Origin of the sequence: Dactylosporangium sp. CS-047395 (genome assembly GCF_050942185.1) — a bacterium.
Classification (GTDB): domain Bacteria; phylum Actinomycetota; class Actinomycetes; order Mycobacteriales; family Micromonosporaceae; genus Dactylosporangium.
The window spans coordinates 7,170,820-7,225,373 of sequence record NZ_CP192015.1 but is presented as its reverse complement, the minus strand read 5'-3'; the positions used below and the strand labels follow the sequence as shown (position 1 = coordinate 7,225,373).

Annotated in this window: 56 protein-coding genes and 1 pseudogene (1 of these 57 running past the window's edge); 33 read left to right on the top strand and 24 right to left on the bottom strand. The window is 72.6% G+C overall.

Annotation, left to right across the window (positions count from 1 at the left end; genetic code table 11):
* Together ACQP00_RS34080 and ACQP00_RS34075 are read left to right on the top strand one after the other, a co-directional pair.
* Nucleotides 1-265: the final stretch of an EAL domain-containing protein gene (locus ACQP00_RS34080; RefSeq protein ID WP_433203412.1), read on the top strand. It extends 2,840 nt beyond the left edge of the window; 265 of the gene's 3,105 nt are visible here — the last part of the coding sequence; the start codon falls outside the window, past its left edge; the stop codon is at nt 263-265.
* Between the two features lie 20 nt (nt 266-285).
* Nucleotides 286-1,545: an aminotransferase class I/II-fold pyridoxal phosphate-dependent enzyme gene (locus ACQP00_RS34075; protein ID WP_433203409.1), complete on the top strand. Its 1,260-nt coding sequence runs from the start codon at nt 286-288 to the stop codon at nt 1,543-1,545.
* A gap of 6 nt (nt 1,546-1,551) precedes the next feature.
* Here the strand turns inward: ACQP00_RS34075 and ACQP00_RS34070 are convergent, their stop codons facing one another.
* A complete protein-coding gene (locus ACQP00_RS34070) occupies nt 1,552-2,334 on the bottom strand; it encodes a universal stress protein (protein WP_433203406.1) in 783 nt (260 codons plus the stop codon).
* Nucleotides 2,335-2,491: 157 nt separating this feature from the next.
* Between ACQP00_RS34070 and ACQP00_RS34065 the strand changes: the two genes are divergently transcribed.
* The gene (locus ACQP00_RS34065) at nt 2,492-2,851 is read left to right on the top strand and encodes a hypothetical protein (protein ID WP_433203403.1); all 360 of its coding nucleotides are present in this window, start codon (nt 2,492-2,494) and stop codon (nt 2,849-2,851) included.
* A gap of 105 nt (nt 2,852-2,956) precedes the next feature.
* Here the strand turns inward: ACQP00_RS34065 and ACQP00_RS34060 are convergent, their stop codons facing one another.
* Nucleotides 2,957-4,132 carry an ROK family protein gene (locus tag ACQP00_RS34060; protein WP_433203400.1) on the bottom strand — a complete coding sequence of 392 codons (1,176 nt, stop codon included), beginning with the start codon at nt 4,130-4,132 and terminating at the stop codon, nt 2,957-2,959.
* Nucleotides 4,133-4,262: 130 nt separating this feature from the next.
* Between ACQP00_RS34060 and ACQP00_RS34055 the strand changes: the two genes are divergently transcribed.
* From ACQP00_RS34055 to ACQP00_RS34045, 3 genes are all read left to right on the top strand, one after another.
* Nucleotides 4,263-5,072, top strand: coding sequence for a class I SAM-dependent methyltransferase (locus tag ACQP00_RS34055; RefSeq protein WP_433203397.1), 810 nt, complete (start codon nt 4,263-4,265; stop codon nt 5,070-5,072).
* A 15-nt stretch (nt 5,073-5,087) separates the two neighbouring features.
* Complete coding sequence (locus ACQP00_RS34050) at nt 5,088-7,736, top strand: AAA domain-containing protein (RefSeq protein ID WP_433203394.1); 2,649 nt, start codon at nt 5,088-5,090, stop codon at nt 7,734-7,736.
* A 131-nt stretch (nt 7,737-7,867) separates the two neighbouring features.
* Nucleotides 7,868-8,158: a peptidoglycan-binding protein gene (locus ACQP00_RS34045; protein ID WP_433203391.1), complete on the top strand. Its 291-nt coding sequence runs from the start codon at nt 7,868-7,870 to the stop codon at nt 8,156-8,158.
* A gap of 35 nt (nt 8,159-8,193) precedes the next feature.
* On the opposite strand, the gene ACQP00_RS34040 is transcribed toward ACQP00_RS34045, so the two are convergent.
* Nucleotides 8,194-8,937 (bottom strand): hypothetical protein, encoded by a 744-nt coding sequence (locus ACQP00_RS34040; protein ID WP_433203388.1) that lies wholly within the window; start codon nt 8,935-8,937, stop codon nt 8,194-8,196.
* A 115-nt stretch (nt 8,938-9,052) separates the two neighbouring features.
* A complete protein-coding gene (locus ACQP00_RS34035) occupies nt 9,053-9,559 on the bottom strand; it encodes a hypothetical protein (protein ID WP_433203385.1) in 507 nt (168 codons plus the stop codon).
* Between the two features lie 32 nt (nt 9,560-9,591).
* Here ACQP00_RS34035 and ACQP00_RS34030 point away from each other — a divergent pair, with 32 nt between their 5' ends.
* Nucleotides 9,592-10,146: a hypothetical protein gene (locus ACQP00_RS34030; RefSeq protein WP_433203382.1), complete on the top strand. Its 555-nt coding sequence runs from the start codon at nt 9,592-9,594 to the stop codon at nt 10,144-10,146.
* On the opposite strand, the gene ACQP00_RS34025 is transcribed toward ACQP00_RS34030, so the two are convergent.
* Nucleotides 10,143-11,075 carry a helix-turn-helix transcriptional regulator gene (locus tag ACQP00_RS34025; RefSeq protein WP_433203379.1) on the bottom strand — a complete coding sequence of 311 codons (933 nt, stop codon included), beginning with the start codon at nt 11,073-11,075 and terminating at the stop codon, nt 10,143-10,145. The genes ACQP00_RS34030 and ACQP00_RS34025 overlap by 4 nt on opposite strands.
* 53 nt (nt 11,076-11,128) lie before the next feature.
* Between ACQP00_RS34025 and ACQP00_RS34020 the strand changes: the two genes are divergently transcribed.
* From ACQP00_RS34020 to ACQP00_RS34010, 3 genes are all read left to right on the top strand, one after another.
* A complete protein-coding gene (locus ACQP00_RS34020) occupies nt 11,129-11,659 on the top strand; it encodes a DUF664 domain-containing protein (protein WP_433203376.1) in 531 nt (176 codons plus the stop codon).
* A gap of 125 nt (nt 11,660-11,784) precedes the next feature.
* The gene (locus ACQP00_RS34015; protein ID WP_433203373.1) at nt 11,785-12,441 is read left to right on the top strand and encodes a MerR family transcriptional regulator; all 657 of its coding nucleotides are present in this window, start codon (nt 11,785-11,787) and stop codon (nt 12,439-12,441) included.
* A gap of 10 nt (nt 12,442-12,451) precedes the next feature.
* Nucleotides 12,452-13,570, top strand: coding sequence for a hypothetical protein (locus tag ACQP00_RS34010; RefSeq protein WP_433203370.1), 1,119 nt, complete (start codon nt 12,452-12,454; stop codon nt 13,568-13,570).
* A gap of 8 nt (nt 13,571-13,578) precedes the next feature.
* On the opposite strand, the gene ACQP00_RS34005 is transcribed toward ACQP00_RS34010, so the two are convergent.
* Nucleotides 13,579-14,718: a trans-sulfuration enzyme family protein gene (locus ACQP00_RS34005; RefSeq protein WP_433203367.1), complete on the bottom strand. Its 1,140-nt coding sequence runs from the start codon at nt 14,716-14,718 to the stop codon at nt 13,579-13,581.
* 84 nt (nt 14,719-14,802) lie between these two features.
* On the opposite strand from ACQP00_RS34005, the gene ACQP00_RS34000 reads away from it, so the two are divergent.
* Entirely contained in the window at nt 14,803-15,414 is a 612-nt protein-coding gene (locus ACQP00_RS34000) for a C40 family peptidase (protein WP_433203364.1), read from the top strand.
* Between the two features lie 4 nt (nt 15,415-15,418).
* On the opposite strand, the gene ACQP00_RS33995 is transcribed toward ACQP00_RS34000, so the two are convergent.
* Nucleotides 15,419-16,510, bottom strand: a complete 1,092-nt coding sequence (locus ACQP00_RS33995) for an ROK family transcriptional regulator (RefSeq protein ID WP_433203361.1) — start codon at nt 16,508-16,510, stop codon at nt 15,419-15,421.
* Between the two features lie 46 nt (nt 16,511-16,556).
* On the opposite strand from ACQP00_RS33995, the gene ACQP00_RS33990 reads away from it, so the two are divergent.
* On the top strand, nt 16,557-17,171 hold the full coding sequence (locus ACQP00_RS33990; RefSeq protein WP_433203358.1) for an HAD family hydrolase: 615 nt from the start codon (nt 16,557-16,559) through the stop codon (nt 17,169-17,171).
* Between the two features lie 3 nt (nt 17,172-17,174).
* Here the strand turns inward: ACQP00_RS33990 and ACQP00_RS33985 are convergent, their stop codons facing one another.
* Nucleotides 17,175-17,504 carry a winged helix-turn-helix transcriptional regulator gene (locus ACQP00_RS33985; protein ID WP_433203355.1) on the bottom strand — a complete coding sequence of 110 codons (330 nt, stop codon included), beginning with the start codon at nt 17,502-17,504 and terminating at the stop codon, nt 17,175-17,177.
* 67 nt (nt 17,505-17,571) lie between these two features.
* On the opposite strand from ACQP00_RS33985, the gene ACQP00_RS33980 reads away from it, so the two are divergent.
* Entirely contained in the window at nt 17,572-18,051 is a 480-nt protein-coding gene (locus tag ACQP00_RS33980; protein ID WP_433203352.1) for a group II truncated hemoglobin, read from the top strand.
* Between the two features lie 40 nt (nt 18,052-18,091).
* Complete coding sequence (locus ACQP00_RS33975; RefSeq protein WP_433203349.1) at nt 18,092-18,289, top strand: hypothetical protein; 198 nt, start codon at nt 18,092-18,094, stop codon at nt 18,287-18,289.
* A 385-nt stretch (nt 18,290-18,674) separates the two neighbouring features.
* Here ACQP00_RS33975 and ACQP00_RS33970 read toward each other — a convergent pair.
* Nucleotides 18,675-19,853, bottom strand: a pseudogene (locus ACQP00_RS33970) (MFS transporter); the annotation flags it as partial.
* Nucleotides 19,854-19,883: 30 nt separating this feature from the next.
* Between ACQP00_RS33970 and ACQP00_RS33965 the strand changes: the two are divergent.
* Nucleotides 19,884-20,753, top strand: a complete 870-nt coding sequence (locus ACQP00_RS33965) for a winged helix-turn-helix transcriptional regulator (RefSeq protein WP_433203346.1) — start codon at nt 19,884-19,886, stop codon at nt 20,751-20,753.
* Here the strand turns inward: ACQP00_RS33965 and ACQP00_RS33960 are convergent.
* The gene (locus ACQP00_RS33960; protein WP_433203343.1) at nt 20,714-21,448 is read right to left on the bottom strand and encodes a phosphotransferase enzyme family protein; all 735 of its coding nucleotides are present in this window, start codon (nt 21,446-21,448) and stop codon (nt 20,714-20,716) included. The two genes, ACQP00_RS33965 and ACQP00_RS33960, sit on opposite strands and share 40 nt — an antisense overlap.
* A gap of 125 nt (nt 21,449-21,573) precedes the next feature.
* On the opposite strand from ACQP00_RS33960, the gene ACQP00_RS33955 reads away from it, so the two are divergent.
* Entirely contained in the window at nt 21,574-22,485 is a 912-nt protein-coding gene (locus ACQP00_RS33955) for a GNAT family N-acetyltransferase (protein WP_433203340.1), read from the top strand.
* 58 nt (nt 22,486-22,543) lie between these two features.
* Nucleotides 22,544-23,092 (top strand): hypothetical protein, encoded by a 549-nt coding sequence (locus ACQP00_RS33950; protein ID WP_433203337.1) that lies wholly within the window; start codon nt 22,544-22,546, stop codon nt 23,090-23,092.
* Here the strand turns inward: ACQP00_RS33950 and ACQP00_RS33945 are convergent.
* On the bottom strand, nt 23,079-23,978 hold the full coding sequence (locus ACQP00_RS33945; protein WP_433203334.1) for a UbiA prenyltransferase family protein: 900 nt from the start codon (nt 23,976-23,978) through the stop codon (nt 23,079-23,081). The two genes, ACQP00_RS33950 and ACQP00_RS33945, sit on opposite strands and share 14 nt — an antisense overlap.
* 37 nt (nt 23,979-24,015) lie before the next feature.
* Between ACQP00_RS33945 and ACQP00_RS33940 the strand changes: the two genes are divergently transcribed.
* The gene (locus ACQP00_RS33940; protein WP_433203331.1) at nt 24,016-24,684 is read left to right on the top strand and encodes a proline racemase family protein; all 669 of its coding nucleotides are present in this window, start codon (nt 24,016-24,018) and stop codon (nt 24,682-24,684) included.
* Entirely contained in the window at nt 24,681-25,523 is an 843-nt protein-coding gene (locus ACQP00_RS33935; protein WP_433203328.1) for an ornithine cyclodeaminase family protein, read from the top strand. The genes ACQP00_RS33940 and ACQP00_RS33935 overlap by 4 nt, the downstream gene beginning before the upstream one ends.
* Here ACQP00_RS33935 and lysS read toward each other — a convergent pair.
* Nucleotides 25,485-27,140: a lysine--tRNA ligase gene (lysS, locus tag ACQP00_RS33930; RefSeq protein WP_433203325.1), complete on the bottom strand. Its 1,656-nt coding sequence runs from the start codon at nt 27,138-27,140 to the stop codon at nt 25,485-25,487. The two genes, ACQP00_RS33935 and lysS, sit on opposite strands and share 39 nt — an antisense overlap.
* Nucleotides 27,141-27,373: 233 nt before the next feature.
* Between lysS and ACQP00_RS33925 the strand changes: the two genes are divergently transcribed.
* Nucleotides 27,374-28,723, top strand: a complete 1,350-nt coding sequence (locus tag ACQP00_RS33925) for a chitosanase (RefSeq protein ID WP_433203322.1) — start codon at nt 27,374-27,376, stop codon at nt 28,721-28,723.
* A gap of 1 nt (nt 28,724) precedes the next feature.
* On the opposite strand, the gene ACQP00_RS33920 is transcribed toward ACQP00_RS33925, so the two are convergent.
* Nucleotides 28,725-30,971, bottom strand: a complete 2,247-nt coding sequence (locus tag ACQP00_RS33920) for a putative bifunctional diguanylate cyclase/phosphodiesterase (RefSeq protein WP_433203319.1) — start codon at nt 30,969-30,971, stop codon at nt 28,725-28,727.
* Nucleotides 30,972-31,069: 98 nt separating this feature from the next.
* Between ACQP00_RS33920 and ACQP00_RS33915 the strand changes: the two genes are divergently transcribed.
* Nucleotides 31,070-32,293, top strand: a complete 1,224-nt coding sequence (locus tag ACQP00_RS33915; protein ID WP_433203316.1) for a D-alanyl-D-alanine carboxypeptidase family protein — start codon at nt 31,070-31,072, stop codon at nt 32,291-32,293.
* On the opposite strand, the gene ACQP00_RS33910 is transcribed toward ACQP00_RS33915, so the two are convergent.
* On the bottom strand, nt 32,277-32,936 hold the full coding sequence (locus ACQP00_RS33910) for a hypothetical protein (protein WP_433203313.1): 660 nt from the start codon (nt 32,934-32,936) through the stop codon (nt 32,277-32,279). The genes ACQP00_RS33915 and ACQP00_RS33910 overlap by 17 nt on opposite strands.
* A 60-nt stretch (nt 32,937-32,996) precedes the next feature.
* On the opposite strand from ACQP00_RS33910, the gene ACQP00_RS33905 reads away from it, so the two are divergent.
* Entirely contained in the window at nt 32,997-33,476 is a 480-nt protein-coding gene (locus tag ACQP00_RS33905; protein WP_433203310.1) for a hypothetical protein, read from the top strand.
* Here the strand turns inward: ACQP00_RS33905 and ACQP00_RS33900 are convergent.
* Entirely contained in the window at nt 33,369-34,382 is a 1,014-nt protein-coding gene (locus tag ACQP00_RS33900; RefSeq protein WP_433203307.1) for a helix-turn-helix transcriptional regulator, read from the bottom strand. The two genes, ACQP00_RS33905 and ACQP00_RS33900, sit on opposite strands and share 108 nt — an antisense overlap.
* A gap of 52 nt (nt 34,383-34,434) precedes the next feature.
* Here ACQP00_RS33900 and ACQP00_RS33895 point away from each other — a divergent pair, with 52 nt between their 5' ends.
* Together ACQP00_RS33895 and ACQP00_RS33890 are read left to right on the top strand one after the other, a co-directional pair.
* Nucleotides 34,435-34,839 carry a RidA family protein gene (locus tag ACQP00_RS33895; RefSeq protein WP_433203304.1) on the top strand — a complete coding sequence of 135 codons (405 nt, stop codon included), beginning with the start codon at nt 34,435-34,437 and terminating at the stop codon, nt 34,837-34,839.
* 19 nt (nt 34,840-34,858) lie between these two features.
* On the top strand, nt 34,859-35,461 hold the full coding sequence (locus tag ACQP00_RS33890) for an acetoacetate decarboxylase family protein (protein ID WP_433203301.1): 603 nt from the start codon (nt 34,859-34,861) through the stop codon (nt 35,459-35,461).
* Here the strand turns inward: ACQP00_RS33890 and ACQP00_RS33885 are convergent.
* The 3 genes from ACQP00_RS33885 to ACQP00_RS33875 are packed head-to-tail and all read right to left on the bottom strand — an operon-like array spanning nt 35,446 to nt 39,007.
* On the bottom strand, nt 35,446-36,858 hold the full coding sequence (locus ACQP00_RS33885; protein ID WP_433203298.1) for a flavin-containing monooxygenase: 1,413 nt from the start codon (nt 36,856-36,858) through the stop codon (nt 35,446-35,448). The two genes, ACQP00_RS33890 and ACQP00_RS33885, sit on opposite strands and share 16 nt — an antisense overlap.
* Nucleotides 36,855-37,418: a TetR/AcrR family transcriptional regulator gene (locus ACQP00_RS33880; protein WP_433203295.1), complete on the bottom strand. Its 564-nt coding sequence runs from the start codon at nt 37,416-37,418 to the stop codon at nt 36,855-36,857. The genes ACQP00_RS33885 and ACQP00_RS33880 overlap by 4 nt, the downstream gene beginning before the upstream one ends.
* The gene (locus ACQP00_RS33875; protein WP_433224089.1) at nt 37,415-39,007 is read right to left on the bottom strand and encodes an FAD-dependent oxidoreductase; all 1,593 of its coding nucleotides are present in this window, start codon (nt 39,005-39,007) and stop codon (nt 37,415-37,417) included. The genes ACQP00_RS33880 and ACQP00_RS33875 overlap by 4 nt, the downstream gene beginning before the upstream one ends.
* Nucleotides 39,008-39,061: 54 nt before the next feature.
* Here ACQP00_RS33875 and ACQP00_RS33870 point away from each other — a divergent pair, with 54 nt between their 5' ends.
* Genes ACQP00_RS33870 through ACQP00_RS33860 form a run of 3 tightly spaced genes read left to right on the top strand, consistent with a single transcriptional unit; the run spans nt 39,062 to nt 40,620 of the window.
* Nucleotides 39,062-39,766, top strand: coding sequence for an alpha/beta fold hydrolase (locus tag ACQP00_RS33870; protein WP_433203292.1), 705 nt, complete (start codon nt 39,062-39,064; stop codon nt 39,764-39,766).
* Between the two features lie 31 nt (nt 39,767-39,797).
* The gene (locus ACQP00_RS33865; RefSeq protein WP_433203289.1) at nt 39,798-40,148 is read left to right on the top strand and encodes an ArsR/SmtB family transcription factor; all 351 of its coding nucleotides are present in this window, start codon (nt 39,798-39,800) and stop codon (nt 40,146-40,148) included.
* Nucleotides 40,132-40,620, top strand: a complete 489-nt coding sequence (locus ACQP00_RS33860; protein WP_433203286.1) for an SRPBCC family protein — start codon at nt 40,132-40,134, stop codon at nt 40,618-40,620. Before ACQP00_RS33865 ends, ACQP00_RS33860 begins: the two co-directional genes overlap by 17 nt.
* Before the next feature lie 139 nt (nt 40,621-40,759).
* Here ACQP00_RS33860 and ACQP00_RS33855 read toward each other — a convergent pair whose 3' ends face one another.
* Nucleotides 40,760-41,458, bottom strand: coding sequence for a lysostaphin resistance A-like protein (locus ACQP00_RS33855; RefSeq protein ID WP_433203283.1), 699 nt, complete (start codon nt 41,456-41,458; stop codon nt 40,760-40,762).
* Nucleotides 41,455-42,483, bottom strand: coding sequence for an NAD(P)H-binding protein (locus ACQP00_RS33850; RefSeq protein ID WP_433203280.1), 1,029 nt, complete (start codon nt 42,481-42,483; stop codon nt 41,455-41,457). Before ACQP00_RS33850 ends, ACQP00_RS33855 begins: the two co-directional genes overlap by 4 nt.
* Before the next feature lie 100 nt (nt 42,484-42,583).
* Between ACQP00_RS33850 and ACQP00_RS33845 the strand changes: the two genes are divergently transcribed.
* Nucleotides 42,584-43,606, top strand: a complete 1,023-nt coding sequence (locus tag ACQP00_RS33845) for an oxidoreductase (protein WP_433203277.1) — start codon at nt 42,584-42,586, stop codon at nt 43,604-43,606.
* A gap of 15 nt (nt 43,607-43,621) precedes the next feature.
* Nucleotides 43,622-44,410, top strand: coding sequence for a methyltransferase domain-containing protein (locus ACQP00_RS33840; RefSeq protein ID WP_433203274.1), 789 nt, complete (start codon nt 43,622-43,624; stop codon nt 44,408-44,410).
* 58 nt (nt 44,411-44,468) lie between these two features.
* Here the strand turns inward: ACQP00_RS33840 and ACQP00_RS33835 are convergent, their stop codons facing one another.
* Nucleotides 44,469-44,660: a hypothetical protein gene (locus tag ACQP00_RS33835; RefSeq protein WP_433203271.1), complete on the bottom strand. Its 192-nt coding sequence runs from the start codon at nt 44,658-44,660 to the stop codon at nt 44,469-44,471.
* Nucleotides 44,661-44,796: 136 nt separating this feature from the next.
* Nucleotides 44,797-50,322, bottom strand: coding sequence for a DUF5663 domain-containing protein (locus tag ACQP00_RS33830; RefSeq protein WP_433203268.1), 5,526 nt, complete (start codon nt 50,320-50,322; stop codon nt 44,797-44,799).
* 134 nt (nt 50,323-50,456) lie between these two features.
* Here ACQP00_RS33830 and ACQP00_RS33825 point away from each other — a divergent pair, with 134 nt between their 5' ends.
* Both ACQP00_RS33825 and ACQP00_RS33820 read left to right on the top strand, forming a co-directional pair.
* Nucleotides 50,457-50,741 (top strand): nitronate monooxygenase, encoded by a 285-nt coding sequence (locus ACQP00_RS33825; RefSeq protein WP_433203265.1) that lies wholly within the window; start codon nt 50,457-50,459, stop codon nt 50,739-50,741.
* A complete protein-coding gene (locus tag ACQP00_RS33820) occupies nt 50,741-51,265 on the top strand; it encodes a nitronate monooxygenase (protein WP_433203262.1) in 525 nt (174 codons plus the stop codon). The genes ACQP00_RS33825 and ACQP00_RS33820 overlap by 1 nt, the downstream gene beginning before the upstream one ends.
* Here ACQP00_RS33820 and ACQP00_RS33815 read toward each other — a convergent pair.
* The gene (locus ACQP00_RS33815; RefSeq protein ID WP_433203258.1) at nt 51,216-52,142 is read right to left on the bottom strand and encodes a sporulation protein; all 927 of its coding nucleotides are present in this window, start codon (nt 52,140-52,142) and stop codon (nt 51,216-51,218) included. The two genes, ACQP00_RS33820 and ACQP00_RS33815, sit on opposite strands and share 50 nt — an antisense overlap.
* Before the next feature lie 14 nt (nt 52,143-52,156).
* Nucleotides 52,157-52,930, bottom strand: coding sequence for a hypothetical protein (locus tag ACQP00_RS33810; protein WP_433203255.1), 774 nt, complete (start codon nt 52,928-52,930; stop codon nt 52,157-52,159).
* Between the two features lie 51 nt (nt 52,931-52,981).
* Between ACQP00_RS33810 and ACQP00_RS33805 the strand changes: the two genes are divergently transcribed.
* The gene (locus ACQP00_RS33805; protein ID WP_433203252.1) at nt 52,982-53,698 is read left to right on the top strand and encodes a histidine phosphatase family protein; all 717 of its coding nucleotides are present in this window, start codon (nt 52,982-52,984) and stop codon (nt 53,696-53,698) included.
* Entirely contained in the window at nt 53,688-54,548 is an 861-nt protein-coding gene (locus tag ACQP00_RS33800; protein WP_433203249.1) for an NAD(P)H-hydrate dehydratase, read from the top strand. The genes ACQP00_RS33805 and ACQP00_RS33800 overlap by 11 nt, the downstream gene beginning before the upstream one ends.
* Nucleotides 54,549-54,554: the final 6 nt, after the last annotated feature.

The window sequence follows — 54,554 nt, the reverse complement described above, 5'->3', positions numbered from 1 at the left end:
GGACAAGAGCTTCATCGACACCGTGGTCTCCTCGACCGAGCAGCACGCGGTGGTCGACATGATCGTGCAACTGGCCCGGATTCTCAAGCTGCAGGTCGTCGCCGAGGGCATCGAGACGGCGGCGGAACGCGACCTGCTGGTGACCATGGGTTGCGACCACGGTCAGGGGTACTTGTTCAGCAAGCCGTTGAGCTACGGTGACGCTAGTCAATGGTTGTCGGACGATGCGTCGGGGCCTCAACGGGGAGGTCGCACCGCGGCCTGAAACACCCCGGAGGACCACCAGTGCACGCCTCGCAACTCGCCACGGATGTCGATCATGACCCGCGGTACAGCGGCATCGCCCGGCTCCGCTCCGAGACCCGCTTCTACGACGCCGTCATCGACGAGATCGACGGCCGCCGGATCCGCGTCGGCGACCACTGGCTGACCGACTGGGCATCCTGCAACTACCTCGGCTTCGACCTGGAGCCGCAGATCATCGGGGCGGTCGACGAGCAGCTGCGCCGCTGGGGCACGCACCCGTCGTGGTCGCGGATGCTGGGCAACCCGGCGCTGTACCCCCAGATCGAGGAACGGCTGGCCGCGCTGCTCGGCGCCGAGGACGCGCTCGTCCTGCCGACCATCACGCAGATCCACCTCTCGGTGATCCCGGTCCTCGCCGGGCAGGGCACGGTGCTCATCGACTCCCGCGCCCACAAGACCATCTGGGACGGCTGCGTCTTCGCCCGCGCCCAGGGCGCCACGCTGTCCCGGTTCCGCTCCCTCGACGAGCTGGCGTCGCTGCTGCCCGGCGCGGCCGCGGCCGGCGGGCCGGTGCTGGTCTGCATGGACGGCGTCAACAGCATGACCGGCAACATCCCCGACGTGCGGACCGTGCTGGACCTGTGCCGGGCGCACGGCGCCGTGCTCTACATCGACGACGCGCACGGCTTCGGCGTCATCGGCACCCGCGCCGAGGACGAGACCAGCCCCTACGGCACCACCGGGAACAGCATCATCCGGTACTTCGCTGAGGACTACGACAACGTCGTGCTCGTCGGCGGCTTCTCCAAGGCGTACTCGTCGCTGATGGCCTTCCTGGCCCTGCCCACCGTGCTGAAGAACCGCCTCAAGGCCTCCGCCGCCCCCTACCTCTACTCCGGCCCGTCGCCGACCGCCTCCCTGGCCACGGTGCTCGCCGGCTTCGACGTCAACGCCGAGCGCGGTGACAAGCTGCGGGCCGAGTTGTACCGCATGTCGATGCGCGTGCTGCACCATGTGCGCTCGCTCGGCGTCTTCACCCCGAACGTCGACGACACGCCCATCATCGAGCTGCCGATCGCGCTGGACCGCGACCTCGTCGAGGTGTCCGAGCTGCTGTGGCAGCGGGGCCTCTTCGTGACCCTCGCGCCCTATCCGGGCGTGCCGCGCGACCAGGTCGGCTTCCGGGTGCAGGTGACCGCGGCCAATACCGACGACGAGGTCGACGCGTTGAACGCCGTCATTTCCGAATTGGCCGCGGCCGATGTGTTCCAGGAGGCGCGGGAATCCAGCGCGAGCTGACTCCTTTCACACGCTTCTGGTGATGAGTACGGGCGACGCCGCGTGGTGCACCACCAGTTGCGTGACCGGATTCGGGCGGGGCTGCTCGTACCAGCCGACCCGGTGCGCCCCGACGACCAGCATGAGCGCGTTGCGGGCGGCGTCGGTCAGGGTCTCCAGCACCCCGCTGTCCCGGCTGTCGAAGCGCGTCTCGACCTCCGGGTGCCGGCGCAGCCACGGCTCCATCTCCGCCGCCACCGCGTCGTGCCGGCGGTCGCGGCCCGCGTGCACGGCGACGAGCGGCACCCGGCGGGAGGCGGCCTCGCCGTACCCGAAGGCCAGCGCCCGCTGACTCGACGGTGAGCCGTCCACCCCGACGACGACCGGGGCGTGGGCCGGCAGCGCGGCGAGCGGGTCGGCCCACCGCCAGCCGTTGTTGATGACCAGGACCGGGCAGTGGGCGAAGCCCGACAGATGCGCCCCGATGGACGCGTCGAGCACCCCGCCGTCGTGGACGCTGCCGCCGATGACCACGAGGTTGGCCGTGCGGGACTGCTCGCGCAGCACGTACGCCGGCGCACCGCCCCGGGTCATGGTCTCCACGGCGATGCCCGGCTGCCACGATTTCGCCTCGGCCGCGGCGTCCAGGACCAGCCCCTGCCCGTCGGCCGGGCCCTCCCACGACAGCGCGTGCACGATCCGCAGTGTCCGTTGCTGGCGGGCGGCCTCGTCGGCGGCCCAGCGCACGGCGCCCAGCGAGGCGGCCGAACCGTCCACGCCGACCACGATCGGACTGTGTTCCAGCAGCATGACGCACCCCCTTTTTGATTCCACCGTCCCTCGCGCTGCTTCCGGGGGCAAACCCGCGCCGCGGCCCGGTGCGGCGTTTGCGCCGACCGCAGTGAGGGGTATCGAAGCGATCGTGTACGGTCCCGTGTCGACGGACGCGAGGGGAGCTCGGAACCACATGCATATCAACGACTTCTGGGTGGCGATTCCGATCGGCCTGCTCATCGGGGTCCTCGGGCGGCTCGTGCTCCCCGGCCGCCAGTCGATCGGCGTGTTCATCACGTTCCTGATCGGCGTCGGCGCCGCGCTGCTGGGCACGCTCGTGGCCGAGCTGTTCAACCTGGACGACAAGGCCGTCGTCAAGGTCTGGAAGATCCAGTGGAGCTGGTGGGAGCTCGCGATCCAGGTGCTGTTCGCCGCGGTCGGCATCGGCCTGGCGAACATGCTGACCTACACCAAGCTGGCGTCCGGCGCCCCGAAGCCCCGCAAGCGCGCCACCCGCAAACGCAAGAGTACAAAAAAATCGGAAGACGACTAGGACCCGATGCGGTTTTGAGGGGGTGTGGGTGGAGCGAAGCTCCCCCACTGCTTTTCAGGACATAACGGTGTAGTCACCGGTGCCCGTCTGACCGTCCGGTGCTCGTCAAGGACGGCTGAGGTCGGCCAGGAGCGTCTCGCGTACCGACGCCCGGCCGGCCTCCTGCGCTCCCAGCAGGGCGGCGTCGTCCTGGACCTGCGTGGTGGCGATCGTGGTGTCCAGCGGTGCGGCCTCAGACAGGGCGGCGGCCACGGCGGTGCCCAGCAGTTCGCCGCCCGCCTGACCGACCTCGCCGCCAATCACGACCAGTGGCGGATCGAGCACCGCGACGACTGCCGACAGGCCGATCGCGATCCGGCCGGCGAGCGTGCTGACCACCTTCAGGGCGGCCGCGTCGTCCTCCGCCGCCCGGGCCATCACCGCGGCGATGCTCCCGGCCGCCGTCGGGGCGGCGAACCCGTGCTCCGCGGCCAGGTCCAGCACCGCGAGCCCGCCGACGAGCTTCTGGAAGTTGGTGCCGGAGCCGATCGGCATGTACCCGATCTCGCCCGCCCCGCCCCGCGCGCCTCGCAGCAGCGTCCCGCCCAGGTCGATCGCGAGCCCCAGCCCGGCCTCGCCCAGCCACAGCAGCGCGAAGCTCTCCGCGTCGCGGCCGGCGCCGTGCGCCCGCTCGGCCACCGCGGCCAGGTTCACGTCGTTGTCCACGCCCACCGGCACTCCGAGCCGCCGCCGCAGGTCCTCGACCAGCCCCGGCCGGCCCCACCCCGGCACCTCGACGTGGTGCAGGACGTCCCCGCGCTGGTCGTACGACCCGGCCACCGCGATCTGCACGTGCGCGACCGGATCGCGCGCGATCCCGGCCTCCTTGCACACCTCGTCCACGGTGTCGGCCACCGCGGCCACGGTGTCGGTGCTGGCGAAGTCGATGGTCGACTCCAGCCGCCCGCGGACCGTGCCGGCGAGGTCCGTCACCGCCGCCGTCACGGTCGGCGTGCCGCGGTCCTTCTGGTCGCGAACCGACAGCGCCACCGCGTAGGCGGCGTCCGGGTTCACGGCGTAGACCTCGGCGTTCGGCCCCGGCCCGGCGCTGACGTAGCCGACGACGCTCACCAGCCGCGCCTCCGTCAGCCGCCGCAGCGCCTCGGAGATCGTCGGCTTGGACAGCCCGGTGAGGTCGCGCAGCTCCCCGCGGGTCAACGGCCCGCGTTCCAGCACGTGACTCAGGGCGGCCGCGTCGTTCATGGCCCTGAGCAGCTTCGATGATCCGCCGAGGTGCGTCATGGTGGCTCGAACCGTATGGTCGGCCCCGGCCGGTGTCAATCCGACAGCTGACATAAACCCAACTCAACCCACAAAAAGCGACGTACGCCACCAATGCTTTCCGTTATCGCCCCTCCGTAAGCTGCACGCCATGGCCGTCCAGAAGCGGGTTGCGGACCTCGGTGCGGTACAGCAGACGATGCTCATCACCCTCCATGCGCGGGCCACGCTGGGCGACGCAACGGCGCGGCGGCTCGTCGACGCGATCGACTACGACTTCGGCATCTTCGAGCGCCATGCCGGGCTCACGGCGCTGTTCCACGTGCTGCGATCGTCCTCGTACGACGAGTGGACCCGCCGGTTCCTGGCCGAATGTCCGAACGGGACGGTGGTCGAGCTCGGCGCGGGCCTGAGCACACGGGCCGACCGCCTGGACAACGGGGCCGCGAGCTGGGTGTTCGTCGACCTGCCGGACGCGGCTTCCTTCCGGCGGACCCTGCTGCCGGACACCGCGCGGCGCACGACCGTCACCGGCTCGGTGCTCGACGCGGAGTGGATCGCGGCGGTGACGGAGGCCGGCCCCGGTCCGTACTTCCTGCTCGCCGAGGGCGTGCTGGTGTACCTGCAGCCGGCCGAGGTTCGCGGGGCGCTGACCCGGATCGCGCGGGGCTTCCCCGGCTGCCGGCTGGCCCTGGACACCTACGGCTCGTGGATCGTGGCGCGGCCGCGCGGGCCGTTGCAACGCATGGCGGCGGAACTGGTCTGGTCGTGCGACGATCCGCGCGAGCCGGAGCGGTGGGACGTGGGGCTGACGCTGCGCGAAACGTACACGCTGACCCGGCCGGACTGGTCGGTCCGGCGCGGGTTGCCGGGGCGGACGCGGGCGGCGCTGTCGGCGATCAACGTGTTCGTACCGGCGAAAATGGTCAACACGCGCGTGAACCTCTACTTCACCGCGTGACAGAATTCTTCACCTATGGAGCCCAGCCGCGTCCTCGCCGCGCTCGCCGACCTCGCGCCGGCCGGCCGGGACCGCGTGCTCGACGTCGGCAAGGGCGCGCCGCCGCCGCTGTGGCTCGACGACCCGGACCGGGTGCCGGCGGGCAAGCAGGCGCAGCGGCTGGCCGCGCTCGACCAGCTGCATCGCGAGGAGCGCATCCTGCGGCGGGGCTGGGCCTGGCTGCTCGGCACCACCGAGGTCGACGGGGCGGCGCGGACGATCCGGCTTCCGCTGCTCTTCGAGCCGATCCGGCTGGAGGGGTCCGGCGGGCGGCTGCGCGGATATCGGGTCGCGCCCGCCGGGGACCTGGAAGTCACGCCACTGGTGCAGGATCGCGAGCTGGCGGCGGTCCTCGAGTCGGCGCCGGGGATCGGGGCGGCGGGGTGGTTGAGCACGGGTAGTACCGACGAATGGGTGGAAACCGCGGCGAGTGCGGCCGGCTTCAAGCCCGACCGGATCGTGTCCACGGCGGTGCCGGGCTCGCGCGAACTGCTCGGCTTGGCGCACGCGGGGCTCTATGTCGCGCGTGACGTGGCCACGCCCGGGCTGCGGGACACGCTGCGGGCCTGGTCGGCGCGGGCGGGACTCGAAGCGACCGCGCTCGCGCAGGTGTACGGGGCCGCCGCCGAACCGGACCTCGCCGACGACGAGCTTGTGCACTCGCCGCTGCCGCTCAACGCCGCGCAGCGCGAGGTCGTGCGCCGGGTGCGGCGGGAGCGGGTCGTCGTGGTGTCCGGGCCGCCCGGCAACGGCAAGAGCCACGCGGTGGTGGCGGCCGCGCTGGACACCGTGTACCGGGGCGGGTCGGTGCTCGTCGCCACCCAGGCCGGCCACGCCGCCGAGGTCCTCGCCGGGCTGCTGGGCCGGTTCCCGGGCGCCGAACCGGTGCTGTTCGGCGACGCCGAGCGCCGCGACCGGTTCGCGCTGGCGCTCTCGTCCGGCCGGCCCGAGGGCGTCGCCGCGAAGCAGCTCGACGCGCGCCGGGCCGGGATCCGCGCGGCCGCGGACGCCGTCGCGCAGCTCGAACGCTCCATCGGCGCCGCACTCGACCTGGAACGCAAGGCGGCCACCATGGCGGTGTGGGAGCCGCTGCTGGCCGGGCTGCGGGCCGAGGCGCCCAAGGTGTTCGCGGGGGATTTCGCGGTACCGAAGGCGCGCAAGCTCCTCGACGCCCGTTTCCTGCGCGAATGGCGCATCCGCCGGCTCGCGGGCGTCGGCGCCGACCGGCTGCCCACCCTGCTCGACGCGGTCGAGGCCGACCGGGCCGCGGCGACGCTCGCGGTGAGCGGCGGCACCGACCTGTCCGCGGTCTGGCCGGCCCTGCTCGCCGCCGACGCCCGCCTGCGCGAGGCGATCGGCGCGGCGATGCGCGACGCGGCCGCCGCGGCCGAGCGGTGGAGCAGATCGGCCCGGGGGAGCGCGGCCGAACTCGGCACCGCCCTGCGCGCCGGGCGCAACCGCCGCCGCGAGGCCCTGGCCGCGCTGGACGGCCCGGCCCTGGTGCGGGCGCTGCCGCTGTGGGTCGGCACCGTCGCCGACGTCGAGGACCTGCTGCCGCCCGTGCCCGGCCTGTTCGACCTGGTCATCCTGGACGAGGCCGCGCACATCGACCAGATCCGCGCCGCGCCCGTCCTGGCCCGCGCCCGCCGCGCCCTCGTGGCCGGCGACCCGAGCCAGCTGCGCTTCGTGTCGTTCGTCGCCGACGTCGACGTGGCCGCGACCCTGGACCGGCACGGCCTGCCGGACCGGATCGACGTACGCCGATCGAGCGCGTACGACGTGGCCGTCGGCGCCGCCCCGGTCACCTGGCTCGGCGAGCACTACCGCTGCGCGCCCCACCTGATCGCATTCGCCGCCCGCCGCTTCTACGACGGCCGCCTGACGCTCATGACCCGCACCCCCGAGGCCGAGCGCACGGACGCCATCGACGTCGTCCGCGTCCCCGAAGCAGCCGTCCACGAGGGCGTCAACAAGGCCGAAGTGGACACCGTCGTGCAGCTCGTGCGAACGTTGGGCAGTTCGGGCATCGGCATCGTCACCCCGTTCCGCGCCCAGGCCGACGCGATCGAGTCCGCGCTGCTGGCCGAGTTCACCGCCGAGGACATCGAGCGCCTGGCCCTGCGCTCCGGCACGGTGCACGCCTTCCAGGGCGGCGAGGCCGACACCGTCATCGCGTCGCTGGGCCTGGTCGACGGGGACACCCCGGCCCGCCAGCGCTTCGCCGCCGAACCGAACCTCTTCAACGTCATGACCACCCGGGCCCGCCGCCGCCTGATCGTGGTCACCTCGCTCACGTCCGGCACCGGCCTGATCGCCGACTTCCTGGCCCACGCCGAAGCGCCTTCGAAGAACCTGGGAGAAGACCCCGCTCCGGTACCGTGGGCAGCCCGCCTGGCCACGGAACTCCTTCCAACCGGCCGCGAGGTGCACACCGGGTACCGGGTCGGCAGCTGGACCATCGACCTCGTGGTGGACGGCGTCGGCTACGTCTGCGAACCGCACCCTGCCGGCAACGCCGCCCACCTGGAACGCCAGCGCGCCCTGCTCCGCGCCGGCTGGACCCTGCACGAGGCCTTCCCGACCCGCTGGTCCCACGACCCGGTCCGCGCGGCGCTCGACCTCTGAGGTCCCGGCACCCCGGTACTTCGGTGCCGCGCGACCGGTACCTCGTGTGGTACTTCCGGCACCCGATTTCAGGGTCGGTTGACAGGGTTGTCCCGGAGGTGACGCGGGCCCGGCCACCGCACACTCGAACCATGACCGTTCGCCGCATCTTCACCGTCGTGGGAGCCGCTTTGGCCGGCACCGTCAACGCCACCGACGACGCCGTGCCGCCCGCCGACCCGCGGGAGGTCCGTTTCCTGCTCGCCGAGCTGGGGCTGCTGCGGCCGGGCGCCTTCGAGGCCGAGGTGCCGCAGGCTTTGCGGCGCTTCCAGACCCGCGCGGGCCTGGAGCCGGACGGGGTGGCCGGGCCGCGCACGACGCAGGCCCTGGCGCGCTCCGCTCGTGAAGCCCGCCACCTGCGCTCCCTGGGCATGGCCGCCTGACGCAGTGCGTTCCGCTGGGTGTGGGATGGCTGTGGCTAGGCCGGCAGGACTTCGATCAGGTGCTCCAGGCCCGCGGCGGTGCCGATGGTCAGGCGGTCCTCGGGGTGGTTGAGGTAGTGGTTGACCGCGTCGTGCAGGAACTCGCGGTGCACCGCGCTCGACTGGAGCTGCAACTGTACGCGCTGCAGGTTTTTCTTGCGGCCGATGCCGCGGCTGGTGACGAGTTCCGGCCACAGGATGCCCAGGCGGCCCACGCCGAAGACGGTGGGGAGGGGGCCGGACATGATGGCGGCCCACGGTACGTCGTGGGTGGTGGTGGCGTCGACGACCGTCAGGCCGTCGGGGCGCAGGATCAGGCGTCCGGTGCCGCGGATCAGTTCGGTGAGGTAGTAGCCGGCGAGGTAGACGAAGCCCAGGGTCACCGCGAACACCATCCAGGTGAACACGCCCCAGTCATCGTCGTCGTAGATCGTGCCGCAGAGCAGGCCCACGATGGGGGGCATGCCGGCGGCGTTGACGGCGAGCCGGAAGTACGACGGCGGCGCCACGAACTCGCCCGGGCGGATCCAGAAGGTGCGCGGTTTGTGCCGGCGCCCGCTGTACACGAGTCCGCCGATCGAGACCAGAAGCAGGACGAGAGCCAGCAGCTGCGGCCAGAGCTGGTCGTGCAACGCCACGTTCACCGGCACGAGGACGATGGCGATACCCCCGACCAGCAGGTAGTACAGCCAGGCGTTGCGCCGGCCTAAGTTGTCTTCCCCGTCCGCACTCTGTGACACCGTGCCCACCTCCTATGCACGGGAATGTATCGGGTCGCCGGATGATCCGCCGCCGCGAATTCGACAAAGCCTAAGGGCAACCGTTCGGTACCGCCGCCGCGCCCTACCTGATTCGTCACAGCCTGCGCCGCACGTCCCGGTCTATGGTGCCCGAATGGACGATCTGCCCGGCACCGACGAGCTGCTGCGCGCCATGAGCGTGCTCGGCATTCCCGGGGATCCGCTGTTCATCATGCGGGACCTCGACCCCGACCGCCGCCGCGCGCATCTGCTCGCGCACATCACCGCGGTCCTCGTCGAGCGGCAGGAGGCGCTGGAGACGCTCGCCGGCCTCGACGTCGAGGACCGGGCCGACCTGCACTGGGCGGCCGACCGGGCCGCGGCCGGCGACGCCGGGGTCGAGCGGCTGCAGACGGCCCGCCTGGCCTGGGTCCAGCACACCGTGGCCCGGCAGCGCGGCCGGCGGCCCGACCCGGTCGCCGACGCCGTGGCCACCACGCTCGGCGTGCTGGCCGAGCTGCTGTCCGCGCCGCCGCCGTCGGGCCCGGTCGCGGACGACGCCATCCAGGCGCTGTGCGGCGCGGCCGACCACCTCGGCACGGTCCTGCGAGCGCAGAGCCACCCCGTGCAGCGCCCATTTGCCATTATCGACGCGTGGAGGAGATGCGACCCTCGGAGTATTCGGTCGTGCTGTTGGCGCTCCTGCCGCCCGCCGCCGCGGCCGCCTTCGTGCGCGGACTGTGGCTCGCCGACGGCTCTCCGCTGCTGTACGGCTACGTGGCCGCAGGAGTCGCCGCCGGTGCCCTGCTCGCCCCGTACCTGCGCACCCGCCCGATGCTCGTGCGGCGCCTCCCGGCCGGGCTGATCGCGTTCTGCGCCGCCGCGTTCGGGCTGCAGTTCGGCGACAGCGAACCGCTCCCGGCCCCGGTCGCGCTGGCGGTCACCGGGACGCTGGCGGGCCTGACCCTCGCGGCGACGGCGGTCGCGGCGCTGTGGATCGCCGGGCGGTACACGATCGAACTGCGCCACCGCGCCTCCGTCTGCCTCACCTCGGCCGGCGAACACGACTTCTACCAGGCCCGCTGCGAGTGCGGCTGGCGCGGCGCCCGGCTGCCGATGACCCGCGACGACGACGCCGAGACCCAGGCCTTCGCCGACGCGGCCGCGCACAGCCCACACGTCCGCCCGGGCATCGATCTCGCGGCTTAGGTCCAGGCGACCGCCGCCGTCAGCCGGTTGCCGACGATCGCCGCGGCCTCCCGCAGTTCCGGGCCGCCCACGATGTGGATGGGGACGGGGAAGGCGGCGAGCTGCTGGACGTACCAGAGCGGATTGTCGGTCGTGGCCAGCAATCGGCAGCGCTCCCCGCCCGCGGCTTCCAACCGGCCGAGGGAGCGAGGCATGCGCGCCTCGACGTCCGCGCGCGGCGCGTCCACGAGCACCTCGACGGCGAACTCCCAGCCGGTGGCGAGCTGCTCCTCGAGGGCGGTCACCGGATCGAGGTCGTCCGGCGGGGTGAACGGCGTGTCGAGGACGGTGACGGTGCCGATGCGGTCGACGCGGTACGCGCGGCGGGCGCGGGCGTGGTGGGCGAGGCACAGGAGGTACCAACGCGAATGGCGCACCACGACGGACCACGGGTCGACGTCGGTCTCGAACGCCGACCCGGACCCCGAGCGGTAGGCGATGCGCACGCGCCGGCGATCCGCGCACGCCCGCACGAGCGTGGCGGTGAGGTGCGGATCGGCGCGGTCCGGCGGCCCCGGGCGCGTCGCCGCGGACTGCAGCACCGACGTCGCGGGCGCGGCGACCGGCTCCGGCAATGCGCGCAACAGCTTGCCCAGGGCCCCGTCGGCGGCGGCGTCGCGCTGCCCGCCGAGCACGGCCATCACCAGCCCCAGCGCCTCCGTCGCGGTGAACAGCAGCGGGGCCGGCCGCAGCCCGCGCCCGACCCGGTACCCGCCGTACGGTCCGCGCTCCGACTCGACCGGAATGCCCGCCTCGCGCAGCATGCCCACGTATCGCCGCGCCGCGCGTTCGCTCACGCCCAGCCGTTCACCCAGCCGCTCGGCGGTGATCCCGGGCGTGTTCTGCACCATTTCGAGCGTCAGCAGCGCCCGCGAGGTCGGCGAATCCACGCGGCCATCATTCCGGAAGCCGATCGTCCGGAACACCGCCTACGGTGGTGCCCATGGATGAGCCCAAGCCCGACGCCGGCGAGGCGGAGCTGCTGTTGTTCGCCCTCGAACGGTCCCGCGCCACGTTCGCCTGGAAGACCGGCGGCCTGGACGCCGAGGCCCTGAGCCGCGCGTTCCCGCCCTCGGCGATGACGCTGGGCGGCCTGATCAAGCACCTGGCGGCCGTGGAGGAGCGCTACGCGATCGACTTCACCGGCCGCCCGCCCGGCCCGCCCCTCGACTCCGAGGAGGCGCTCGCGGACCACACCTGGGTCTGGCGAAGCGCCAAGAACGACGAACCGCCGCAGTTGTACTCCCTGTGGCAAACCGCCGTCGCCCGCTCCCGCACCGCGATGCGCGCGGTCCTGTCCACCGACGACGCCTTGAACCGCAGGGCGGAGTACACCGCGTTCGACACCGGCGAACACCCCAACCTGCGCCGGATCCTCATCGACCTGCACGACGAGTACGCGCGCCACAACGGCCACGCCGACCTCATGCGCGAGGCGATCGACGGCCTGGTCGGCCAGGATCCGCCGGACTGAGCCGTTGGAATTGAAGGGCATAACTCTAGCCACGGCGATATCTGTTGGCCATAGTCGATGCTGGCAGAGTTTTCCTGGACGATCTGCCGGGTCGCGGTGCGCACGTGGAACACTACGCTTCGCACATGACGGCCTACACGGTGGAGGAGCTGGCCGCCAAGGTCGGCATGTCGCCGCGGAACATTCGCGCGCACCAGACGCGCAACCTCCTCAGCGCCCCGGTCCGCCGCGGCCGCACCGCGTACTACGACGACGGCCACGTCCGCCGGCTCGAAGCCATCAAATCGTTGCAGCGCCAGGGGTACAACCTCGTCGCCATCGAGGCGATCCTCGGCGTGCGCACCCCGGAACCGGCCGGCGACGGCCTGCACACGTTGCTGCAACGCATCGGCCGCGAACAGCCTGGCCTCGTCACCGCGCTCGCCCGCCACGGCGTCCTTGCGCACGCGGAGGACGGCAGCGTGCACATGGTCCGCGCCCGGCTCATGCGCACCGTGGTCGAACTGAACCGGGCGGGCGTGCACACGGTACCGTCGCTGCAGGTTCTGGCCGAGGTGCTGGACCGATTACGGATCGTCGCCGAGGACCTGGTCCGCACCACCGGCCAGCGCCTCGTCGACGCCTCACCAACCCTGCGCGCGGAGGCCACCGCCACCTGGGACAACCTCGAAGGCACCGCGGACGCCCTGGCCACCGGCATGATCCACCTCCTCGCCGAGTCCTTCCGCACGGTGCTGGAGAACCTCGCCAAGGCCCCGGTCGCCACGGTCGACAACGGCTAGGCTGCGGTGCGTGCTGACCGACGCGGACCTGCGCATCGCGCGCGACGCGGGAATCGCCGTCCACGCGGACCGGCTCATTCTCGACGCGCAACCGCCCATCACGGATGCCGCGCTGGAGCAGATTCAAGCCAAAACCGCTGCTCCGGTACCGCCTGAGCTCGTCTCGTTGTGGCGCACCTCCTTCGGCGGCCGGCTCGACTACGACCTGCGCGCCGAGCTCAACGGGGTCGACGTGCCGCTGTCGTGCAGCGAGCTGTTCTATCCGGACAGCGACGGCTATCAGGATTTGTGGGGCTGGATCGCCCACGAGTGCGAGATCGGCGAGGTCGAGCGGCTGGAGTGGCTGCCGTTCGCCGGCTTCGAGTACCTCGACCGCATCTACGCGGGCCGCGACGGCATCGTCGCGTGGCAGCAGGGCCTGCCGCCGGCCTGGGAGATCCGCCCCGGCGACCGCGCCGGGCGTATCGCGGACGACGTCGACGACCTGTTCGCGCAGCTCTCCCTGGAAGCCGATCCGTGGTCCGGCGAGGACGCCGACGCCGGCGAGAGCCTCCGCGACGCCGTCGACGCCCTGGCCGGCGACGGCCACCCCGAACTCGCGGCGAAGCTGCGGACGATCGTCCGGCGGGCGGTGCTCGACTGGCGCGCGGCGGTCGACTCCGGCGCGGTCCGGCACGACCGCCGGCTGCGCCGCCTCGCGTTGCGCAACGCCGCCGCGCGCGACGACGTCCAGCTGCTCGACCGGCTCGCCGCGCTCGGCGCCGACCCCGCCGAGGAGGTCGGTTCGAGCCTGACCGCGATCGACGTGGCGGTCCAGCGCGGCAGCACGGGAGCGGCGCGATGGCTGCTCGCGCGGGGCGTACCGGTGCCGAACGCCCTGCGCGTCGGTGCGCATGCGGTCACCCTGGACCTGGCGCGCGAGCTGCTCGCCCGCGGCGCCCGTCCCGGCCTGGAGGCGGTGGCCGGCGCGGTGCGCAACCCCGACCTGGCGGTGCTCGACCTGCTCGTCGAGCACACCCCGGACCGCCCGGCGGTCGCCAAACGGCTGCAGGACCTGGCCCAGTGGTCCAAAGTGGACAACGCCCGCGCCGCCGCCCTGCGCGACCTGGCCCGGCGGCTCCGCGCCTAGCAACCACGTCAGGGGAGGGCGGCGACCAGGTCGGCGATGATGTCCTCCGGCTCCTCGAGGCCCACCGAGAGCCTGAGCATCGCCGGGTCGATGCCGCCGGCCGTGTTGCCGTGGGTGAACAGCAGGCTCACCGGGTGCGTGATGAGGGTTTCGGTGCCGCCCAGGCTCACCGCGTTGCGGGCGAGTTTCGTGTCGCGCAGCACCGACAGGGCGGCGTCGGCCGAGGCGACCGTGAACGACAGCATGCCGCCGAATCCCGCCATCTGGCGCTGTGCGAGGGCGTGCTGCGGGTGGGTCGGCAGGCCGGGGTAGTGCACCGCCGTCACCGCCGGGTGGGCGGCGAGGGCCTCGGCGACCGCCTGGCCGTTGGCGTTGTGGCGGGCCATCCGCAGCGGGAACGTGCGCAGCCCGCGGGCCAGCAGCCAGGCCTCGAACGGGTGGCAGGTCGGGCCGAGCACGCGCGCGGTGTCCCAGGCGCGGTCGATGAGCTCGCCGCGCCCGGTGAGCACGCCCGCGGTGACGTCGCTGTGGCCGTTCAGGTACTTCGTCGCCGACTGCAAGACCAGGTCCACGCCGAGATCCAGCGGCCGGGTGTTGAACGGCGAGGCGAAGGTGTTGTCCACGACGAACAGGGCGCGCGGGGCCGCGGCGCGCACGGCGGCCAGGTCGGTGAGCACCATGGCGGGATTGCTCGGCGTCTCGGCGTACACGATGTCGGTCGTGTCGTCGACGGCGTCCTGCAGGGCTTCCTGCGGTACCAGGGAAACCTCCACGCCGTAGGTCGGCAGCACGTCCCGCAGCAGCGTCAGGGCCGCCGTGTAGTGGTTGGTCTGGGCGACGACCCGGGTGCCGGCGCGCACGTTCGACAGCAGCGCGGCGCTCACCGCGGCCATCCCGCTGCCGACGAGCAGGGCGCGTTCGGCGCCGTCGAGGTCGGCGAGCATGGCCTCGGCCTCGGCCGCGTTCGGCGAGCCGTACCGCGTGTAGTACCCGACCGGCGCCACCGCCTCGGCGATCGCGGCGGCCTCCGCGGTGCGCGGCAGCTCGTAGGTGCTCGTTTGATAGACCGGGGTGGTCACCGGCGTCCCGCCCGGCCGCGCCGGGATGTTCGGATGCAGCAGGCGGGTCATGCTCGGGCGGATCTCCATGGTTCGAGTATCCGGGCAGGCTTGTCGAGGCTGGAGGATGCCCGATTTGCCACATACGAGAGGTTTCTTCGTTATGTTGCCTCCATGCGACATAGACGGATCAGTGCGGTGCTCGTGGGTCTGGCTTTGGCTCTGGTACCGCAACAGGCGTTCGCCGCCGACGCGCCGCAGACGATCGTGGTGCAGCCCGGCGACACGCTCTGGGGACTCGCCCGCCGCAACGGCACGACGGTCGAGGACCTGCAGCGACTGAACAATCTCGGCACGTCCACGCTCATCCGGATCGGCCAGACGCTCGTGCTGCACGACGACGCGGCGGCGATCCGGGCGCGCAAGACGGCGACGGCCATCGCGTACGCCAAGGCGCAGGTCGGCAAGCCGTACGAGTTCGCCGCCGAGGGCCCCGACTCGTTCGACTGCTCGGGCCTGGTCATGATGGCCTGGTCGGCGGCCGGCGTGCGGCTGCCTCGCGTCACATACGACCAGATCAAGGTCGGCGAGCGGGTCACCCGCGACCGGCTGGTCCCCGGCGACCTGGTGTTCACGAACAACGGCGGGCACGTCGAGCTGTACATCGGCGACGACCGGGTCGTGAACGCCGGCCACACGGGCGTTTCGGTGCACCTGCAGGACCTGCCGCGCGACGCGCAGATCGTCGCCTACGTGCACCTGACCGACCAGCAGCTCGCCGAGTAGCCGTTCACCGGCGCGCGACGAGGTCCTCCAGAATCCCCGCGAACGCGGACTCGGCGGCGCCGATGGCCGGGCCGGCCGAGCCCAGCGCCGCGGGCACGATCGGCGGGAGTGCATTGCGGCGCCAGGACATCGCTGCTCGCCGTACACCAGCGGAAAAACCGGCGAAATCCAACAGGTCGGCGCCGAGTCCGCCGAGCGTCACCACCGCGGGGTCCAGGGCGTTCAGCAGTGCCCCGACACCCCGCCCGAGCGCGGCGGCGGCCGAACCGGCGGCGGCCCGTTCGGCGGGCGACCCGGAGCGGGCGGCGGCGAGCACCTCGTCGGCGAACAACCGGGGGTCGGCGGGCGACGGACGGCCGAGCGAGCGCGCCATCGCCCGGCCGTCCACGGTGACGTCCCAGCAGCCGTACGCGCCACACGGACACGCCAGCGCCGGATCGCCGAACGGCACATGCCCGAACTCGGCCGCTCCCGGGGCCGGCGCGCCGTCGATGAGCACCACGCCGCCCACGCCGACCTCGACCGTGAGATGCAGCGCGACCGGGTGCCCGCGCGCGGCGCCGCGCAGCGCCTCGGCCACGCCGGCCAGGGCCGCATCGTTGCCGACGGTCAGCGGCAGCCCGAGACCGAGCGCCGACAGGTCGACATCGCGCCAGTTGAGTGTCGCCGCCTGCACGACGGTCGTGCCGCGTACCGTGGCCGGCACGGAGACGGCCACCGCGACAAGGCGCTCGCGCGGCAGGGCGCGCAACGCGGCCGCGATGTCGCCCAGCACGGTCTCGGCCGCGCCCGCGTGCCGATGCGCGGGAGCGGGCGCCAGTTCGCCGCCGATCGCCGCGGTCGTGACCCGCCACGCGGCGTGCGTCAGCTCGACCACGGCCACGAGCGGACCCGAGGGATGCGGTACGAGCACCGTCGTCGGCCGCCCCCGCCCGCCGCTCGGCGCCGCGACCTCGGCGAGCAGCCCGGCCGCGCGCAACCGCCCCATGATCTCGGTCGCCGACCCGCTCGACATGCCCAGCCGCGCCGCCGCCTCGGCGCGCGTCACACCGGGATGCGCATGGGCGAACCGCAGCATCCCTAGGGCATTGCGCATGCGTCGAATATACTCGAAGCGCGAGTTAAATCATGGAGGGGCGGCAATGCGACGTTTCGCGGCGGTACTGCTCGACATGGACGGCACCCTGGTCGACTCCGACGCCGCCGTCGAGCGCGCCTGGATCACCTGGGCCGGCGAGGCGGGCGTGGGCGTCGACGACATCCGGCCCCGCATGCACGGCAACCCGGCGCTGACCACGATCCGCGCCGTGCGCCCCGACCTCGACGCCCCGGCGGCCGAGCGGGCGGCGCTGCGGCAGATGGAGCTGCAGTACGCCGACCTGCACGACGTCGTTCCCACCCCGGGCACCGACGACCTGGTCACCGCCCTGCGCGAGCTCGGCCTGCCCTGGGCCGTGGTCACCAGCGCGGACAAACAGCTCGCGGCAGCCCGCCTGGGCGCCGCCGGCATCGCGCCACCGCTGCTGGTCACGGTCGAGGAGACGCCGCGGGGCAAGCCGCACCCGGACCCGTACCTCGTGGCCGCGGCGCGCCTCGGCGTCGACCCGGCCGCCTGCCTGGTGGTCGAGGACTCCCAGCCGGGCATCGACGCGGGCCACGCCGCCGGCTGCACCGTCGCCGCCCTGCGCGGCCTGGACGCGGACATCCGCCTCGACTCCCTGGCCGACCTCGCCCGCCTCCTGCGCGCCGAGGCGTAGCGCTCAGGTCGCGATGGCCGTGCCCGTCCGCTCGGCGCGGGCGGTGCCCCAGTCGTAGAGCGCCTGCAGGACGGGGGCGAGGCTGCGGCCCTCCTCGGTGAGCGCGTACTCCACGTGCGGCGGGTTCGTGCCCAGATCCTTGCGCGCGATCAGCCCGTCCGCCTCGAGTTCGCGCAGTCGCTGGGTGAGCATCTTCTCGCTGACGTCTGGCATGCGTCGGCGCAGTTCGCCGTACCGGTGCACGCCTTCCTTGAGATGCGCCAGAATCACCGGCCGCCACTTGCCGCCGATGACGTCCACGGCCAGTTCGACCGCGCAGTGGTACCGCTTCACGAGGGCCCTCCCACGCACCGGAAAGTGCGTACTTGTGCAGTGCCGGCCGGCATGATGACGTCGGTGGGTGCAACCCGACAGCGACAACGGTATTCCGACCCTCTACGCGTGGGCGGGCGGCGGGGCGGCCTTCGAGCACCTGACCGACGTCTTCTACCGCCGGGTCCTGGCCGACGACGTCCTGCGCCCGGTCTTCGCCCACATGCACGAGGACCACCCGCGCTTCGTGGCGATGTGGCTGGCCGAGGTCTTCGGCGGCCCTTCCGCCTACACCGAACAACGCGGCGGCTACCCGCACATGCTGAGCAAACACCTGGGCCGCGCGATCACCGAACCGCAGCGGCGGCGCTGGCTGGACCTCATGATGGACGCCGCCGACGAGGCCGGCCTGCCCGCGGACCCCGAGTTCCGCGCCGCGTTCGTGGGCTACCTGGAGTGGGGCACGCGGCTGGCCGTGAGCAACTCACAGCCGGACGCCGAACCGCCGCGCGCGGCGCCGGTCCCGCACTGGGGCTGGGGCGTCGCCCCGCCGTACACGCCGTCGTGATCGTGGATCGGTGGGGGGTGGCGCTGGTAGCGTCCGGGCCATGGGGCGACGGCGGCCGGTGCTCACCGCGGTGATGTACGCCGTCGTGACCGTGCTCGTGGTGCTGGGCGCGATGGCGTTCATGCGCACCTCGCTGGTCCGGGGTGACGGGCAGCAGGTGGTGGTGCGCGTCGGCGGGGCGGTGTTGCTGGTCGGGCTGGCGTGGCTGGTCGTGAAGGCGGTCCGCGGCCGGAGGTGAAGGGCGCGGTTGCCGGGCGTCGTTAGACTCGGTTCGCATGACGACTTTGACTACGATGCTGGCTCGTAGGGTTGCCGTGGCCACTGCCGCCGTGGTGATCGGGATCGGGGGGCTCGCCGCCTGTAGTACGGACAATGTTGACTGCACCACCAACGCCTGCACCGTCACGTTCGATCGGGGGGTCGACGCTGAGTCGTCGGTGCTCGGGGTTGAGGTCAAGCTTGTCGGGGTCGAGAACGGGCAGGTCAAGCTCGACGTCGGCGGGACCGTGGTCAGTGTGCCCGTCGACGGGAGTACGCAGGCCCAGGGGTTCGACATCTCCGTGCAGAAGGTTACCGACGCCGAGGTCGTCGTGCGGATTCAGACCAGCTGAGCGGATGCGCGCGCTGCTCAGCAGGGCGAGCGGGGCCAGTACCGTGGCGGCGGCGAACACCGCCAGGGCTGTGCGCGCGCCGGCGACATCCGCCAGGAAGCCGGCCAGGACGCCGCCTACCGGGATGGCGCCCCAGGAGACGAAGCGAACGGTTGCGGCGACCCTTGGCAGCAAGGACGGCGGGGTCGCCAGCTGGCGGTAGGTGCGCGTGGTGACGCTCAGGACGCACACGCCCGCCGCGAAGACGATGTTGCCCAGCGTGAAGGTGGCGTAGGAGGCATAACCGGTACCGATGGGAATGGTTGCTGCTCCTAGCACGGCCACCAGGGACGCTGCGATGAGGGCGCGGCCGTTGTTCCAGCGGGCGGCCAGCGCGGCGCCGATCAGGGAACCGGCGCCCTCGGCGGCCAGCAGGAAACCGACCAGGCCGGGCGGGGTGTGCAGGTCGCGGACCAGGTAGAGCGGGAACAGGGCCAGTTGCGCGCCGCACACGAAGTTGACGGCCGTGGCGGTCCACATGCCGGGGCCCATGATCGGGTGGCGGGCCACGAAGCGCCAGCCCTCGGCGATCATGCGGCGCATCGGGGGCCAGGACTCCGGCGCGGGGGTGCGGCGCGGCGGCAGGGTTCGGGTGAGTACCGCTGAGACCAGGTAGCTCGCGGCGTCGGCGAACAGGGTGACCACGGGGCCCAGCGACTGTACGAGCAGGCCGCCGGCGGACGGGCCGCCGAGCTGGACGACCGCGTCGGTGGCCGAGTTGAGCGAGTTGCGGGCCTGGAGCTGCTCGCGGGGGACGATCGCGGGCAGGAACGTCGCGGTGGCCACGCCGAACACGACCGTGGCCAGGCTCACGAGCAGCGCGACGACGATGAGCTGCGCGATGGTGAGCAGGTCGAGGTACCACGCGATCGGGATGGACACGACGGCCGCCGCGCGCACCACGTCCATGACGATCTGCGTTTCGCGCAGGGGCAGGCGTTGCACGAGCACGCCGGCGGGCATGCCGATGAGCAGCCACGCCGCGTAGCCGGCGGCCGCGACCAGGCCCATCTCGACCGGGCTCGCATCGAGCACGGTCAGGGCCGTCAGCGGCAGCGCGACCGCACTGATCGCGGAGCCGGCCGAGCTGGCCGCGAACGCCGACCACCAGCGCCAGAACATCTCGCACCCCCGATCGCTATTGCGAGTCAGTTCCAGATTGGAACTCACTATAATGCATGGGTGCGCCACGAAGAACTGGCCGATGCGGACTGCGGGATCGCGCAGGCGCTCGGCGTCATGGGCGACTGGTGGACGTTTCTGATCGTCCGCGACATCGCCGGTGGCACCACGCGCTTCGACGCGCTCACGCGCACCCTCGGGGTCAGCCGGCGGGCCCTGACCGAACGCCTCGGGATGCTGGTCGAGCAGGGGGTTTTGGAGCGGCGGCCGTACTCGCAGCATCCACCCCGGCACGACTACGTCCTCACGGCGAAGGGCGAGGGCCTGCTGCCCGTGCTCGTCGCGCTGCAGGACTGGGGCTCGCGGCACGTCATGGGCGACGGCTCGCTCGACGCCATCGGCACGGCGGCCGAGGCCAGGCGGGTCCACGCGCTCGAGGGCCGCGCTGTGCCGGGGATGCAGAACCAGGACTGGACGATTTTGTACTGTTTCCCCGGCGCTTTCGCACCAGGCGCCGGAGGCTACCCGGAGGGCTGGGGCGACATTCCGGGCGCCGGAGGGTGCACGCTCGAATCGCTCACCTATGCCCAGCGCGAGCCGGCGTTCCGCGCCCTCGGGGCACGCATCCGCGGGGTGAGCACCCAACGGCCCGACCAGCTGCGCGCGTTCGCGGAGCATGCGCGGCTGCCGTTTCCGCTGCTGTCGGATCAGGACACGCGGCTGGCGGGGACGTTGCGGCTGCCCACGTTCCGGGTCGCCGGTACGGACCGGTTCAAGCGCCTGACCCTGCTGCTCGATCCGGGCGGGGTGGTGCGGGCGGTGCAGTTTCCGATCACCGATCCGGCGGGCTCGGTTGACGCGATGCTCGACCTGATGCGGGCGGGGCCGCGTCAGACCGCCCGCACCTCGGCGAGCCGCTTCTTGGAGTAGTCGTCGTCCCAGCAGACGGCGGCCTCCCACGCGGCCGAGGCCTGCGATGCCACGTCGTACGCGCCGTCGTCGAGGCCGGCGGCGTTGTCCGGCAGCACCAGGTCCAGTTCGGGCGCGTCGACGTGCGACTCGTCCCAGTCGATCAGGCCGACCCGGTCCGCGGTCACCCGGACGTTGCCGAGGTTGTTCGCGTCGCCGTGCACGACACAGGTCGGCCGCCCGGCGAGGCGCGCCCAGGCGGCCCGGCACCGCGCGACCCCCTCCTGCGGCATCGCGCGCAGGTCGACCCGGGTCCCGGTATCGGCGTGCAGGAGCTCGGCCGACGATCGCCAGCCGGGGCGCTGCGGCCAGTCCCGCGTGAGGCGGTGCACCTCGCGCAGCGCGGCGGCCGCGCGGCGCCAGTCGTCCTTCGTTTCGGGCGGCCCACCCTCCACATAGGACATCACCACGAGACCGTCGGCGAAGCGGCGGCCGTCGGTCGTCGGGATCGGCACCGGCACGGTCAGTCCCGCGCGGTCGAGGTACACGAGCAGCTCGGTCTCCCAGGCGAGGTCCGCGTCGCTCCTGGTGCCGAGGCGGGCGACGCGCAGCCGGCCGTCGACGCGCACGCTCCACACGTCGTTGGCCACGCCGCCGGAGAGCCGCTCGACGCGCTCGACGGCTTCGCCCCACTGCGCGAGTGCTTCCCAACCCATCGCCGGATTCTACGTTGCGCGCGGCTCGACGAACCGATATGAACATCGGCGGCGACGGGTGATCGCCAGAAAGGAGGCGCCGGCCATGTCCGCAGTCCGTGCTCTTCGCTTTGGAGTAGACACACATGCACGTCACCTACCGCCCGCTTGCCGGGGCTGAGGAACTCCCGCTTTTCCTGCACCTTCCGTACGAACTGAACGATGAGGTCGCCGACGACCTCGTGCGCGGCAACCGGCGCCCCGAGTGGCTCTGGATCGCCGAGCGCGACGGCGAGGTGGTCGCCCGCGCCGGGTGGTGGGCCAGACCCGGGGCGACCGAGCCGTACCTCATGGACTTCCTCGACTTCGCGCCCGGGGCCGACGGCACCGCGCGGGCGCTGGTCCGGGCCGCCCTCGATGTGCTTGTCCCGCAAGGGAAGACGCCGCCGGAGTACCTGCGGTTCGTGCCGCCGGACTGGCACGCCGATCCGGCCGCCATATACCAGCGGATGGCCGTGCTGGAGGGGCTCGGCGCCCGGTTGCTCGTCGAGCGGCTGCGGCTCGAGTGGCGGCCGGGCACGCCGATCGCGCCGGATGACGGGCGGCTGGTGTTCCGGAGCTTCGACGGTACCGACGAAGCCTTGGATCTGATGACCCGGACCGTCGTGGGCACCTTGGACGCACACAATCGCGCCGACCTGGAGCGGATGACCGAGCGCGCGGTCGCCGAGGAGCACCTGCACGGGGAGCTCGCCCGCTATCCCAGCCCGCAGGAGTGGTGGCGGGTCGCGACGCTGCCCGGCGGCGAGCCGGTCGGCTTCGTGTTCCCGGCGCGCAACGACTACGGGCCGATCATCGCGTACATCGGGGTGCTGCCCGAACATCGCGGCCACGGCTTCATCGACGCCATCCTCGCGGAGGGGACGCGTACGCTGGCGGCCCACGACATCCCGCGCATCCGGGCGAGCACCGACGTCGGCAACGCGCCGATGGCCAGAGCGTTCGCGCGGGGCGGGTACGTCGACTACCAACGCCAGATCGACATGACCTGGGAGTAACGTGCGGATCCGACCGTCCCGCCCGCGGCACCGCCGACCTCTGACGGTCGCCGCGAGCGTGAGCGCGGTCCTGCTGTTGTGCACCGGCGTGTCGGTCGGGACTCCGGTCCGGACCGGCGCGCTGGTCGCCGCGCTGGCGTTGGCGGTGCTGCCGGTGGTGGTGGTCGCGGTGCTCATGTCGCTCAACGTGCGCAACGTCGCGGTGTCCCGTTCGGCCGACGGTACGGTCGAGTCGGTGGCCTGGACCGGCCGGCGCACGATCGTGCACCGCCCGGACTCGGTGCGCGTGCACGCGTTGCAGGGCCGCACGCGCAACGGCGAACCGCAGGTGATGAGCAACCTGCTCGTGATCGCGGCCCGCGACGAGCCGACGCCGATCGTTCTGGTGCCGCAGTGGTGGCCGAAGGCGGAGCTGGATCGGCTGACGACTGCCATGCGGGTGCCCGTGCAGTACGCGGATCCCGAGACGCCGGGGCAGTTCGCGGCGCGCTACCCGGGTGCGCGGCTGCCGTGGACGTTGCGGTTCGGGCTGTGGTTTCCGCTGGTGATCGTGCTGGTCGTGACGGGCGCGCTGATCGGGTGGATCGCGCTGCTCAATGCGCTGTGACGGCGGGGAGCGCGCCGATGTAGGCCAGGGCGAAGCCGAGGGTCGGCACCCCGAACAGGAGCGACAGCAGGGCCAGCCGGAAGATCGACGGGCGCCACGTCAGAGCGGCGTACGCGGCGACCAGGACCGGCGCCATGAACAGCTGCGGCACCAATGTTGAGCGTGGCACCAGCACGTCCAGCCAGGCGCAGCCGATCGAGAAGCTGAGCGCGCACGCCCACAGCAGGACCCCGCACCAGAAGGCGAAGCGGCGGCCGTACCGGACCGCGAACGTCGTGTAGCCCGCGCCGGCGTCCGCGGTCAGGTCGGTCACCGTGGTCGGGATGTACAAGGCGGCCGCGAACAGGAAGCCGATCAGCGCGAACTGCCACGGGAAGCCCCACGGTGCGCGCGACGCGGCCCAGCCCGCGGCCGGGGAGACGACGCCGACGACCAGGGCGTTCACCGCCACGTCCCAGCCGGGGCGGGTTTTCAGGCGCAGGGGCGGCACGCTGTACGCCCACCCGAGCACCAGCACCCCCGCCACCCCGATGACGAACAGGGGGCCGACGAACCAGGCGGTCGCGAGACTCAGCACGGCCAGCAGGCGGTACCAGAGACGCAGGCGCGGAACGGAAACCCTTCCCGTGACGAGCGGGGCATCGGCCTTGCGCGGGTTCAGGCGGTCGCTCGGCAGGTCGTGCAGGTCGTTCTGGGCCAGCACGGCGCCCCAGATGAGCGGGCCGAGGACCAGCAGGGCGAGCAGCGCGCGGAAGCGCTCGGCCGGCAGCCAGGTGTGCGAGGCGAGCACGGTGCCGAGGTACGCGGGCACCCAGGAGACCGGCCAGAACCACGGTCTCGACACGGCGATGAGCGAAACGGCCGGACGATCCAGGACCCCCGTCATGGGCACTAGGATTCACCGGGTGAGCTGTGGTGATGCTGTGAGGACGGTCGATTTCCACACGGGTGGGGAGCCGTTCCGGATCGTGCCCGAGCCGCCGGTGGAGCTGCGTGGGGCGACCGTGGCCGAGCGGCGGGTGTTCGCCATGGGGGATCCGGGCGCCGACGGGCTGCGGCGGCTGTTGTGTTTCGAGCCGCGCGGGCACGCCGACATGTACGGCGGGTTCATCACGCCGCCGGACGCGGCCAGTGTCGGGCTGCGGATCGTGCCCGAGCACCACCAGGAGCTGATCGCGCTCGGGCGGGAGATCAAGTGGGCGCTCGACGCCGACCCCGTCGCGCGGCATCCGACAGACGAAAGACTGAGCGGTGTGTACGGCACGATCCTCTACGAGCACCTCGGCACCACCGACGACGGCGCCCTGCACCAGCGCAACGTGACGATTTTCGCGGACGGGGAGCTGGACCGCTCGCCGTGCGGGTCCGGCACCGCTGCGCGGGTCGCCACGCTGACCGCATCGGCCGAGCTGGCGTCGGGGCAGACCCTGGTGCACGACTCGATCGTCGGCTCGCGGTTCACCGCCGTGGCCACCGCCGGGCCGGACGGGACGGTCGTGCCGGTCATCAGCGGCATGGCGTACCCGACCGGCGAGCACACGTTCATCGTCGATCCCGGCGATCCGCTCACGCCGGGCTTCGTGCTGCGGTGACGGTTCCGTACTACGACGCGGCCGCCATCGAGCGCCTGCTCCCGCCGCGGCGGGCCGTCGAGGCGATCGAGGACGCCCTGCGCGGCGGGCTCGACCCGGCGGCCGGGGTGGCTCGCACGTCGATGGCGTTGCCGGCGGGGGAGATGCTGCTCATGCCGGCCGCCTCTCCGACGCACGCCGGCGTGAAGGTGGTGACCGTCGCCGAGCGGGGCAGCCCGCGGGTCAACGCGGTGTACGTGCTGTTCGACGGGGGCACCCTGCGCCCGGCCGCGCTGTTCGACGGGGCCGCGCTCACCGCGCTGCGCACCCCGGCCGTGTCGGTCGCCGCGGTACGGCCGTTTCTCAAGCCCCGCCTCGACGTCGTCATCTTCGGGGCCGGTCCGCAGGGCCGCGGCCACCGCGCTGCCCTCGCCGCCGTCGCGGAACTCGGCACCGTCGACGTCGCCCGGCGGGGCACCGGCGTGCCGGCGTCGATCGCGACCGCCGACGTGATCGTGTGCGCGACGACGGCCCGGGAGCCGCTGTTCGACTCGGCCCGCGTCAAGGACGACGCCGTGGTGATCGCGATCGGCTCCCACGAACCGGACGCGCGCGAGGTGGACAGTGCGCTCTGCCACCGCGCCACCGTGATCGTCGAGGACGTCGCCACCGCCATGCGGGAGTGCGGCGACGTGATCCTGGCCGGCCTGACGGCGGACGAACTGGTCCCGATGAGCCGTCCGCGCCGGACCAAGGACGGCCCCGTGCTGTTCAAGGGGTCGGGGATGGCGTGGCAGGACCTCGTCGTGGCCGAGGCGGTGCTACGCGCCGACCAGGGTGCGCACCCGGTCGGCGCCTAGCGAGAGCAGCAGCGTCGGCAGCCGGGGACCGGACTCGCGGGAGACCAGCAGCCGGTACAGCAGCGAGAAGAACTCCCGCTGCGCCACCTTCAGCTCCGGCGTCGGCTTGGTGTCCAGGGGCAGGCCGAGGCGGATCTTCGGCACGCCGTACACCAGGCTGGTGAGGCCCTCCAGGGACCACTGCTCGTCGAGGCGGGAGGCCAGCAGGGCGAGCGCCGCCCGCTGCTCGTCGTCGAGGGAGGCGAGCAGCTCCGCGTCGGGTTCGCCGCGGACGTGCGTGCGCGACTCGTCGGGGACGTAGGTGGTCACCCAGCGCACCGCGCAGTCCAGCCGCGGCCGGGCGTCGTCGAGCAGGACGATCGGGTTGTCCGGGTCGATGTCGGTGAGGATGCGCAGCATCTGGTCCGGGTCGCCGACGGTGATGTCGGCGACCGAGGCGAGCATCCGGTACGGCAGCGGGCGCGGCGTCACCGGCAGTGGTCCGGCGGCGGTGCCGATCGCGCGGTGGTAGGCGGCGGCGTCGGCCGGCGGCGCGGTGCCCTCGCCGACCTTGCGGCCCAGCGTGTCCCACTCGTCGTAGATGCGCTGGATCTCGTCGTCGAACGCGACCTTGAACGCCTGGTTGGGCCGGCGGCGGCTGTACAGCCAGCGCAGCAGCGGCGCCTCCATGATCTGCAGGGCGTCGGCCGGGGTCGGCACCCCGCCCCGCGAGCTGCTCATCTTGGCCTGGCCGGCGATGGCGACGAACGCGTACATCGGGCCGATCGGCGGCTTGGCGTGGAAGATCTCGGCGACGAGCTGCGAGCCGACGACGTAGGACGAGCCGGGGGAGGTGTGGTCGACGCCGGACGGCTCGAACTGCACGCCCTCGTAGGCCCAGCGCATCGGCCAGTCGACCTTCCACACCAGCTTGCCGTTGCGGTGCTCGTTGAGCAGCACGGTGGCGCCGTGGCCGTAGGAGCAGGTGTAGGTCAGCTCGGTCGTGTCGTCGTCGTAGGCGGTGACGGTGGTGGTGTCGCGGTTGCAGACCGAGCAGTACGGCCGGTACGGGTAGTAGCCGGTCGCGCCCTCGCCGTCCTCGTCGTTCTCCTCGGCGGCGATCTTCGTCCGGTACTTGCCGAGCACCCCGTCGATGTGCGTCCGTTCGCGCATCGCGAGCAGGATCTGCTCGGTGTAGGCGCCGGAGCGGTACATCTCGGTCTGGCTGATGCCGCGGTACTGCACGCCGAGCTGCTCCAGCGACGCCGCCATGGCCGCCTTGAAGTGCTCGCCCCAGCTGCCGTACGGGCTGCCGGCGGGCGCGGGGACGGCGGTCAGCGGCCGGCCGATGTGCTCGGCCCAGGACTCGTCGACGCCCTCGATGCCGGCCGGAACCTTGCGGAAGCGGTCGTAGTCGTCCCACGACAGGATGTGCTCGACGTCGTGCCCGCGGCGGCGGATCTCGTCGGCGACCAGGTGCGGGGTCATCACCTCGCGCAGGTTGCCGAGGTGGATCGGGCCGGACGGGCTCAGGCCCGACGCGCAGACGATGGGCTTGCCGGGGGCGCGGTCCTCGGCGGCCGCGATGACCTCGTCGGCGAAGCGGGCTACCCAGTCGTCAGCGATACCGTGCGTCACCCCGATATTCTGCCGGACTCCGCCAAGCCGTTTTCAGTCGGCCCCCGGGATCTCACTATACGGAGAAAACGGGTGAAATATGGTCGAGAGGTGCATTCAACGCGCCGGTTCGCCCTTCGTGCGGCGAGCCATAACGTGAAATGAAATCAAGTTTAGGAAGATTGACATCGAGGCGCTCCGATCGAACGATCTGGCAGGCAGGTTGCCTATCAGACTTCGTACGGAGGCATCTCGTGAAGCACCCCCTCAGGCTGGCCGGCCTGGGCGCCGCGGCACTGCTCGCCGCCGGCACCGTGACGACCGTGGTCGTCATGCAGGGCGCCGACGCGGCCACCGAGACCCTGCTCTCGCAGGGCCGGCCGGCCGCCTCGTCGTCGGTGGAGTCCTCGTCGCTCGGCGCCACCCTCGCCTTCGACGGCAACACCGGCACGCGGTGGGCCAGCGCGGAAGGGTCCGACCCGCAGTGGGTCCGCGTCGACCTCGGCGCCACCCGCCGGATCACCCACGTGAACCTGCTCTGGGAGGCGGCCTACGGCAAGGCCTACCGGATCGAGACGTCGGCCGACGGCGACGCGTGGACCACCATCTACAGCACGACCAGCGGCAACGGCGGCACCGACGACCTCACCGGACTCAACGGGACCGGGCGCTACGTGCGGCTCTTCGGCACCGCGCGCGGAACACAGTGGGGCTATTCGCTGTTCGAGTTCAAGGTGTACGGCAGCGGCACCGAGAGCACGCCCAGCGCTACTCCTTCAGGCACGGGCGGTACCACACCCTCGGCTTCTGCTTCTGCCTCGCCGTCGGTGTCACCCTCGCGCAGTGCGACCAGCAGCCCGACGCCCACGAAGAGTCCCACCTCGGCGCCGGGCAAGGACCTCACCGACCCGCGCAAGAAGGACATCGCGATGCAGCTGGTGTCCTCGGCCGAGAACTCCTCGCTGGACTGGAAGGCGCAGTACAAGTACATCGAGGACATCGGCGACGGGCGCGGCTACACCGCCGGGATCATCGGCTTCTGCTCCGGCACCGGCGACATGCTCGAGCTCGTCGAGCTCTACAGCCAGCGGGTCCCCGGCAACGTGCTGGCCAAGTACCTGCCGGCGCTGCGCAGCGTGAACAACAGTGACTCGCACGCCGGACTGGACCCGAACTTCACCCGCGACTGGAAGACGGCCGCCGCGGACTCCGCCTTCCAGCAGGCGCAGAACGACGAGCGGGACCGGGTGTACTTCAACCCGTCCGTCAACCAGGCCAAGGCCGACGGGCTGCGGGCCCTGGGCCAGTTCATCTACTACGACGCGATCGTCATGCACGGCCCCGGCAACAGTCCGGTCAGCTTCGGCGGCATCCGCAAGGCGGCCATGGCCAAGGCCAAGACCCCGGCCCAGGGCGGCGACGAGGCGACCTACCTCAACGCCTTCCTCGACGCCCGGGTCGCGGCGATGAAGACCGAGGAGGCGCACAGCGACACCAGCCGGGTCGACACCGCCCAGCGGGTGTTCCTCAACAACCGCAACTTCGACCTGAACCCGCCGCTGTCCTGGAAGGTGTACGGCGACTCGTTCAGCATCGCCGCCTAGTTCAGCTCGCGTTCTCCGTCACCCGGGCGTCGCCGAGGATCTCCGAGATGGAGGCGGCGGCGCCCGGGCGGGCGAAGAGGTAGCCCTGGCCGAACTCGCAGCCGAGGTCCTGCAGGGTCGACCACTGCTCGGCGGTCTCGATGCCCTCGGCGACCGTCTGCAGCTGCAGCGCCCGGCCCAGCTGCACGACCGCCTCGGCCAGGGTGGCGTCGCCGCCCTGCTCGGCGTTGATGCCGTCGACGAACGAGCGGTCGATCTTGAGGATGTCGACCGGGAAGCGCTTGAGGTAGGACAGCGAGGAGTAGCCGGTGCCGAAGTCGTCGATGGCCAGCCGCACGCCGAGGGCCTTGAGCCGGCCCAGGGTCTCGATCGTCGTGTCGGTGTCCTGCATGAGCAGCGACTCGGTGATCTCCAGGACGATCTGGTGCGGGTCGACGCCGGTCTCGGCCAGGATGCCGGCCACCTCCTCGACCAGGCCCTCGTGCTGGAACTGCCGGGCCGAGAGGTTCACGTTGACCCGGATCGCGGCCGCCGCCGGGAACTCGGCGCGCCAGGTGGCCAGCTGCTCGCAGGCCTGGCGCAGCACCCACCGGCCGAGCGGCACGATGAGCCCGGTCGACTCGGCCAGCGGGATGAACGTCATCGGGCCGAGCAGCCCGCGCACCGGGTGCTGCCAGCGCACCAGCGCCTCGACGCCGATGAGCCGCGAGGTCGGCAGGTCCACGATCGGCTGGTAGTGCACCACGAACTCGTCGCGGGCCAGGGCGTGCTCGAGCTCGGCGCGGTCCTCGGCCTCGCGCAGGATGCCCGCGTACATGGCCGGGTCGAACAGCGCGTACCGGTCGCGGCCGGCCCCCTTGGCCGCGTACATCGCCAGGTCGGCGTTGCGCAGCAGCTCGCCCGGGTCCGGCCCGTCGTCGCCGTCGCCGGCCTTGGCCGTGGCCACGCCGATCGAGGCCGAGCAGACCACGTCGCGGTTGCCCAGCCGCAGCGGACGGCGGATCGCGGCGAGGAGCCGCTCGGCGAGGTCCATGGCCTCGACCTCGGAGACGTCCTCGACCAGGATCGCGAACTCGTCGCCGCCCAGCCGGGCCAGCGTGTCGGCCGCCCGCAGCTGCTGGTGCAGGCGCAGCGCGGTGGTGGCGATGAGCTGGTCGCCGGCGGTGTGCCCGAGGCTGTCGTTGACCAGCTTGAAGTCGTCCAGGTCGACCAGCAGCAGGGTGATCCGCCCGCCGCAGCGGCGGTTGCGGGCGATGGCGTGCTCGATGCGGTCGCGGAACAGGGCCCGGTTCGGCATGCCGGTCAGCGCGTCGGCGAACGCCTGGCGGGTCAGCTCCTCCTCGAGCTCCTTGCGGTGGGTGATGTCACGGATGCTGATGACGGCCGCGTAGAGGGGCGCCTCGCTGGTGCGGTTGGTCCCGATGACCTCGACCCAGATCCAGGCCCCGTCGGCCCGGCGCAGCCGCGACTCGGCCCGCGCGGTGTAGCCGGCGCCGCCGTCGATGACCGCCTGCCACCACTTGGTCGAGGTGGCCAGGTAGTCGGGGTGGGTGATGTCCATGAGCAGCTCACTGGTCATGAACGCGGCGTCGTAGCCGGTCACGGTGCGCACCGACGGGCTCGCGTACGTCACGCCGCCGTCGCGGATCGCCAGTACCGCATCCGAGGACGCCTCCAGCAGCGCCTCGACCTTGCCCTCGGCGCGGCGGCGGGCCCGGTCCATCCGCCGCCGGTTGCTCGCGGTCTGGGCGCAGAACCAGGTGACGCCGGTCATCAGCGCGACGGTCAGCGCGGCCAGGGTGCCGCCGACGGGGTGGTTGCGGCTGATCACGAGCGCGGTGTACCCGATGATGCTCAGCGCCCCGAACGTGATCACCGAGCGGGTGGCGGCCAGCGCCGCGGTCGACGCGAGAATGATCATTACGCCGGCCGGGAAGATGGTCAGCGCCTCGGTGTCGTAGGCGCAGAAGGCCAGCAGGAGCACGAGGTTGGCCATCCACCACCAGAACAGCGCGCGGGGCATCCAGGGGGCGTTGACGTACCGCCGCCACGGCAGCATCGCCAGCCCGGCCTGACCCGCGCCGGCCAGCGTGATGCCGCTCACGACGAGGGGGCCGCCGTGCCACTCCAGCCGCACGCGGACCGCGCCGATGAGGATGACCCCAACGGCGACCCAGGAGCCCAGCCTGACCTGGCGGGCCCGATAGTCGATCTCGTGCTGCTCGATCGCGCTCTCCGGCATGGTCATGACTTCGGTGCGCCGCCCCGGTTCCTGAGTGCGGTTCCGGTGCAGTCTCGTGATCGGTCTGTACAACGAGACGCCTTCGGGTTTTATAGGCTCTGGCGATGGGACTCTGGCGCCTTGGCGTCGCCGCGCTGGCCGTGTCGCTGACCGCCGGGCCGATGCCGGTGCTGGAAGCGTCGGCGGCCGCCGTCGTGCCGTGCCCGTACGCGTCGATCCCGAGCATCCCGCCCACGCCGCCGTCGCCGGAGCGGGACCCGGCCGCGCCCGTCGTCGGCGGTCCCGGCATGGCCACCACCGGCCTGGCGGTCCCGGCCGGGGCGACCACCCCGCCGACCACCGCGGCCATCTCCTGGGTCGTCGCCGACCTGGACACCGGCGAGGTGCTCGGCGCGTGCAACCCGCACCTGCGCCGCCGCCCGGCCAGCGTGCAGAAGCTGCTGCTGGCCGCGACGGTCCTGCCCAAGCTCGACCCGAACCAGATCGTCGAGGCCACCCCGGCCGACCTGGATCTGCCGGGCGACTCGTCGCTGGTCGGCATGATCGTCGGGGGGAAGTACCCGGTCTCCACCCTGTGGTACGGCCTGCTGCTGCAGTCCGGCAACGACACCGCGAACGCCCTGGCCCGGGTCGGCGGCGGCGACGGCGGGGTGCCGGCCACGATCGCCGCGATGAACGCCGAGGCGCACCGGCTCGGCGCCGACGACACCCACGCCGTCACGCCGTCGGGGCTGGACGCCCCGGACCAGTTCACCAGCGCCTACGACCTGGCCCTCATCGCGCGGGAGAACCTGGATCGGCCGGCTTTCCTGCAGTACGACCAGATGCTCACCTTCCAGTGGCCCGCCCAGCCGCCGAAGGACCCGAAGGGCTTCCAGATCCAGAACGAGAACAAGCTGCTGACGGAGTACCCCGGCGCGATCGGTGGCAAGACCGGCTTCACCGACGAGGCCCGCCACACGTACGTCGGCGCGGCCAAGCACGGCGACCGCCGGCTGGTGGTGACCATCATGGGCGCCGAGATCGCCCCGGTCCGCGCCTGGAAACAGAGCACGACGCTGCTCGACTGGGGCTTCGCGCAGCCGAAGGGCACGTCGGCCGGCCACCTGGTGACGCCCGAGGAGGCGGCGAAGCTGCACGCCCCGCCGCCGTCGGCCCCGCCGAGCGCGCTCGCGGCCGCCGCGGGCACGGCGGGCGCGCAGGGCCCGGCCGCGCCCGCCCGGACCCTGTCCCTCACCGTCGTGCTGCTGGCCGCGCTGGTGGTGCTGTGCACGGCGGGCACCGTGGTGATGCTCCGCCGCGCCCGCCGGATCAAGGTCGATCAATGATCCCGGTGACCGCCTGACCGCACGCCGACTGCGCGTCCCGCATGTGCCCGTCGAGGCTCGCGGTGAGGGCCACGGCGTGCTGGGCCCGGTCGGCGACGGGGGTGGTGGTGTCCTGCCGCACGGCGATCAGCCCGTCGACGTCGTCGGCGATCCCGAGCAGGGCCGCCCTGAGCGTGGGGTTGAACCCGAGACTCCGCGCGAACCGGCGGTTGTGCGCGTCCTGCTCGAGTTGCTCGGCCGCGGCCGCGGGGTCGACCGGGGTGCCGGCGGTGAGCACGGCGGTCCACTCCTCGACGGTGACGGCCTGCTTGCGGGTCATGCCGCCGGGTGCGGTGTGGGTGCCGCTGAGGTCCTGGGTGGCGGTGCCGATCTGGCTGCAGGCCTGGTCCTTCTGCTTGCCCTCGTCGAACCAGGCCTTGACGATGCCGTACCCGGCCAGGATCGCGACCGCGGTGGCGACGAGGGCCGCGTACTTGCCGACCTTGCGCAGGACGCGGGGCTTCTCGGGCTTCTCCGTTGGAAAAAATTGGACCGCCTGGGGTGGCGGTACCGGTGGGTACTCGTTCTGGGGCTGCTCCGGCGCGTCGAGGTCGACGTAGGTGGCGTACGGGTTCGAGGAGCGGCCGGTGGGGGCGGACGTCATGGGCCCTAGCTCGACCGGTTCGGGGCAGACCTGAGTGTTCCGCCGCCCTACGATCGCCGGATGAGTGTCTTCGGTAAGGGTGATGACTGGAAGCCGCCGCAGCGCCCCGACTGTGCCTGCCGGGAGCATGAGGAGGACGTGCTCGGGCTGGTCATTCCCAACGCGGACTGGGACGCGGACCCGACGTTCGCGGAGTTGTTGGGCACCGGGTCGCTGGGAGTGTCGGCGATCGATGCGAGTGAGCGGTTCATGACGGTGCTCGACGGGCCTTCGCTCGGGCCGTTCCACTGGGTGATGTGGGCCGCTGACGAGATCTACGGGTGTTATGAGGACGATGCCGTGGTTTCCGTTGATCGGGCGCTCGCCGAGCAGGCGGGGGTGGAGCTCGTCGAGTGGTACGACCGGGAGGAATTTCGGATCGGGGCGGCCGGGCTATGCCGGAGCGGGATGCTCGCCGTCGTGGCCCGGGCTCTGCAGGACCCGCGGATCCGCGTAGCGGGCGGCGATGGCGGCGGCGCGGTCGTGCAGGACGGCGCGTAGCCAGGGCGGGGACAGGACCTCGGCGCTCGCGGCGAGCTGCCACAGCGTCCACTCGGCGTGCCGGGCGTCCTGGAAGGTGACCTCCAGTCGCAGGCGGCCGTCGGCGTCCGGTGCCTCGGACAGGATGGCCAGGGCGGTGCCGGCCAGCATGGCGCGGCGGGCCGGGTGCAGGAGGAGCGTGACGGCCACCTGGTCGCCGCCGGTGCGGAAGCTGGCGCTCCGCTCGCGCCAGATCCGGTCCAGGTCGACGTCGGCCGGGCGCTCGGCGGGCTCGTCCAGGACCTCGGCGGCCAGGATGCGGGCGAGCCGGTACGTGCGGTCGGCGCCGTCCCGGATCGCCAGCAGGTAGGCCTGTTCGCGGACCGTGACCAGGCCGATCGGGTCGACGGTGCGCCAGCGCGGGGTTTGGCGCGCCGCCTCGTACCGGATGCGCAGTTTCTTTCCCGCGAGCACCCCGCGGCGCACCTCGGACGCGACCGTGTCGGCGATCTTCTCGGGCACCAGCCGCCGCGCGAGCAGGTCGGTCTCCGGGTCGATGAGCAGGCGCTGGACGGCGGCGTCGGAGCGGTGGCCCGCGGGCAGCGCGTCGATGACCTTGCGCATGGCGGAGGCGAGGGCCGCGCCGAGGCCGAACGCCTGGGCGCCGCGGCGGGAGCCGGCCACCAGCAGCGCGAGGGCCTCGTCGTGGTTGAGGCCGGTGAGCTCGGTGTGGAACCCGGGCAGCAGCGCGAACCCGCCGTGCCGGCCGCGCTCGGCGTACACCGGGACGCCGGCCGCCGACAGCGCCTCGATGTCGCGCAGCACGGTGCGCGTCGACACCTCGAGCTCGCGGGCCAGGGCGGTCGCGGACAGGCGGCCGTGGCGGCGCAGCAACAGGACGAGCGAGACCAGCCGGTCGGCGCGCATGGTCCGCAATATACGACAGGAGGTGTCGTGATTCGCTGCGAGGCTTGCTGCCATGACGATGCAACGAACACCGGTCAACCCGTGGGCGTGGTCGGCGCAGTTCGGGTACCACCAGGCCGAACTGGTGACCGGCGCGACGCGGACCCTGTTCTGCGCGGGGCAGACCGCGATGAGCCCTGACGGCGAGCCCCAGCACCCCGGCGACATGGCGGCCCAGATCACGCTGAGCCTGGACAACCTGGAGGCGGTGCTGGCCGGGGCCGGGATGTCACTGGCGAATCTCGTGCGCCTCAAGGTGTACACCACCGACGTCGACCTGCTGCTCCAGCACTACGGGGCGCTGGGCCCGCGACTGGCCGCGGCCGGCGCGGCCCCGCCCTCGACGCTGCTCGGGGTGGTCCGGCTGGCGGTTCCGGAGCTGCTGGTCGAACTGGAGGGCACCGCCGTGGCCTCCTGACGGGGCGTACAGTGCCGCCATGGGGTATCCGCCGGAGCCGTGGTCGTTGCGGGGGCGGATGGTGGTCTCGGTGTGGATGCTGCCGCTCGCGCTCGTGCCCGCGGTGCCGGCGGAGCTGCACTCGGCGGTCCGGGTGGTGCGGCTGGGGTCGAGGGCCCTGATCGGGACCGCCTGGGTGGATTATCGGCCGGGCGGGGACCTCAGCTACCGGGAACTGCTCGCCGCAGTCCTCATGCGGGCCGGGCTGCGACCCCGGGTCACGATCACGCACATCTGGGTGGACAGTCCGGCCTCGCGGGACGGCGGCCGGGAACTGTGGGGCATCCCCAAGGAGCTGGCTTCGTTGGAGCTGACCGCCGCGCCGGGCATCGCGCGGGCGGACGTCGCCAGTGCGCGGCCGCTGGTGCGGGTGCCGATCGGGTTCAGGTGTACGCAGGAGTTGCACGGTGCGGCCAAGACGACGGCCGTTCGGGCCACCGCGCGGTGCGGGCCGGCCCGGGTGCGGTGGGACATCGACGGGGACGGGCCGCTGGCCTTTCTGCGGGGGCGGCGGCCGTTCCTGTCGCTCGTCGCCGATGACTTCCGGATGCGGTTCGGGGGCTCGCGTCAGGCCGGTTCGTAGTCGGCCGGGGACAGGCGGGCGGTGCGGGCGGCGTACTCGGAGGCCATGCCCGGCCAGTTCGTCACCACGCGGCCGGATTCCGTGCGGTACCAGTTGTGGCAGCCGGCCCAGACGCTCGTCGCGAGCCGGCGCTGCATCTCCGCGTCGAAGGCGTCCGCGACCTCCGCGCGGACTCGCATCGGGCCGGTGGCGGTGATCGCCTGGACGGCTTGGACGATGTAGCGCGCCTGCGCCTCCAGGAAGTACACGACGGAGGTGTTGCCGGTGTTCGTGTTCGGGCCGTACATGAGGAACAGGTTGGGGAAGCCCGGCACGGCGATGCCCAGGTGCGCGTACGCGCCGTCGCGCCACTCGTCCGCCAGGCGCCGACCCTCACATCCGGTGACGGACATGGGCATCAGGAACTCGGTGGCGGCGAATCCCGTCGCGTACACCAGGACGTCGCATGGGAAGAACGCGCCGTCCGTCGTGTGTACGCCGGACGGCGTGAGGCAGGCGATGTCGGCGGTCACGAGGTCCACAGTGGACTTTCGCAGCGTCCGGTACCAGTCGCTGGTGAACAGGACCCGCTTGCAGCCCATCGCGTAGTCCGGCGTGACGCGGGACCGCAGCCGGCGGGCCTGGATGAGGCGCTGGCCGTCGGAAACGACGCGGACAAGGCGGCGCGCGATCGGGCGGCCGGTGACCGCGCGGCCCGTCACCACCGTGAGCAGCCAGGTTCCGGCGCGGGCCGCGCGCATGAACGGCGGGAACGAGCGGTTGAGGGCGCGGCGGATCCGGCCGTACCGTCGATTGGGCTTCGGCAGGGTCCAGGGCGCGCTGCGCTGGAAGACGGTGACGTGTGCGGCGACATCGGCGATCGCGGGCACGAGCTGGATGGCGCTCGCGCCGGTCCCGATGACACCGACCCGCTTGCCGGTGACGTCGACGTCCCACGCCGCGGTGTGTGTCGTATGACCGGCGAACTCGCCTGGGATCGGGGGTACCACCGGACGGGAGAGCTGGCCGGTAGCGGGGATGAGGACGTCACACTCCACTGTGGACCCGTCGGCGAGCGTCAGCCGCCATGCGGTGCCGGTCCACGCCGCGGCCTCCACGGCGGCCCCGAAGCGCAACGACGGCCGCAGGCCGAACGTGTCCACGCACCGCTGCAAGTAGGCGAGAATCTCGTCCTGCGGCGGAAACCGTTGCGACCAGTCGGGATTGAGCGCGAACGAGAACGAGTACAGCGGCGCCGGGATGTCGCACGCGCAGCCGGGGTAGGTGTTGTCGCGCCACACCCCGCCCACGTCGTCCGCCCGCTCGTAGATGGTGACGTCGGCGAAGCCGGCCTCGCGCAGCAGGTGGGCGGCGGCGATGCCGCCGAAGCCGGCGCCGATGACCGCGATCCGGGTCATTCGAGCACCTCGCCCACGAGCGTCGTCAGGGTGGTCGCGAGCACGGCGTGGGCCCGGTCGCGGTCGAGGGCGCCGCGCTCCAGCCACTCGCGGGCGGTGGCCTTGGCCAGGCCGCAGTAGGCGCGCATGACCGCGCGGTGGGTGCCGGTGTCGGGCAGGCCGAGCGCGGTCAGGATGCTCGTCGCGGCCACCTCGTCGGCCTCGGCCAGGACCCGGCGCACGTCGGGGTCGCCGGCGTCGACCGCGGCCAGCCAGGGCGTGCTGTGCCGGGACACCACGTCGAGGAACCAGGTGACGCTCGCGTCGACGCGGGTGCGCAGGTCGCCGTCCGGCAGTTGCTCGACCGCGACGGGCGGGACGGTGACGAGCCCGCGGACGGCCTCGATGTACAGGTCGCGCTTGGTGCCGAAGTAGTGGTTGATGAGCCCGCGGGCCACGCCGGCCTCGGCGGCGATGTCCGATGTGGACACGTCGGCGTAGGGGCGCCGGCCGAACAGCCGCACCGCGCACGACAGCAGCTGGGCGCGGCGCTGGTCGGGCTCCAGGCGGCGGCCCGTCACGGCCCGATCCGCCGGTACGGTGCGCCGAGCGGGGGGCGTCGGTCCGGCTCGCCGTACCGTGGCCACATCGACAGCGCCCGCTCGGCCATGGCGGTGATGGTCAGCGACGGGTTGACGCCGAGGTTGGCGGTGACCGCGGCGCCGTCGATGACGTGCAGGCCGGGGTGGCCGAAGACGCGGTGGTACGGGTCGATGACGCCGTGCTCCGGATCCGCGCCGATCGCCGCGCCGCCGATGAAGTGGCCGGTCACCGGGCGGCCGACGAGTTCCGTCACCGAGCCGAGCGGGACGCCGTCGATCTTGTCGGCGACGCGGCGGGCGACATCGTGGGCGATCGGGAGGTACACCGGATTCGGTTCTCCGACCCCGCGCCGGCTGGTCAGGCGCCGGCCGCCGAACGGGCCGCGGCGGGGGCCGACCGTGATCGAGTTGTCCTTCGGCTGCATGGCCAGCAGCACGATCGTCTGCTGCGACCAGCGGCGGGGCCAGAACAGCCGCGGCCAGTCGCGCCAGCTCGTGAGCGTCCGGCCGAGGCCGGCGAGCCAGCGCGGGGTACGGCCGGTGTCGCCCACCAGCACGGCGGCCATCAGGCCGAGGAGGTTGCTGCCGGGGCCGTACCGGACGGGTTCGATGTGCGTGTCGGCGTCCGGGTGGATCGAGGACGTGATCGCGACCCCGTCGGTGAAGTCGGCGTCGCGGCGGCGGGAGCGCGGGCCGAGGATCGACTCGGAGTTGGTCCGGCTCAGCTCGCCCAGGCGGGGCGAGAGGTTCGGCAGGTCGCCCGAGCGCTTGAGGTGGTGCAGGAGGCGCTGGGTGCCGACCGCGCCGGCGGCCAGGATCACCTCCTGCGCGACCATGGTGCGCTTGCCCTTCGTGTGCACGGTGTAACCGCCGCCGGTACGCGGGACGATGCGCGTGACCGTGGTCCGTTCGTGCACCTCGGCGCCCGCGCGTTCGGCCAGGTACAGGTAGTTCTTGACCGTCGTGTTCTTCGCCCCGACGCGGCAGCCGGTCATGCACGAGCCGCAGAACGTGCAGGTGGTGCGGGCCGGGCCGGCGCCGCCGAAGTATGGGTCGGGCACCGTCTCGCCCGGCCGCTCGCCGAACAGGACGCCGACCGGCGTGCGGCGGTAGGTGTGCGCGACGCCCATGTCGGCGGCGACCGCTCGCAGCACCTCGTCGGCGGCCGTGGTGCGCGGGTTCTCGGCCACCCCGAGCATCCGCGACGCCTCCGTGTAGTGCGGCTCGAGCTCGGCCTTCCAGTCGGTGATGCCGGCCCACTGCGGGTCCTGGAAGAACACGTCCGGCGGCTTGTACAGCGTGTTCGCGTACCCCAGCGATCCGCCCCCGACACCCGCGCCGGAGAGGACCAGCACGTCCGGGAGCAGCGTCATGCGCAGGATGCCGTGGCAGCCGATGCTCGGCGCGAACAAGTAGTCGCGCAGCCGCCAGCTCGTCTTCGCGAAGTCCTCGTCGGCGAACCGGCGCCCGGCCTCCAGCACGGCGACGCGGTAGCCCTTCTCGGTGAGCCGGAGCGCGCTGACGCTGCCGCCGAACCCGGAGCCGACCACGATGACGTCGTAGTGCATGGCGGTCACGGTGCCCCCTTGTTGTCAGGCTGTCAACAAGTACGATGCTCGGGTATGGCGCCGCTTGTGCTGCTGCACGGCCTGGGGAGCCGCCGCCAGGTCTGGGATCCGCTGCTGACGGGCCTCGCCGGGCTCGACGTCGTCGCTCTTGATCAAGCGGGCGCATCGGTACCGGCATTGGCCGACGACGTCCTCGCCCGCGTCCCGCCGCCGTTCCACGTCGCGGGCAGCTCGATGGGCGGGGGAGTGGCCCTCGAACTCGGCCGGCGCGGGCACGCCCTGTCGGTGACGGCGTTCGCGCCGATCGGCTTCTGGGGACCGGTCTCGCGCCGCTGGTGCCAGCTGTCCGTCTCGGCCGCGCGTTCGTGCGCGCGGGTGTCGGATCGCGCGCTGCCGCGGCTGGCCTCGACGGCGGCCGGGCGGATCGCGCTGTTCGGGTTGTTCTTCGGCCACCCGACGCGGGTCGACCCGGCCGCGGGTGTCGCCGACGCGCGGGCCCTCGCTGCGTGGCCCGGGTTCCAGGCGGCGCGGGCGGCCTTCGCCGGGCACCGGTTCGCCGCGGCCGGGTCCCTTGTGGACATTCCGGTGACGATCGCCTGGGGGCCGCGCGACCTCATCCTGCCGGCGTTCCAGGCCCGGCGGGCGGAGCGGTTGCTGCCGTCCGCGCGGCACGTGCGGCTGCCCGGCTGCGGGCACCTGCCGTTCGCCGACGACCCGGCGGCCTGCGTCGAGGTGCTGATGTCGACGATCCGGGCTTGACGCATTCCCTTATCGGCATATGATTGGTGGCATGGCACGAGCGGCTACCACGACCGATGCGTTCAACGCCGTCGCCGAACCGCGGCGGCGCGAGATTCTCGACCTGCTCGCCCAGGGTGAGCGGCCGGTCAACGACTTCGTGCACCTGCTCGGGCTCGCCCAGCCCCAGGTGTCCAAGCACCTGCGCGTGCTGCGCGAGGTCGACCTCGTGCGGGTCCGCGAGGAGGGGCGGCAGCGCGTCTACCGCCTGAACCCCGCGCCGCTGAAGCCGATCTACGAGTGGCTCGCCACGTACGAGCAGCGCTGGAACGAGCGCTTCGACCGCATGGACGACGTCCTGAACGATCTCACGAAGGAGACGAACGATGCCGACGACGACTAAGGGCACGGCGAAGGTCACCCTCCCGACCGACCTGCAGATCCTCATCACCCGCGAGTTCAACGCGCCGAAGGAGCTCGTCTGGCGCGCCTACACCACCCCGGAGCTGGTCAAGCGCTGGTGGGCCGGCGAGAAGGGCGCGATGGTCAGCGCCGAGATCGACCTGCGGGTCGGCGGCGGGTGGCGCTACGTGATGGACGCCGGCGGCTTCGAGGTCGCCTTCCGCGGCGTGTACCGCGAGATCGCCGCCCCCGACCGCCTGGTCAACACCGAGGTGTTCGAGGGCCTGCCCGACCCGGACGCCCACACCGGCCTCATCACGGTGACGTTCACCGAGACCGACGGGCGCACGCACATGTCCATGCTGTGCGAGTACGACGACCAGGAAACCCGCGACGCGGTGATCGCCTCCGGCATGGAGAGCGGCCTGCAGGACTCCCTCGACCACCTGGAGACCGTCGCGACGTCCCTGTAGGCCTCGCAGCAGCATGACCTGCTGCTGCGGCGAGTAGGGACCCGGTGCGGTGTTGAGGGGGTGTGGGTGGAGCGAAGCTCCCCCACCGCTTCTCAGGACATCGAACGGTATGCAACGGTGCCAGACAGGCCCTTCGTCGCTAGCCGATCAACGGGGGCAGGGCGAACAGCATCACCATCGACCACGTGACGTGCGTGAGCATCGGGGCGAGAATTCCGCCCGACGCGCGCCGTTGCAGGCCGAGCACCGCACCGAGCACGGCCGCCGCGAAGACGAGCATCGGGTTGGCCGTGGCGATCGTGGCCAGGGCGTAGACCACCGTCGAGATGAGGACCGGGTGGCTGCGGCCGATCGCGGCGAACAGGGCGCCCCGGAAGAAGACCTCCTCGGCCAGGCCGTTGAGCAGCGTGACGATCGTGATCGGCACGATCGAGCCGTAGCGGGCGTGGTCCAGCACCTCGCCCGCGTAGGCTCGCAACGGCGGGATGTGCTGCACGATCAGCGCTCCGAGGACGAAGACGCCCCCGACGATGAGCCCGGTCGCGATGGGCGTCAGGATCGGGCGTCGGAGCTTGTCACGGTACAAGATGCGGCCTAAATGCAAGCGGCCCGAGAGCAGGCTGCCGGCCACCCAGGTCGCCGCCACCGCCAGGGTCATGGCATAGAACAGCGGGTCGCCGGGGCGGATCGTGAGCGACCACCCGAGCAGGACGGCGCCGGCGGCGAGCGTCACCGCCACCACGATGCGGCGGCGGCGGAACAGGGCGGCCGTCTCCCCGTGCTCGCGCGGCACCCGATCGACGAACGCGGCCCGGGCGAGGTCGCGCAGGGCCCTCACGGGACGGTCACGCCCAGCTCGCGGCGGACGTCCTGGGCGTGCTGCTCCGCGTCGCGCGCGGCCCGGCGGGCGGCCTCGGCCGTCTCACCGGCCTTGGTCGCCTCGGCCGCGGTCCGCTCCGCCTCCCGCTCGGCGAGCTCCAGGGCGCGGTCGGCCAGGGCGAGGCGGACCGCGTCGTCGTACCCGAGCGCCTCGCCCGGCACGAGCTCGCTGATCGGGTGCTCCCGCACGACCGTCTCCGCACTGAGCGAGTCGACGAGATTGCGCGCGGTCGGGATGTCCACGTCGGTCACGAGCGACAGCCACATCGACGACAGGCGCGGCGTGAGCAGCGGGACGGTCACGTTCGGCAGGAACTTGCTGCGCGCCTTCGCCACCCGCTGCAACATGTCGGCGAAGGTGACCACGTCCGGGCCGCCCACCTCGTACACGCGGCCGCGCGCCTCCTCCGACTCGCCGGCGGCCACCAGGTAGCGCAGCATGTCGGGCAGGGCGACGGGCTGGGTGCGCGTGGCGACCCACTGCGGCGTGATGAGCGCCGGGAGGTGGTCGACGAGCTGCCGGGTGATCTCCCACGAGATGCCGCCGTGCCCAATGATCACCGCGGCGCGCAGCGTGGTCACCGGGACCGGGCCGGCCGCCAGGATCTGCTCGACCTCGCGGCGGGAGCGCAGGTGGTCGGAGAGCGCGTCGCCGTCGGCGCCGAGCCCGCCCAGGTAGACGATCCGCTCGAGCTTCGCGTCGGCGGCCGCGGCGGCGAAGTTGCGCGCGGCCTGCGCGTCGCGCTCGACGAAGTCGTCCAGCCCGAGCGAGTGCACGAGGTAGTACGCCACGTCGACGCCGTCGAGCGCCGCGCGCAGGCTCCCGGGGTCGGTGACGTCGCCGGCGACGGGTTCGCCCGCTCCGGAGTACTGCTGCGGCTTGCGGGTCATCGCCCGCACCCGGTGGCCGCGGGCGAGCAGGTGCGGCACGAGCTTCGACCCGACGAACCCGGAGGCGCCGGTCACCAGGACGGTCAAGGTCATGTCTCCCTCATACCACCGGCGCGAGCCGTTCATGCCTCGAACCACCACACGACCGGCCCCGGGGTTGTCCCGGGCAGCCCAGCTCCTTAAGTTCATCGATATGACCAATCGCATCGTCGCGATCATGCTAGGGCTGGCCGTCGTCGTGGGCGCCGGCGGCTTCGGATGGCCGCCGGAACCGTCCTGGAAACTGCTCGACACCGGCTCCACCGCCAGGCTGCGCGGCCTGTCGCCGGTGAGCGACCGGGTCGCCTGGGCCTCGGGCACCGAGGGCACCGTCCTGCGCACCACCGACGGCGGCCGCAGCTGGCGCTCGGTCGGCCCGTCCGGCACCGAAGCCCTGCAGTTCCGCGACATCGAGGCCTTCGACGCCCAGCGGGCCGTCATCCTGTCGATCGGCAACGGCGAGGACTCCCGGGTGTACCGCACGGACAACGGTGGCCGCACCTGGACCGAGACCTACCGCAACACCGACCCGGCCGCCTTCTACGACTGCCTGGCCTTCGCCGACCCCCGCCACGGCCTGGCCCTGGGCGACCCGGTGAACGGCCACTTCCAGCTCCTGACCACCGACGACGGCGGCCGGCACTGGTCCTCACTGGCGGCCGACCTGCCGCCCGCCCTGGACGGCGAGTTCGCCTTCGCCGCGAGCGGCACCTGCCTCGTCGCCGCGGGCCGCGACTTCTGGTTCGCCACGGGCGGCGGCTCGTCCTCGCGCGTCTTCCACTCCGCTGACGGCGGCCGGCGATGGACCGTCGCCACCACGCCAATCCCGTCCGGGCCGTCGGCGGGCGTCTACTCCCTCGCGTTCCGCGACCGGTGGCACGGCGTCGCGGTCGGCGGCGACTACGTGACTCCGACCTCGGCCCCGTCCGGCGCGGCGGTCTCCCGCGACGGCGGGCGGTCGTGGACGGTGTCGCGCACGGTGCCTGGCGAGTATCGCTCGGGCGCGGCCTGGCGGGGGGAGGTCGCCTTCGCGGTCGGGCCGACGGGCAGCGACTGGTCGCGCGACGGCGGGCGCAGCTGGACCCGCTTCGACACCGGCAGCTTCGACTCGGTCGCCTGCGCCGGGGGCGTGTGCTGGGCCTCCGGAGAAATGGGGCGCATCGCCCGGCTGCGCTGATCTAGGGTCGGCGGCATGACGACCGAGGACATCGTCGAGTACTACTCGTCGCAGTACCGCGAGGACGAGCGGCTCGCCCGCCGCCCGCAGGCCCGCCTGGAGTGGACGCGAACGCTCGAGGTGCTGCACGAGCTGCTGCCGCCGGGTGCTGCCGTCCTCGACGTGGGCGGCGGCACCGGGGCGTACGCGCGTGAGCTCACCCGGGCCGGGCACCGGGTGCGCCTCGTCGACCTGGTGCCGGCCCACGTCGAGCAGGCCCGGGCCGGCGACCCGCCGATCGAGGCCTCGGTCGGCGACGCGCGCTCGCTGCCGTTCGCCGACGGGTCGTTCGACGCGGTGCTGGTGCTCGGCCCGCTGTACCACCTGCACGAGCGGGCCGACCGGGTCGCCGTCCTGCGCGAGGCGGCCCGGGTGACCCGCCCCGGCGGCGTGCTCGCGGCGGCCGTCATCTCCCGGTTCGCGGGCCCCCTCGACTTCGCCGCGACGGCCCGCTTCAACGCGCGAACCCTCACCGAGGCCCGTTCACTGGTGCACGACGGGCGCAACGATCCGTCACTCGGCTTCACCCATGCGTACTTCCACCGCCCCGAGGAGCTCCTGTCCGAGTGCACGGACGCCGGCCTTCCGGACGTGGTCCTGCACGGCCTGGAGGGTCCACTGTGGACGGCGGCGGAGGCGGCGCTGAACGGTCCGCACGCCGAGTCGGTGTTCACTGCGGCCTTGGAACTTGCGCGGCTGTACTCCACCGAGCCGTCGCTGGTCGCCGCCAGTTCCCATCTGCTCGCGACGGCCACGCTGGGTTGACATGCCGAGGGCGGCGGAGCCACCGTTTCCGGCTCCGCCGCCCGTCGGGTCTGGTGGTTCAGCGGGCCCGCTTGTCCCGGGCCGAGCCGACCGCGCCGAGGTAGACCAGCACGCTGCTGATGTACGCCGCGGCCTCGGTCATCGTGGCCTTCCCGGTGAGCACGAGCACGGCGCCGATCGCGAGCGCGCCGAGCATGCCGGCCAGCCGGATGACGCCGTCCAGGTGGTCGGCGGCCGAGTCGAGGTGCATGTCCGTCTCCTTCCTGCGGGGGCGGCGGTGGGCCGCTGCGCAGAAAGCTACGGACGGGTGCTCACCCGCGGCTCTACCGCAACACATCGTTGGCTGCCGCCCGATGAGCTCGCGATGAGGTTTCGATGAGCACGGGCTATGAGCTGCGCAAACCCGCCAAGATCTCAGCCGCCGACGAGCGCGCCTCCCGCTGCAGCTCCGTGAGGACGTTCAGGGTCATGAGCCGGTAGTTCGGGGTCTTCCGCTCGAGCCAGGCGAGGGCGTCACCGATACCGTCGCGTTCGACGAAGGCGTCGAACTCCGCGATATCCTTCGCCGAGAACTTCTTCACGAGCCGGTCGCCGGTGCGGCGCTCGCAAAGGTCATAGATCGCCTGAGCGACCAGACGGGTCTCCTCGTCGGTGAGGTCGGCGAGCCCGTATGCCGTCCAACTCACCGGGGGGCCGCCGCGAGGCTTCGGGGGGTTCACGCGTTGCGGCCGGTCGTCGGGGTCGCGGAGCACCATCATGCGTCGCCGTGCGACGACCGTGGCGAGTGTCGCCGTCGCGGCCTGGATCGCGTCGGAGTGGGTGCCGCCGAAGACGAAGGCGCTCGTCATCTGGCGATGCCGGCCGAGCATCGTGGCGTCGCTCGCGAGCTGATGAAGGCCGATCTCCTGCCGCCCGCTTGGGGCCGGGGTCGGAGCGACGCCATCCACCAGCGCATAGACGGCCGAACGCAGGCTTGCCGAGCCGGCCGGCCGGGCGAGGTCGAGGGCCGGGCTGCCCGACCGGAGAGCCGTGACGATGGCGCCGAGGAGTTGCTGCCGTCGCTGCACGTCGGCGGGCGGAAGCGCGTTGACGTTCTGCACCACGAGATTGGCCGCGAGCCACGCGGTTCGCCAATGCGGCCCGGTCATCGCGGCAATCGCCACGTCGGGGTCGACCGGCGACGGCTGCGGTGCCGCCCTCGTCCAACGCAGCGCCGAGTCGCAGGCGGCGTCGCTGTCCCGGCACTCGGACAGCAGCGCGGGCATCCAGTTCGGGTCGTTCACCCGCAGCCGTCCGGCCATGGTCCGGCTCAACAGGCGCACGTTGTAACTGCCCGCCTGGTGCATGGCCGGTTCGAGCAGGTCCGGCAGTGCGATCGCGGCCGCCGCGCGGCCGAATCGATCGGGTTGACTGGTTTGGAGCAGCTCCGCGGCGGCCAGGGCGGCCCGTTGCCGGTTCCAGCCGGCATCCTGGCCGGACAGGATCGCGGCGATCTCCTGGACCACCGCGCGGAGGCCGCGCTCCTGGTCGGCGAGCTTTCCCACGAGGCCGAGCATCGCCTGGTGCCACGGGCGGCCGTGCGCGGTCTGCGGTGACATCCACCTGCTGGTGCTGGACAACGCCCACAGCAGCGCCCCGGCCGCCACCCGCACGGTCGACGACCGTGTCCGCAACAGCTCCAGGGCCTGGTTCGGGCCGGCGAGTTCGACGACGTCGAGCGCGGTCAGCGCACCGATCATCGGCACCGGCTCAACCGCGTGGGCCTTCCGCAGCACTCCCGCTGCCGCCGCACGGATGTCGGGAATCGCGCCAACGCTGGCGGCGTTGCTGCTCGCCCAGAGCGCGTAGCCGCGCACCGCCGCCGCGCACAGGTCGGTGTCCTGCTCGCTGGCGTGTTGCACCACGTCGAGGAGGGTGTCGGCCCGGCCCGTCCTGGCCGCGTCCGTGCCGAACATCTCGAACAGCCACTGCCGAATCTCCCGGTGGAACCCGGTGTGGCCGGCGAGCTGGAGCAACCGGGTCAGGTCGATTCCCGTGGGCTTCCCGGTTTGCGCCTCATACGCCAGGCCCCCAACGATTTCACGGACGGCTGGAGCGGGAAGGCCGGGCAGCCCGTCGAGCAGTTCGTCGGTGACGGCGATCGCCGGCGTCGGTGCCTCGTCGTCGTCCCAGGCACCGGGAAGCGCCGAGAACCTCTCGATGGCCATTTGGCTCAGGCCGTGAGCGAGGCCGGTGTGCACGTCGGCGGTGGCCGGGTCGGCTGTTCGTAGCGTACGCCAATGCGACCGTGCGCGACGCAGCGCGCCGTCGGTCACCGTGTCGGCGGTCCGGCGCATGCGGAGGGCCGCGGCCGCGTACACCCGCCAGCGCTCGCCGTCCCGCAGCAGGGCCTCCGCGAGCTGGTCGTACACGTGCTCGTCGACGATCCGGCCGGGCACCGTCGCGAGCAGCAGCACGGCCGGCGTGCGGCGCAGATCGTGCCCGTCCCGTCCCAGGGACTCCAATGCCGCGATCAGGTCCGCCGGTGCGGGATCCGGCAGGCTGAGGCGAGTCAGCAGCGGCAGCAGGTCGCCATCGTCGATCGTGCCGACGACGTTCCCGAGGGCGACCACGCCGGCCGTGGTGACCTCGAGCGGGGCGTGTGCGGCCCCTCGCTTGAGCAGCCGCAGCGCCGCGGCGCCGACCGGGCCGCCCCGGTCGAGGTTCGACCAGGCGAGCCTGGCCAGCCCCGGATGCAGGGGGAGCGTCGGGGACTGCCGCATCAGCGCGACGGCGGCGTCATCGGAAAGGCCGGCGCTCCAGCCGTCGAGACCCGGCGGGGCCGGCACCAGCACCGGCAGGTCGGCGAACAGCCGGGCGGCCGACCAGGTGTCGACGTCACCCTTGGTATAGGCCGAGTGGAGCCATCCCGGGAACCGGAACGGGGCCAGCTGATAGGCCACGCCGGCGATCGCCGACAGATCCGATCCACGCAGCGTGCCGCAGGCGTCGATGAGGCGCTCGACCAGGCGGTCGACGATGCCGTCCGGGTCCGGGGGCGCGTCGGGCGACCATCCGGCCAGCAGCCACCGGATGTGCTCGTAGACCGCCGGGTCGACCCGGTCGTTGATGACGTAGAACAGCTTCTGCAGGGCGGGCACCCGCTGGCGGTACCAGGCGGCGGCCTCGGGGTGGTCGACGTTGAGCAGCGTGCTGATCGGACGGTACACGGGGTCGATCGCGGTGCCGCTGATCCGCAGGCGGCGGGCCACGCGTGCGCGGACGGCGACGGCGCGGGGCGGGCGGTTCCAGCGGGCGCAGACCTCCTCCAGGGCGTCGAGGAGATCCAGCGACGCCGCGCCCGCCGCCTCCACGACGTCGGCGGCCAGTTCGGAGGTTTCCTGATCGCGGAGCGCCTCGATCAGGTTGGGCAGGACCATGCCGCGGGCCACGGCGTACAGGCGGCTCAGGACCGCGATCGTCCGGTCGTTCAGCTCGCGGTAGCCGTCCCGGCGGGCGTCGGCGCCCGCGCGGAACAGCCGGTCGAGCACCGTGCGCAGCACCGACGGGACCACGCGGGGCATTTCGGCCAGGCACGAGGCGACGAACAGCAGGTCGCGGTGCAGCAGGTCCTCGTGCTCGGAGCCGGCGTCCAGGACGTCGGTGAGCAGGCCCTCGATGTCGTCGGGGTGGGTCTGGCTCATCGCCGCCACGGCCAGCAGCAGCACCTCGGCCCAGCGGGGGTCGTGCAGGCGCGCCGTCAGGGCCGGGCCGAACGTACGCAGCGAGCGGGTCAGCTCCTTGGCCGCGAAGAACTCCTGGAACGTGAGGTGGGCGAAGCTGAACCGGTCCGGCGCCACCTCGACGAGGATGCCGGTGTCGTTGCGGGCGGCGTCGATGAAGCGCTCGACCTCGTCGCCGCCCTCGACGTCGAGGACGCGCCGGTACATCGCCTCCGAGACGTGGCGGCGGACCTCCTCCAGGGTCGCCACCCCGTCGGAGCGGTGCTCGTGCAGCCACAGCGCCAGCGGGCCGAGCAGGTCGAGGACCTGCTCCATCGACCAGCCCGAGGCGCGCCGCTCGACCAGGACCTGCGCGGCCTCGTGGTAGACGCCGATGCGCTGCGCCGGCAACGCGCTGCGTTCGCGCATCAGCATGGCCAGTACCGTGAGCAGGAGTGGGTTGGTCGCCAGCTGGGCCACGCCGGGGCTCGACTCGATCGCCCGGACGAGTGCGTGCGCGTCCTCGGCGCCCCGCAGCCGGATCTCGTCGTCGGTGGCACCGGTCGTCTGGGCACGGAAGCGGCGCACGGCCAGGCACCAGTTGGAGCAGAACCGCTGCGTCAGGGCGCGGGTCAGCGGGCGGATGCGCACCAGGGTGTACCGGCCGTCGAGGGCCGCCTCCTGGTAACCGTGGATGCGGCTGGTGACCACGATCTGGTTGCCGCCCGACTCGGCCGGGAACGAGCGCTGCGCCTGCCACCAGGGGATCGCCGTCCGCTCGCCGAACAGGGCGAGTGCGTCCGGGCTGGTCGGGTCGACGATGTGCTCGCCGACGAAGCGCTCGATGTCGTGGCGCACCCGGACCTTGGTCGGGGTGTCGGTCAGCTCGTCGAGGCCGTCGAGCAGGACCAGCGCGGTGCCGGCCCGCAGGTGGGTACGGATGAGCGCGGCCCGTTCCTCCGGCTCGCCCGTCAGCGGCTCGTCCATCAGGCGGTGCCGGGCCAGGAAGTCGAGCACGCTCGGATCGGGGGTGCCCGTGGCCAGGTACTCGGCGTACTGCGCCACGCGGACCAGGATCGGCAGGCGGGCCGGCCCGAGGTCGACCTCCGGCTCGGCGGAGCCGAGGTGGCGGCCCTCGACGACCACGCGGTCCTCGCCTTCGCGCAACGCGTTCGCGTGCATCAGGGCCAGCCACTGCAGCAGCGTCGACTTGCCCGCCCCCGGCGCGCCCAGCATGACGATCCAGCGGTGCTCGCGCACCAGGCCGGCGAAGGAGATCTCGGCGGAGCCGGGCAGCTCGGCGATCGTGTCGTCCGCCGGGAGGGCCGGTTCGGAAGCCGCTGTCTCCGGCGGGTCGGCGCGGTTGAGCTCGACCGTGAGGGCCAGGTACACGTCCGCGAGCGGCAGCACCACGTCCTGGGTGAGGTGGCTGCGGCGCAGATGCCTGGGGTCGACGACCGAGCATCGCCGCACGTACTGCGTGACGTACGACCCCTGGTAGGCCGTCGCGGCCGGCTCCGGCGGCGGGATCGTCCGCCCCCGTTGCCGCAGCGTGAGGGCCTGGTTGAGACCCGGCAGGCGGGCATCGTCGCTCAGGTCGGCCAGCCGGGCGATCAGTTCGGCGACCCGGGCGTCGTCCGCCGGTGTGGATGTCGCCACCGGCCGGCGCAGGAGGGCATCGGCCAGGCCGGCGACGACCTCGGTGTACGCCCGTTCGAGCTGGAACAGCGCCTGGCTGCGGTGCACGTAAGGGTGCAGATCCGCGAGTGGCCGCTCGTGCGGCCAGAGTTCGAGCGCGCACTCCCAGGCGGCGACGGCGGCGACCGGATCGTCGTCGACCGCCTCCCGGCCGTCCTTGGCGAGTTCTGTGAACGCGACCGCGTCGACGGTGCACGGTCCGGCGAGCTTGAGGCGGTAGGTGTCGGCGCCGCGCGCGGAGCTGATCGGAAAGCCCAGCTTGCGCAACAGCGACATCTGCGTCGAGACGGGCTGTGAGTCCGCCGGTTGGGCGTCGGCCGGCCAGGCCCACAGTTTCGCCTGGTCCACGCTGAGGCCGGCCGGACCGCCGAGCACCAGTCCGATCAGCAGGGCGCGGCCGGTGGGCCGGATGGACTGGACGTCGAACGGCCGGATCTCGCCGTCGGCCGTTCGCACCTCGATGGCCAGCCCGGACAGGATCGACACGCGGGCGACATCGAGGACGGCCTTCATAGCGTTGCGTGCTCCTCCGCCCCCGCGACGTGTTGTCCATCCTTGATAGCCGACAACTATCTCGCCCGCATCCGCCGATCCGTCCGGTTCGAAGGCGCGAACGACAGCACCATTCCGGCTGCGATGATGGGGCGGTGGCGCTGGCGACGGCATTTACGGAGCTGCTCGGAGTACAACATCCGCTTGCTCTCGCTCCCATGGGCGGGTCGGCCGGCGGGGCGCTCGCAGCGGCCGTGACCAGGGCCGGCGGCCTGGGACTGCTCGGCGCCGGCGGCGGCGACCCGGACTGGCTGGCCCGGGAACTGCCGCTGGTAGCCGCGTCGGGCGGGCCGTGGGGCGCCGGCTTCCTGACCTGGGCGGTCGAGGCCGGCGCGGTCGAGCGTCCCGGGGCCGCTCGACGCTGCCGTTCGTACCCCTAGTGGCCGACCTGGCCGACCCGGTCCCGGTCCTCGCCGCCGGTGGCATCGCCGACGGGCGCGGGCTGGCGGCGGCGCTGTGCCTGGGGGCGGCGGGTGCGCTGATCGGGACCCGGTTCCAGGCCACGCCGGAGGCCCTGGTCGACCCCGCGATCACGAAGGCGCTGCTGGCCGGGCGGGGGGAGGAGACCGAGCGCAGCCGGGTGCTGGACATCGTGCGCGGGTCGGGGTGGCCGTCGCACTATGCGGCGCGGACGCTCGGCAGCCCGTACCTGGACCGCTATCGCGACGACCCGGCAGCGGCGGCCGGTGCGGAAGTGCGGCGCGAGTACGCGGACGACGTTGCCCGAGGTGTGGTGCCGCCGCTGCCGGTGTGGGCCGGGGAGGGCGTCGATCTGGTCACCGACGTCCTCCCGGCCACCGAGCTCGTCGCGCGGATCGTGGCCGAGGCCGAGGAGGCCCTGGCCCGGGCGGCCGCTACTCGAAGTCTCCGCCGCCCTCGTCGTCGAAGAAGACCTCGTCGATGATTTCGCCGGCGACCAGGCCGCCGACCACGCCGGCTGCGCCCGCGGCCACCACGGTGCCCATGCCCATGCCGCCGCCGCGGTGGCCGTAGCCGCCGTGGCCGCCGTAGCCGCCGTGGCCGTGGGCGGGCATGCGGGAGTAGTGGCGTTGCGTCGCCTCGTGGATCCAGCCGTCCACCACCGCGGTCCAGTTCGTGCCCGCGACCTGGTCGTGGCCGATGCCGAAGCGGCTGTAAGCGTCGTGACCGCCGCCGGTGAACGAGCCGCCGCGCTTGTCGAACTCCAGGATGATGTCGGTGCCGGCGGGGTTGGTGATGAAGGTGAGCTCGACCTCGTTGATGCGGCCCGCGTACTGCTGCGGCGGCCAGAACTCGATCTCCTGGTAGATCGGGAGCTGCTGCGCCACGCCGTGGATGAAGCCGTGCTCGACGTCGGCCTTCTTGAAGCGGAAACCCAGCTCCGCGAAGGCGTCCAGGATGGCCTGGTGGACCGGGAGGGGCGTGATCGCCACCGGGTCCAGGTCGCCCTGGTCGCGGCCGCCGGCGACCTCCAGGGAGGTGACGACGCCCATGGCCATGCCGCGCAGCTGCTGGCCGTAGACGGTGGTGATCGGCGCCTCCCACGGGACGGGCAGGCGGAACGGAATCGACTCGGTGGTGCCGGCCGCGACCGTGAAGTGGTCCGCGACCGCGCTGCGGCTCAGCTCGACGCCGCAGGTGAGGACCAGGACGACGTGTTCGATGCGGGCGTCACGATCGCCGCCCTGGATGTGGACGTGGCCGTCGATGAAGCCGCCGGGCTGGACGGCAGGGGTGTCGAGCACCGTGTCGACACTCGGTCCGCCGACCCCGAAGGCGGCGAGCATCTTCTTGAACACCATGGCACCCAACACTATCACGTAGCACTGTACGGTCTCCGTGCAAGCCAGCCCAGCGAGGCCCGTCCGAGTGACTCCGCCATCGCCGCCAGGTTCGGGGCCGCGGCGGCGGCGGCCAGGTTCATGAGGAAGCCGCCGTGGGCCGCCAGGAACGCATCGATCGCGTGCGGGGGCAGGTCGCGCGTGAGCGGGTTCGCGGCGCACAGCGACTCCGCCTCGGGGGAGCCGGCCATGAGCATCAGCACGTCGCCGTAGGCCGGGCCGACCCACGCGTGCGCCCAGTCCACGATGTACACCTGCGACGGGCCGATGAGCGCGTTGAACAGGTAGAGATCGCCGTGCAGCAGCGTGTCGCCGTCCAGCGCGGGGCCCGGCAGCAACCGGGGGCGCGTGGGTGGCCGCAGCGGCGCGGGCGTCAACACCGAAGCCATCGACGTCGCGGCGGCCAGGACCCGCGGCAGGTCCGCCGGGCGGGCGGGCCTCGCGGTGACGAAGGCGAACGCCAGCACCACCCACGCATCGTGTTCAAGGGCGAAGAGCAGAGGCGGCGACGGTACCGTCGAAGGAAGCCCGGCCGCGATCGCCCCTTCGCGCCGGTGGAAGTCGCGGACCGCCTCGTGCGCGGTCGCCTTGACGAACACGTCGCGGCCGTCGGCCAGGCTCAGCCGGGCCGCCGCGCCCTCCGAGAACCCGCCGGCAACATCCGCGACAGCCACGATCGTGCTGCCCAGCCGAGTTTCCACGGCCGCGCGCACCGGTTGCGGCACGGCGGACCACGCCATCTCCCCCATGCGCGCACAATACGGGCTTCAACCGGCCGATCACTGGGTACGCAGACGCTCATGGCGGAACTGGGCTGGCTGGGTGTGGTGCGGCACGGGCAGAGCGTCGGCAACGTGCGGGCGGAGGAGGCCGAGCGCGGCGGGCTGGAGGTCATCGACCTCGCCGAGCGCGACGCCGACGTGCCGCTGACGGAGCTCGGCCGGGAGCAGGCCGAGGCGGTCGCGCGCTGGATCGGGCAACTGCCGGCGGGGGAGCGGCCCGAGTTCGCGGTCGTGTCGCCGTACCTGCGCACCCGGCAGACGGCGGCGCTCGCGCTCGGCGGGACCGGCATCCCGGTCCGCTACGACGAGCGGCTGCGCGACCGGGAGCTCGGCGTGCTCGACCTGCTGACCCAGCGGGGCGTGGCCGCGCGCTTTCCGCAGGAGGCGGCCCGGCGCGCCCGGCTCGGCAAGCTGTACCACCGCCCGCCCGGCGGCGAGTCCTGGTCCGACGTGCTGTTGCGGCTGCGCAGCCTGATGCGCGACGTGCGGGCCGACCATCCCGGCGGGCGCGTGCTGCTGGTCGGGCACGAGGCGATCGTGCTGCTCGTGCGGTACCTCGTCGAAGGCCTCGACGAGGAGGCGCTGCTGAGCCTGTCCCGGGCCACCGCGCTGGCCAACTGCTCGGTCAGCAGCTGGGTCAACGAGGGCGGGATCCTCCGCCCGGAACTGTTCAACGCGGTCGAGCATCTGGAGCGCGAGGAGACCACGCAGCAGGAGGCCGTCGGTGCCGATTGACATCATCACCCCGCACCTGTTGCGGGACTGGCCGCTGCCTTCCGCGACCGGCGACGACAAGCACGACCGCGGGACCGTCCTGGTCGTCGGCGGCTCGCGCTACACGCCCGGCGGGGTGCTGCTGGCCGGGCTCGCCGCGCTGCGGGCCGGGGCCGGGCGGCTGCAGCTGGCGGTGACCGAGAGCACAGCGACGGCGCTGAGCATCGCGGTGCCGGAGGCGAAGGTGCTGGGGCTGCCCGAGACGGCCGAGGGCAGCGTCTCGGCCGACCTGCCGCGCGCGCTGCTCGAGCTGGCGGCCGGGGCCGACGCGGTCGCGCTCGGCCCGGGCCTGGACAACATCGACGAAACCCAGAAGATCCTGGATCTGGTACTGCCCGCCACCGGCCCCGGCACCGCCCTCGTCCTCGACGCCTACGCCCTGGGCGCCCTCAGCCGGCGGCCGGAGGTGCTCGGCACGGCCAAGGGCGGCGCGGTGCTGACCCCGAACCGGACCGAGGCCGAGCACCTACTGGGCCGGGACCTCGGCGACGACCTGGCCGTCGAGGCCGCCTCCCTCGCGGCGCGCTACGGCGCGGCGGTGACCCTGCACGGGCACGTCGCCGACCCCGAGGGGCACGTGTGGCGGGAGGAGAGCGGCGCCGCCGGCCTCGGCACGTCCGGCAGCGGCGACGTCCTGGCCGGGCTGGTCGCCGGGCTGCTGGCCCGCGGCTGCGAGCCGGCCCAGGCCGCGTGCTGGGCCACGTACGCGCATGCCGTCGCCGGTCAGCGCCTCGCACCGCGCTACGGCCGCACGGGCTATCTGGCCCGCGAGATCGTCGACGAGGTGGCGTACACGATCGGCACCATCTGAGCAACG

What these genes read in the sequence shown, in the direction of transcription:
- ACQP00_RS33995 (WP_433203361.1), bottom strand. Translation starts at nt 16,510, where the DNA reads ATGCGCAATGCCCTAGGGATGCTGCGGTTCGCCCATGCGCATCCCGGT.
- ACQP00_RS33835 (WP_433203271.1), bottom strand. Translation starts at nt 44,660, where the DNA reads ATGCACCTCGACTCGGCCGCCGACCACCTGGACGGCGTCATCCGGCTG.
- ACQP00_RS33865 (WP_433203289.1), top strand. Translation starts at nt 39,798, where the DNA reads ATGGCACGAGCGGCTACCACGACCGATGCGTTCAACGCCGTCGCCGAA.
- ACQP00_RS33990 (WP_433203358.1), top strand. Translation starts at nt 16,557, where the DNA reads ATGCGACGTTTCGCGGCGGTACTGCTCGACATGGACGGCACCCTGGTC.
- ACQP00_RS33830 (WP_433203268.1), bottom strand. Translation starts at nt 50,322, where the DNA reads ATGAAGGCCGTCCTCGATGTCGCCCGCGTGTCGATCCTGTCCGGGCTG.
- ACQP00_RS33905 (WP_433203310.1), top strand. Translation starts at nt 32,997, where the DNA reads ATGAGTGTCTTCGGTAAGGGTGATGACTGGAAGCCGCCGCAGCGCCCC.
- ACQP00_RS33900 (WP_433203307.1), bottom strand. Translation starts at nt 34,382, where the DNA reads ATGCGCGCCGACCGGCTGGTCTCGCTCGTCCTGTTGCTGCGCCGCCAC.
- ACQP00_RS33860 (WP_433203286.1), top strand. Translation starts at nt 40,132, where the DNA reads ATGCCGACGACGACTAAGGGCACGGCGAAGGTCACCCTCCCGACCGAC.
- ACQP00_RS33890 (WP_433203301.1), top strand. Translation starts at nt 34,859, where the DNA reads ATGGGGTATCCGCCGGAGCCGTGGTCGTTGCGGGGGCGGATGGTGGTC.
- ACQP00_RS34015 (WP_433203373.1), top strand. Translation starts at nt 11,785, where the DNA reads ATGACGGCCTACACGGTGGAGGAGCTGGCCGCCAAGGTCGGCATGTCG.
- ACQP00_RS33915 (WP_433203316.1), top strand. Translation starts at nt 31,070, where the DNA reads ATGGGACTCTGGCGCCTTGGCGTCGCCGCGCTGGCCGTGTCGCTGACC.
- ACQP00_RS34050 (WP_433203394.1), top strand. Translation starts at nt 5,088, where the DNA reads ATGGAGCCCAGCCGCGTCCTCGCCGCGCTCGCCGACCTCGCGCCGGCC.
- ACQP00_RS33975 (WP_433203349.1), top strand. Translation starts at nt 18,092, where the DNA reads ATGGGGCGACGGCGGCCGGTGCTCACCGCGGTGATGTACGCCGTCGTG.
- ACQP00_RS34000 (WP_433203364.1), top strand. Translation starts at nt 14,803, where the DNA reads ATGCGACATAGACGGATCAGTGCGGTGCTCGTGGGTCTGGCTTTGGCT.
- ACQP00_RS33885 (WP_433203298.1), bottom strand. Translation starts at nt 36,858, where the DNA reads ATGACCCGGATCGCGGTCATCGGCGCCGGCTTCGGCGGCATCGCCGCC.
- ACQP00_RS33840 (WP_433203274.1), top strand. Translation starts at nt 43,622, where the DNA reads ATGACGACCGAGGACATCGTCGAGTACTACTCGTCGCAGTACCGCGAG.
- ACQP00_RS33920 (WP_433203319.1), bottom strand. Translation starts at nt 30,971, where the DNA reads ATGACCATGCCGGAGAGCGCGATCGAGCAGCACGAGATCGACTATCGG.
- ACQP00_RS33910 (WP_433203313.1), bottom strand. Translation starts at nt 32,936, where the DNA reads ATGACGTCCGCCCCCACCGGCCGCTCCTCGAACCCGTACGCCACCTAC.
- ACQP00_RS33870 (WP_433203292.1), top strand. Translation starts at nt 39,062, where the DNA reads ATGGCGCCGCTTGTGCTGCTGCACGGCCTGGGGAGCCGCCGCCAGGTC.
- ACQP00_RS33810 (WP_433203255.1), bottom strand. Translation starts at nt 52,930, where the DNA reads ATGGGGGAGATGGCGTGGTCCGCCGTGCCGCAACCGGTGCGCGCGGCC.
- ACQP00_RS33815 (WP_433203258.1), bottom strand. Translation starts at nt 52,142, where the DNA reads ATGGTGTTCAAGAAGATGCTCGCCGCCTTCGGGGTCGGCGGACCGAGT.
- ACQP00_RS33875 (WP_433224089.1), bottom strand. Translation starts at nt 39,007, where the DNA reads ATGCACTACGACGTCATCGTGGTCGGCTCCGGGTTCGGCGGCAGCGTC.
- ACQP00_RS34065 (WP_433203403.1), top strand. Translation starts at nt 2,492, where the DNA reads ATGCATATCAACGACTTCTGGGTGGCGATTCCGATCGGCCTGCTCATC.
- ACQP00_RS33945 (WP_433203334.1), bottom strand. Translation starts at nt 23,978, where the DNA reads ATGACGGGGGTCCTGGATCGTCCGGCCGTTTCGCTCATCGCCGTGTCG.
- ACQP00_RS34060 (WP_433203400.1), bottom strand. Translation starts at nt 4,132, where the DNA reads ATGACGCACCTCGGCGGATCATCGAAGCTGCTCAGGGCCATGAACGAC.
- ACQP00_RS33955 (WP_433203340.1), top strand. Translation starts at nt 21,574, where the DNA reads ATGCACGTCACCTACCGCCCGCTTGCCGGGGCTGAGGAACTCCCGCTT.
- ACQP00_RS34070 (WP_433203406.1), bottom strand. Translation starts at nt 2,334, where the DNA reads ATGCTGCTGGAACACAGTCCGATCGTGGTCGGCGTGGACGGTTCGGCC.
- ACQP00_RS34020 (WP_433203376.1), top strand. Translation starts at nt 11,129, where the DNA reads ATGGATGAGCCCAAGCCCGACGCCGGCGAGGCGGAGCTGCTGTTGTTC.
- ACQP00_RS34055 (WP_433203397.1), top strand. Translation starts at nt 4,263, where the DNA reads ATGGCCGTCCAGAAGCGGGTTGCGGACCTCGGTGCGGTACAGCAGACG.
- ACQP00_RS34045 (WP_433203391.1), top strand. Translation starts at nt 7,868, where the DNA reads ATGACCGTTCGCCGCATCTTCACCGTCGTGGGAGCCGCTTTGGCCGGC.
- ACQP00_RS33805 (WP_433203252.1), top strand. Translation starts at nt 52,982, where the DNA reads ATGGCGGAACTGGGCTGGCTGGGTGTGGTGCGGCACGGGCAGAGCGTC.
- ACQP00_RS33960 (WP_433203343.1), bottom strand. Translation starts at nt 21,448, where the DNA reads ATGGGTTGGGAAGCACTCGCGCAGTGGGGCGAAGCCGTCGAGCGCGTC.
- ACQP00_RS34005 (WP_433203367.1), bottom strand. Translation starts at nt 14,718, where the DNA reads ATGGAGATCCGCCCGAGCATGACCCGCCTGCTGCATCCGAACATCCCG.
- ACQP00_RS33845 (WP_433203277.1), top strand. Translation starts at nt 42,584, where the DNA reads ATGACCAATCGCATCGTCGCGATCATGCTAGGGCTGGCCGTCGTCGTG.
- ACQP00_RS33895 (WP_433203304.1), top strand. Translation starts at nt 34,435, where the DNA reads ATGACGATGCAACGAACACCGGTCAACCCGTGGGCGTGGTCGGCGCAG.
- ACQP00_RS33850 (WP_433203280.1), bottom strand. Translation starts at nt 42,483, where the DNA reads ATGACCTTGACCGTCCTGGTGACCGGCGCCTCCGGGTTCGTCGGGTCG.